The sequence below is a fragment of the Rossellomorea aquimaris TF-12 genome, from assembly GCF_001648555.1.
GTDB classification, from domain to species: domain Bacteria; phylum Bacillota; class Bacilli; order Bacillales; family Bacillaceae_B; genus Rossellomorea; species Rossellomorea aquimaris.
On record NZ_LQXM01000016.1, the window covers coordinates 1 to 55,978 of the forward strand.

Annotated in this window: 67 protein-coding genes and 1 pseudogene (1 of these 68 cut by a window edge); 15 read left to right on the top strand and 53 right to left on the bottom strand. The window is 36.9% G+C overall.

What is annotated here, in order from left to right; all coding sequences use genetic code 11:
• Window positions 1-453 precede the first annotated feature (453 nt).
• Genes IQI_RS01900 through IQI_RS01910 form a run of 3 tightly spaced genes read right to left on the bottom strand, consistent with a single transcriptional unit; the run spans window position 454 to window position 3,050 of the window.
• The gene (locus IQI_RS01900) at window positions 454-1,116 is read right to left on the bottom strand and encodes a CoA transferase subunit B (RefSeq protein WP_064090956.1); all 663 of its coding nucleotides are present in this window, start codon (window positions 1,114-1,116) and stop codon (window positions 454-456) included.
• A gap of 19 nt (window positions 1,117-1,135) precedes the next feature.
• On the bottom strand, window positions 1,136-1,828 hold the full coding sequence (locus IQI_RS01905) for a CoA transferase subunit A (RefSeq protein ID WP_064090955.1): 693 nt from the start codon (window positions 1,826-1,828) through the stop codon (window positions 1,136-1,138).
• 34 nt (window positions 1,829-1,862) lie between these two features.
• Window positions 1,863-3,050, bottom strand: a complete 1,188-nt coding sequence (locus tag IQI_RS01910; protein ID WP_064091058.1) for an acetyl-CoA C-acetyltransferase — start codon at window positions 3,048-3,050, stop codon at window positions 1,863-1,865.
• Window positions 3,051-3,240: 190 nt separating this feature from the next.
• Here IQI_RS01910 and IQI_RS01915 point away from each other — a divergent pair, with 190 nt between their 5' ends.
• From IQI_RS01915 to IQI_RS01925, 4 genes are all read left to right on the top strand, one after another.
• Window positions 3,241-4,140, top strand: a complete 900-nt coding sequence (locus IQI_RS01915; RefSeq protein WP_064090954.1) for a hydroxymethylglutaryl-CoA lyase — start codon at window positions 3,241-3,243, stop codon at window positions 4,138-4,140.
• Window positions 4,141-4,209: 69 nt separating this feature from the next.
• Window positions 4,210-4,341, top strand: a complete 132-nt coding sequence (locus IQI_RS21125) for a hypothetical protein (protein ID WP_268874466.1) — start codon at window positions 4,210-4,212, stop codon at window positions 4,339-4,341.
• Window positions 4,342-4,471: 130 nt separating this feature from the next.
• The gene (locus tag IQI_RS01920) at window positions 4,472-5,401 is read left to right on the top strand and encodes an alpha/beta hydrolase (protein WP_064091124.1); all 930 of its coding nucleotides are present in this window, start codon (window positions 4,472-4,474) and stop codon (window positions 5,399-5,401) included.
• Complete coding sequence (locus IQI_RS01925) at window positions 5,398-6,309, top strand: aminoglycoside phosphotransferase family protein (protein ID WP_064090953.1); 912 nt, start codon at window positions 5,398-5,400, stop codon at window positions 6,307-6,309. Before IQI_RS01920 ends, IQI_RS01925 begins: the two co-directional genes overlap by 4 nt.
• Before the next feature lie 102 nt (window positions 6,310-6,411).
• On the opposite strand, the gene IQI_RS01930 is transcribed toward IQI_RS01925, so the two are convergent.
• Window positions 6,412-6,744, bottom strand: coding sequence for an iron-sulfur cluster biosynthesis family protein (locus IQI_RS01930; protein ID WP_064090952.1), 333 nt, complete (start codon window positions 6,742-6,744; stop codon window positions 6,412-6,414).
• A 128-nt stretch (window positions 6,745-6,872) separates the two neighbouring features.
• Between IQI_RS01930 and IQI_RS01935 the strand changes: the two genes are divergently transcribed.
• Window positions 6,873-7,088, top strand: coding sequence for a CDGSH iron-sulfur domain-containing protein (locus IQI_RS01935; RefSeq protein WP_064090951.1), 216 nt, complete (start codon window positions 6,873-6,875; stop codon window positions 7,086-7,088).
• 45 nt (window positions 7,089-7,133) lie between these two features.
• Here the strand turns inward: IQI_RS01935 and IQI_RS01940 are convergent, their stop codons facing one another.
• The 4 genes from IQI_RS01940 to IQI_RS01955 all read right to left on the bottom strand — a co-directional run bounded on the left by IQI_RS01940 (window position 7,134) and on the right by IQI_RS01955 (window position 10,814).
• Window positions 7,134-7,466, bottom strand: coding sequence for a YolD-like family protein (locus IQI_RS01940; protein ID WP_064090950.1), 333 nt, complete (start codon window positions 7,464-7,466; stop codon window positions 7,134-7,136).
• A gap of 32 nt (window positions 7,467-7,498) precedes the next feature.
• Window positions 7,499-8,761 carry a Y-family DNA polymerase gene (locus IQI_RS01945; protein ID WP_064090949.1) on the bottom strand — a complete coding sequence of 421 codons (1,263 nt, stop codon included), beginning with the start codon at window positions 8,759-8,761 and terminating at the stop codon, window positions 7,499-7,501.
• 402 nt (window positions 8,762-9,163) lie between these two features.
• Complete coding sequence (locus IQI_RS01950; protein WP_064090948.1) at window positions 9,164-9,949, bottom strand: glucose-1-dehydrogenase; 786 nt, start codon at window positions 9,947-9,949, stop codon at window positions 9,164-9,166.
• A gap of 13 nt (window positions 9,950-9,962) precedes the next feature.
• Complete coding sequence (locus tag IQI_RS01955) at window positions 9,963-10,814, bottom strand: GRP family sugar transporter (protein WP_064091057.1); 852 nt, start codon at window positions 10,812-10,814, stop codon at window positions 9,963-9,965.
• A 227-nt stretch (window positions 10,815-11,041) separates the two neighbouring features.
• Here IQI_RS01955 and IQI_RS21295 point away from each other — a divergent pair, with 227 nt between their 5' ends.
• Window positions 11,042-11,125 (top strand): hypothetical protein, encoded by an 84-nt coding sequence (locus tag IQI_RS21295; RefSeq protein WP_408006801.1) that lies wholly within the window; start codon window positions 11,042-11,044, stop codon window positions 11,123-11,125.
• A 97-nt stretch (window positions 11,126-11,222) separates the two neighbouring features.
• On the opposite strand, the gene IQI_RS01960 is transcribed toward IQI_RS21295, so the two are convergent.
• The 5 genes from IQI_RS01960 to IQI_RS01980 form a co-directional block, all read right to left on the bottom strand.
• Window positions 11,223-11,450, bottom strand: coding sequence for a hypothetical protein (locus tag IQI_RS01960; protein WP_064090947.1), 228 nt, complete (start codon window positions 11,448-11,450; stop codon window positions 11,223-11,225).
• 56 nt (window positions 11,451-11,506) lie between these two features.
• Entirely contained in the window at window positions 11,507-12,079 is a 573-nt protein-coding gene (locus IQI_RS01965) for a histidine phosphatase family protein (protein ID WP_064090946.1), read from the bottom strand.
• 98 nt (window positions 12,080-12,177) lie between these two features.
• Complete coding sequence (locus IQI_RS01970) at window positions 12,178-12,702, bottom strand: DUF3221 domain-containing protein (protein ID WP_064090945.1); 525 nt, start codon at window positions 12,700-12,702, stop codon at window positions 12,178-12,180.
• A gap of 50 nt (window positions 12,703-12,752) precedes the next feature.
• Window positions 12,753-13,547 carry an SDR family NAD(P)-dependent oxidoreductase gene (locus IQI_RS01975; RefSeq protein WP_064090944.1) on the bottom strand — a complete coding sequence of 265 codons (795 nt, stop codon included), beginning with the start codon at window positions 13,545-13,547 and terminating at the stop codon, window positions 12,753-12,755.
• A gap of 14 nt (window positions 13,548-13,561) precedes the next feature.
• Window positions 13,562-14,515, bottom strand: a complete 954-nt coding sequence (locus IQI_RS01980) for an MBL fold metallo-hydrolase (protein WP_064091125.1) — start codon at window positions 14,513-14,515, stop codon at window positions 13,562-13,564.
• A gap of 485 nt (window positions 14,516-15,000) precedes the next feature.
• On the opposite strand from IQI_RS01980, the gene proC reads away from it, so the two are divergent.
• The 3 genes from proC to namA all read left to right on the top strand — a co-directional run bounded on the left by proC (window position 15,001) and on the right by namA (window position 18,168).
• Window positions 15,001-15,813, top strand: coding sequence for a pyrroline-5-carboxylate reductase (proC, locus tag IQI_RS01985; protein ID WP_064090943.1), 813 nt, complete (start codon window positions 15,001-15,003; stop codon window positions 15,811-15,813).
• A gap of 86 nt (window positions 15,814-15,899) precedes the next feature.
• Window positions 15,900-17,051: a glycosyltransferase gene (locus IQI_RS01990; protein WP_064090942.1), complete on the top strand. Its 1,152-nt coding sequence runs from the start codon at window positions 15,900-15,902 to the stop codon at window positions 17,049-17,051.
• A gap of 100 nt (window positions 17,052-17,151) precedes the next feature.
• On the top strand, window positions 17,152-18,168 hold the full coding sequence (gene namA / locus IQI_RS01995) for an NADPH dehydrogenase NamA (RefSeq protein WP_064090941.1): 1,017 nt from the start codon (window positions 17,152-17,154) through the stop codon (window positions 18,166-18,168).
• Window positions 18,169-18,232: 64 nt separating this feature from the next.
• Here namA and IQI_RS02000 read toward each other — a convergent pair whose 3' ends face one another.
• From IQI_RS02000 to IQI_RS02020, 5 genes are read right to left on the bottom strand one after another with little or no spacing between them, the layout of a single operon-like run.
• On the bottom strand, window positions 18,233-18,994 hold the full coding sequence (locus IQI_RS02000) for a GNAT family N-acetyltransferase (protein WP_064090940.1): 762 nt from the start codon (window positions 18,992-18,994) through the stop codon (window positions 18,233-18,235).
• A gap of 12 nt (window positions 18,995-19,006) precedes the next feature.
• Window positions 19,007-19,546 carry a histidine phosphatase family protein gene (locus tag IQI_RS02005; RefSeq protein WP_064090939.1) on the bottom strand — a complete coding sequence of 180 codons (540 nt, stop codon included), beginning with the start codon at window positions 19,544-19,546 and terminating at the stop codon, window positions 19,007-19,009.
• Window positions 19,547-19,559: 13 nt separating this feature from the next.
• Entirely contained in the window at window positions 19,560-20,486 is a 927-nt protein-coding gene (gene rnz, locus IQI_RS02010) for a ribonuclease Z (RefSeq protein ID WP_064090938.1), read from the bottom strand.
• 48 nt (window positions 20,487-20,534) lie between these two features.
• Window positions 20,535-22,781 (bottom strand): ABC transporter permease, encoded by a 2,247-nt coding sequence (locus IQI_RS02015; RefSeq protein ID WP_064090937.1) that lies wholly within the window; start codon window positions 22,779-22,781, stop codon window positions 20,535-20,537.
• A complete protein-coding gene (locus IQI_RS02020) occupies window positions 22,778-23,476 on the bottom strand; it encodes an ABC transporter ATP-binding protein (protein WP_064090936.1) in 699 nt (232 codons plus the stop codon). Before IQI_RS02020 ends, IQI_RS02015 begins: the two co-directional genes overlap by 4 nt.
• A gap of 255 nt (window positions 23,477-23,731) precedes the next feature.
• Here IQI_RS02020 and zwf point away from each other — a divergent pair, with 255 nt between their 5' ends.
• The 3 genes from zwf (at window position 23,732) to guaC (ending at window position 27,048) form a co-directional block, all read left to right on the top strand.
• A complete protein-coding gene (gene zwf, locus IQI_RS02025; protein ID WP_064090935.1) occupies window positions 23,732-25,240 on the top strand; it encodes a glucose-6-phosphate dehydrogenase in 1,509 nt (502 codons plus the stop codon).
• Window positions 25,241-25,255: 15 nt separating this feature from the next.
• Window positions 25,256-25,876, top strand: coding sequence for a cyclase family protein (locus IQI_RS02030; RefSeq protein ID WP_064090934.1), 621 nt, complete (start codon window positions 25,256-25,258; stop codon window positions 25,874-25,876).
• Window positions 25,877-26,064: 188 nt separating this feature from the next.
• Window positions 26,065-27,048: a GMP reductase gene (guaC, locus tag IQI_RS02035; RefSeq protein ID WP_064090933.1), complete on the top strand. Its 984-nt coding sequence runs from the start codon at window positions 26,065-26,067 to the stop codon at window positions 27,046-27,048.
• Between the two features lie 72 nt (window positions 27,049-27,120).
• Here the strand turns inward: guaC and IQI_RS02040 are convergent, their stop codons facing one another.
• Window positions 27,121-27,507, bottom strand: coding sequence for a TIR domain-containing protein (locus tag IQI_RS02040; RefSeq protein ID WP_064090932.1), 387 nt, complete (start codon window positions 27,505-27,507; stop codon window positions 27,121-27,123).
• 356 nt (window positions 27,508-27,863) lie between these two features.
• Here IQI_RS02040 and IQI_RS20780 point away from each other — a divergent pair, with 356 nt between their 5' ends.
• Window positions 27,864-28,022 carry a hypothetical protein gene (locus tag IQI_RS20780; RefSeq protein WP_197489689.1) on the top strand — a complete coding sequence of 53 codons (159 nt, stop codon included), beginning with the start codon at window positions 27,864-27,866 and terminating at the stop codon, window positions 28,020-28,022.
• Between the two features lie 75 nt (window positions 28,023-28,097).
• On the opposite strand, the gene IQI_RS02045 is transcribed toward IQI_RS20780, so the two are convergent.
• The 11 genes and pseudogenes from IQI_RS02045 to IQI_RS02085 form a co-directional block, all read right to left on the bottom strand.
• Entirely contained in the window at window positions 28,098-28,850 is a 753-nt protein-coding gene (locus IQI_RS02045) for an aminoglycoside phosphotransferase family protein (RefSeq protein ID WP_064090931.1), read from the bottom strand.
• A gap of 84 nt (window positions 28,851-28,934) precedes the next feature.
• Window positions 28,935-29,318 carry a VOC family protein gene (locus IQI_RS02050; protein WP_064090930.1) on the bottom strand — a complete coding sequence of 128 codons (384 nt, stop codon included), beginning with the start codon at window positions 29,316-29,318 and terminating at the stop codon, window positions 28,935-28,937.
• 125 nt (window positions 29,319-29,443) lie between these two features.
• Complete coding sequence (locus IQI_RS02055) at window positions 29,444-29,785, bottom strand: hypothetical protein (protein ID WP_064090929.1); 342 nt, start codon at window positions 29,783-29,785, stop codon at window positions 29,444-29,446.
• A 73-nt stretch (window positions 29,786-29,858) separates the two neighbouring features.
• On the bottom strand, window positions 29,859-30,263 hold the full coding sequence (locus tag IQI_RS02060) for a GNAT family N-acetyltransferase (RefSeq protein ID WP_064090928.1): 405 nt from the start codon (window positions 30,261-30,263) through the stop codon (window positions 29,859-29,861).
• A 171-nt stretch (window positions 30,264-30,434) separates the two neighbouring features.
• Window positions 30,435-30,707 carry a GNAT family N-acetyltransferase gene (locus IQI_RS20195; RefSeq protein WP_082892541.1) on the bottom strand — a complete coding sequence of 91 codons (273 nt, stop codon included), beginning with the start codon at window positions 30,705-30,707 and terminating at the stop codon, window positions 30,435-30,437.
• Entirely contained in the window at window positions 30,704-30,868 is a 165-nt protein-coding gene (locus tag IQI_RS20475; RefSeq protein WP_156509807.1) for a hypothetical protein, read from the bottom strand. The genes IQI_RS20195 and IQI_RS20475 overlap by 4 nt, the downstream gene beginning before the upstream one ends.
• Window positions 30,869-31,043: 175 nt before the next feature.
• Window positions 31,044-33,122, bottom strand: a complete 2,079-nt coding sequence (locus IQI_RS02070; protein WP_064090927.1) for a sigma-70 family RNA polymerase sigma factor — start codon at window positions 33,120-33,122, stop codon at window positions 31,044-31,046.
• Window positions 33,123-33,439: 317 nt separating this feature from the next.
• On the bottom strand, window positions 33,440-33,598 hold the full coding sequence (locus IQI_RS20480) for a hypothetical protein (RefSeq protein WP_156509806.1): 159 nt from the start codon (window positions 33,596-33,598) through the stop codon (window positions 33,440-33,442).
• A gap of 171 nt (window positions 33,599-33,769) precedes the next feature.
• Entirely contained in the window at window positions 33,770-34,420 is a 651-nt protein-coding gene (locus IQI_RS02075) for a 2OG-Fe(II) oxygenase (protein ID WP_064090926.1), read from the bottom strand.
• Between the two features lie 92 nt (window positions 34,421-34,512).
• Window positions 34,513-34,935: a YunG family protein gene (locus IQI_RS02080; protein WP_231893363.1), complete on the bottom strand. Its 423-nt coding sequence runs from the start codon at window positions 34,933-34,935 to the stop codon at window positions 34,513-34,515.
• Window positions 34,936-35,044: 109 nt separating this feature from the next.
• Window positions 35,045-35,611 (bottom strand): annotated as a pseudogene (locus IQI_RS02085) (ATP-binding protein).
• Window positions 35,612-36,077: 466 nt separating this feature from the next.
• Between IQI_RS02085 and IQI_RS02095 the strand changes: the two are divergent.
• Window positions 36,078-36,800: a 3-ketoacyl-ACP reductase gene (locus tag IQI_RS02095; RefSeq protein ID WP_064090924.1), complete on the top strand. Its 723-nt coding sequence runs from the start codon at window positions 36,078-36,080 to the stop codon at window positions 36,798-36,800.
• 133 nt (window positions 36,801-36,933) lie between these two features.
• Here the strand turns inward: IQI_RS02095 and IQI_RS02100 are convergent, their stop codons facing one another.
• The 15 genes from IQI_RS02100 to mce all read right to left on the bottom strand — a co-directional run bounded on the left by IQI_RS02100 (window position 36,934) and on the right by mce (window position 48,734).
• Window positions 36,934-37,332 (bottom strand): hypothetical protein, encoded by a 399-nt coding sequence (locus IQI_RS02100; protein WP_064090923.1) that lies wholly within the window; start codon window positions 37,330-37,332, stop codon window positions 36,934-36,936.
• A 206-nt stretch (window positions 37,333-37,538) separates the two neighbouring features.
• The gene (locus IQI_RS02105; protein WP_064090922.1) at window positions 37,539-38,066 is read right to left on the bottom strand and encodes a hypothetical protein; all 528 of its coding nucleotides are present in this window, start codon (window positions 38,064-38,066) and stop codon (window positions 37,539-37,541) included.
• Window positions 38,067-38,098: 32 nt separating this feature from the next.
• Window positions 38,099-38,518, bottom strand: a complete 420-nt coding sequence (locus tag IQI_RS02110) for a GNAT family N-acetyltransferase (protein ID WP_064090921.1) — start codon at window positions 38,516-38,518, stop codon at window positions 38,099-38,101.
• Between the two features lie 89 nt (window positions 38,519-38,607).
• On the bottom strand, window positions 38,608-38,829 hold the full coding sequence (locus IQI_RS02115; protein WP_064090920.1) for a hypothetical protein: 222 nt from the start codon (window positions 38,827-38,829) through the stop codon (window positions 38,608-38,610).
• Window positions 38,830-38,956: 127 nt separating this feature from the next.
• The gene (locus IQI_RS02120; protein WP_064090919.1) at window positions 38,957-39,268 is read right to left on the bottom strand and encodes a hypothetical protein; all 312 of its coding nucleotides are present in this window, start codon (window positions 39,266-39,268) and stop codon (window positions 38,957-38,959) included.
• Between the two features lie 76 nt (window positions 39,269-39,344).
• Window positions 39,345-39,965 (bottom strand): CPBP family intramembrane glutamic endopeptidase, encoded by a 621-nt coding sequence (locus IQI_RS02125; protein WP_064090918.1) that lies wholly within the window; start codon window positions 39,963-39,965, stop codon window positions 39,345-39,347.
• Window positions 39,966-40,524: 559 nt separating this feature from the next.
• Window positions 40,525-40,821 (bottom strand): putative quinol monooxygenase, encoded by a 297-nt coding sequence (locus tag IQI_RS02130; RefSeq protein ID WP_064090917.1) that lies wholly within the window; start codon window positions 40,819-40,821, stop codon window positions 40,525-40,527.
• Window positions 40,822-40,847: 26 nt separating this feature from the next.
• A complete protein-coding gene (locus IQI_RS02135) occupies window positions 40,848-41,483 on the bottom strand; it encodes a nitroreductase family protein (protein WP_064090916.1) in 636 nt (211 codons plus the stop codon).
• A 45-nt stretch (window positions 41,484-41,528) separates the two neighbouring features.
• Window positions 41,529-41,963, bottom strand: a complete 435-nt coding sequence (locus IQI_RS02140; RefSeq protein WP_064090915.1) for a MarR family winged helix-turn-helix transcriptional regulator — start codon at window positions 41,961-41,963, stop codon at window positions 41,529-41,531.
• 182 nt (window positions 41,964-42,145) lie between these two features.
• Window positions 42,146-43,555, bottom strand: a complete 1,410-nt coding sequence (gene gndA / locus IQI_RS02145) for an NADP-dependent phosphogluconate dehydrogenase (protein WP_064090914.1) — start codon at window positions 43,553-43,555, stop codon at window positions 42,146-42,148.
• A gap of 129 nt (window positions 43,556-43,684) precedes the next feature.
• Complete coding sequence (locus IQI_RS02150) at window positions 43,685-44,944, bottom strand: DNA polymerase IV (RefSeq protein WP_064090913.1); 1,260 nt, start codon at window positions 44,942-44,944, stop codon at window positions 43,685-43,687.
• A 21-nt stretch (window positions 44,945-44,965) separates the two neighbouring features.
• Complete coding sequence (locus IQI_RS02155) at window positions 44,966-45,436, bottom strand: chemotaxis protein CheW (RefSeq protein ID WP_082892540.1); 471 nt, start codon at window positions 45,434-45,436, stop codon at window positions 44,966-44,968.
• Between the two features lie 132 nt (window positions 45,437-45,568).
• Window positions 45,569-46,693, bottom strand: coding sequence for a tripeptidase T (locus tag IQI_RS02160; protein WP_064090911.1), 1,125 nt, complete (start codon window positions 46,691-46,693; stop codon window positions 45,569-45,571).
• 74 nt (window positions 46,694-46,767) lie between these two features.
• On the bottom strand, window positions 46,768-48,315 hold the full coding sequence (locus tag IQI_RS02165) for an acyl-CoA carboxylase subunit beta (protein WP_064090910.1): 1,548 nt from the start codon (window positions 48,313-48,315) through the stop codon (window positions 46,768-46,770).
• Window positions 48,315-48,734, bottom strand: coding sequence for a methylmalonyl-CoA epimerase (gene mce / locus IQI_RS02170; protein WP_064090909.1), 420 nt, complete (start codon window positions 48,732-48,734; stop codon window positions 48,315-48,317). Before mce ends, IQI_RS02165 begins: the two co-directional genes overlap by 1 nt.
• Before the next feature lie 187 nt (window positions 48,735-48,921).
• On the opposite strand from mce, the gene prli42 reads away from it, so the two are divergent.
• On the top strand, window positions 48,922-49,017 hold the full coding sequence (gene prli42, locus IQI_RS21130; protein ID WP_156509805.1) for a stressosome-associated protein Prli42: 96 nt from the start codon (window positions 48,922-48,924) through the stop codon (window positions 49,015-49,017).
• Window positions 49,018-49,302: 285 nt separating this feature from the next.
• Here prli42 and IQI_RS02175 read toward each other — a convergent pair whose 3' ends face one another.
• The 8 genes from IQI_RS02175 to scpA form a co-directional block, all read right to left on the bottom strand.
• Window positions 49,303-49,806: a L,D-transpeptidase gene (locus IQI_RS02175; protein WP_064090908.1), complete on the bottom strand. Its 504-nt coding sequence runs from the start codon at window positions 49,804-49,806 to the stop codon at window positions 49,303-49,305.
• 21 nt (window positions 49,807-49,827) lie between these two features.
• Window positions 49,828-50,814: an aromatic acid exporter family protein gene (locus tag IQI_RS02180; protein WP_064090907.1), complete on the bottom strand. Its 987-nt coding sequence runs from the start codon at window positions 50,812-50,814 to the stop codon at window positions 49,828-49,830.
• A 182-nt stretch (window positions 50,815-50,996) separates the two neighbouring features.
• Window positions 50,997-51,713, bottom strand: coding sequence for an amino acid ABC transporter ATP-binding protein (locus IQI_RS02185; RefSeq protein WP_064090906.1), 717 nt, complete (start codon window positions 51,711-51,713; stop codon window positions 50,997-50,999).
• The gene (locus IQI_RS02190; RefSeq protein ID WP_064090905.1) at window positions 51,706-52,365 is read right to left on the bottom strand and encodes an amino acid ABC transporter permease; all 660 of its coding nucleotides are present in this window, start codon (window positions 52,363-52,365) and stop codon (window positions 51,706-51,708) included. Before IQI_RS02190 ends, IQI_RS02185 begins: the two co-directional genes overlap by 8 nt.
• A 103-nt stretch (window positions 52,366-52,468) precedes the next feature.
• A complete protein-coding gene (locus IQI_RS02195; RefSeq protein ID WP_064090904.1) occupies window positions 52,469-53,254 on the bottom strand; it encodes a transporter substrate-binding domain-containing protein in 786 nt (261 codons plus the stop codon).
• A gap of 268 nt (window positions 53,255-53,522) precedes the next feature.
• Window positions 53,523-53,960 carry a BrxA/BrxB family bacilliredoxin gene (locus tag IQI_RS02200; protein WP_064090903.1) on the bottom strand — a complete coding sequence of 146 codons (438 nt, stop codon included), beginning with the start codon at window positions 53,958-53,960 and terminating at the stop codon, window positions 53,523-53,525.
• Between the two features lie 128 nt (window positions 53,961-54,088).
• A complete protein-coding gene (meaB, locus tag IQI_RS02205) occupies window positions 54,089-55,126 on the bottom strand; it encodes a methylmalonyl Co-A mutase-associated GTPase MeaB (protein ID WP_064090902.1) in 1,038 nt (345 codons plus the stop codon).
• Window positions 55,126-55,978: the 3' portion of a methylmalonyl-CoA mutase gene (gene scpA, locus IQI_RS02210; protein WP_082892539.1), read on the bottom strand. 1,304 nt of this gene lie beyond the right edge of the window; only the last 853 of its 2,157 coding nucleotides appear in the window; its start codon lies off the right edge, out of view; it ends in the stop codon at window positions 55,126-55,128. The genes meaB and scpA overlap by 1 nt, the downstream gene beginning before the upstream one ends.

Consider the following 55,978-nt stretch of genomic DNA (forward strand, 5'->3'; position numbering starts at 1 on the left):
GCAGGAGTCAAGTGCCTTCCGCTACATTCCACTCTGTGATTCTACATTCTTATGGCCTAATAATATGGATAACAAACACACAAAATGCTTCTCAGCATAGCTCAAACATCAGTTATTAGTTAATGTTTATCGTTATAACCTACCGAGAATATATCTTGTCCTATTTTAAATTACTATAATAAAAAACTTTCAATTGAACAGTTAGTCAATGTTTTTGACGGCTCAATTGGATAATCAGGAATCATATACTGAATTCGACACTTAGATGCGAGGGAACCAAAAGTTGGTCTTGGAACTGTCTTTCTCATCTAAAATAAATTGAATGACAAAAATAGGGACTACCAATAAAAAACTAGTCAAAAGGTAGATGTTCTTCCCTTTTGACTAGTTCAATTATGGAGGTCCTATTAACCTGCTTTCATCTTTATGACGACTTATGGTTTTTGCCTCTATTTAATACGCGTCTAATACTACATCTTCACTGACTTTTAGTGCAGCTTCTGTGGAAGATACAATATCCTCAACTGAAAATCCATTTGCTACTTCACGAAGCAGTAGTCCTTCTTCCGTTACATCCATAACAGCACGGTCTGTTATGATACGGTGAACGACACCTTTTCCAGTAAGGGGTAGTGTGCATTCTTTAAGAATCTTACTATCCCCATTTTTATTAACATGCTCCATGATGACAATGATACGTTGAGCACCATGAACTAAGTCCATTGCTCCGCCCATTCCTTTTATCATCTTTCCTGGAATCATCCAGTTTGCAAGATCACCGTTTTCAGCTACTTCCATACCACCTAAAATAGCGATGTTAATATGTCCTCCACGAATCATAGCGAATGACTCTGAGCTATCAAAGTAGGCAGAGCCTGGAATCGCAGTAACCGTCTCTTTACCTGCATTAATCAGATCTGCATCTACTTCCTCTTCAGTTGGATATGGTCCAATTCCAAGTAGGCCATTTTCCGATTGCAGGACAACCTGCTTGTTTTCCGTAATATAGTTGGCTACTAATGTAGGCATGCCAATTCCTAAATTCACATAAAAACCATCTTCTATTTCTTTTTCTGCTCTTCTTGCTATTCTTTCACGCATTTTAGCACGATCCATATCCTTTGCACTCTCCCCTCTAAGCTTGTTTCACCGTTCTTCTTTCAATACGTTTTTCTTGATCAGCTTGGATTAATCGCTGTACATAAATGCTTGGTGTTTGGACTTCATTTGGATTGATTTCTCCAATTTCAACAAGTTCTTCTACCTCAGCAATTGTTACTTTTCCAGCAGCTGCAATCATAGGGTTAAAGTTTTGAGCAGTTTTGTTGTAAACTAAGTTCCCCATTTTATCTGCCCTCTGCGCTCTTACAAGAGAAAAATCGGCTGTAAATGCCTCTTCTAATAAATATTCTTTATCATTAAAGGTACGAGTTTCTTTTCCTTCAGCAATGGGCGTGCCGACTCCTGCAGGTGTATAAAAGGCAGGAATCCCTGCTCCTCCAGCACGAATTTTTTCTGCCAGCGTTCCTTGAGGAACCAGCTCTACTTCAAGTTCACCTGATAATACTTGTCTTTCAAACTCTTTATTTTCTCCCACATAAGACCCAATCATTTTATCAATTTGCTTATTTTTCAGTAATAAACCCAATCCCCAGTCATCTACACCACAGTTATTTGAGATCACAGTAAGGTTTTTTACACCTTTATCTACAAGGGCAAGGATTAGCTTTTCAGGAATTCCGCATAAACCAAATCCCCCCACCATAAGAGTGGCTCCATCATGAATATCTGCTACTGCTTCTGCGTATGAAGTAAACACTTGCTTCATTGATTACCCTCCTCAGTTCTTACTTTTAATATGATTATTTATGTAGCTCGACAACCGTTGCTACTCCTTGTCCTCCACCGATACACAAAGTGGCTAAACCATTTTGTACTTGTCGCTTTTTCATTTCATGAATCAGCGTAACAAGAATTCGGGTGCCACTTGCTCCAATCGGGTGACCAAGTGCAATCGCTCCACCATTTACATTTAATAAATCTTTGTTAAATCCAAGCTCTTTATCTACCGCTAAGGATTGTGCAGCAAATGCCTCATTTGCTTCAATTAAATGCATATCTTCCATCGTTAACTTTGTTTTTTCCAACACTTTCTTCACTGCTTGTACAGGTCCAATTCCCATTACACTTGGATCAACACCTGCGTTAGCATTCCCTTTAATGGTGACAAGTGGTGTTATGCCAAGCTCATCCGCCTTCTTCCTTGACATAACGACAACTGCAGCTGCACCATCATTAATTCCTGATGCATTTCCAGCTGTTACACTACCATCCTTTTTAAATGCGGCTCTAAGACCAGAGAGCTTTTCGGCAGTGGACCCTTTACGAGGGAATTCATCTTGACTAAAGAACACTGGATCCCCTTTTCTTTGAGGGATTTGAACAGGTACGATTTCATCGGTGAACCTGCCTTCTTCAATCGCTGTGCTTGCTTTTTGTTGACTCCAAGCTGCAAATTCGTCTTGCTCTTCACGTGTAAGGGAATATCGGTCGCATAGGTTTTCTGCTGTTACTCCCATATGATAATCGTTAAATGCACACCATAATCCATCGGAAATCATACTATCGACTACTTTTTGATCTCCCATTTTATATCCACTTCTTGCTCCTTGTAATAAATATGGAGCCTGACTCATATTTTCCATACCACCTGCAACAATAACATCCGCATCCCCTGCAAGAATTGCCTGCGTCGCTAGGTGAACTGTTTTTAATCCTGATCCACATACTTTGTTAATAGTCATAGCGGGCACATTTTCCGGAAGCCCTGCTTTAATGGATGCTTGGCGAGCTGGATTTTGTCCTAATCCTGCTTGTAAGACGTTACCCATAATCACTTCATCCACATCCGTTGATTTTAAACCAGCCTTTTCGAGTGCATCTTTAATGACAATCGCTCCAAGTTCCGGTGCTGAAATATCTTTTAAAGAGCCATTAAAGCTTCCAATAGCAGTACGTACTGCGCTAACAATGACGACTTCATTCGACATTTTTCTTCCTCCCTTTCTCTTCTGACTGATTGATTTGCCTGTATCCTCTTGCAATAAAGAGGAGTTTGAAAAATCTGTTCCACTTTTACTCTTTCTATGTAAGCGTTTAAAATCCTCTAATTTTGTCAAAAAATTTTTTGTTGCTTTATAAGTCGGAATCTTCCTACAATAAAGAAGGGGAGGCGAAATGATGAATTTACCTAATAACATAACCATAATTGAAGTTGGTCCCAGAGATGGGTTGCAAAATGAAAAGAATTTTGTTCCTACTGATGTAAAAAAGGAGTTTATTTTTAAGCTGAAAGAATCAGGGGTAAAAGAGATGGAGCTAACATCCTTTGTATCTCCTAAATGGGTTCCACAAATGCAGGATGCCAGCGATATTGTCGATTCTTGCTTAACAATCGATTCACGAGATATTGTCTTAGCCCCTAACAAAAAAGGGATAGAGCGAGTGTATGAAACAGATTGTCAATCAGTAGCCGTATTTGTCGGCGTTAGCAATACCTTTAATCAAAAAAACATTAACAAATCAACCCAAGAGGCATTAGAAGGTTTAACCCCTCTTATCCTACAATTAAAAGAGCGTGGATATTTTGTCAGGGCCTGTATTTCTACTGCCTTTTACTGTCCTTATGAAGGAAAAGTTTCACCTGAAGATACTTTAGACCTTTGTAAGAAATTTGTTCATTTAGGAGTAGATGAGTTAAGTGTGGCAGATACGATTGGACGCGCCAATCCTTTAGAAGCTTTCACCCTCTTTTCCTTATTAAGAACAGAGCTGCCTGATGTTCTGTTAACTGCACATTTCCATGACACGAGAAAAATGGCATTAGCCAATATTTTCGCTTCTTTACAAGCAGGGATTGATCGCTTTGATACCTCGGCTGGTGGACTTGGGGGATGTCCTTTTGCGCCTGGTGCTACTGGTAATGTCGCCACAGAGGATGTGGTATTTATGGTGGAGGAGCTTGGCATTTCAACAGGAGTGAACCTGGAGAAGCTAGCTCAAGCCATTGATGTAATTAAACCTTATACGAGTCGTCCCATTGAAAGTGGATATTATCGTTTGTATGAACTAAACAAATAATATCTGGCGTATAACCCATATCTCTTTTGTACACTCTAATGCTAAATGCATTTCAAGGAGTTGAGCAGAATGAGTCAAAAACGTGAAAAAGGATTTAGCCAAAAGGGAAAGAAAAGTTCAGACACTGTTTCAAATCCAATGGCTGCTGAAGAGCTAAAAAAAGCTATTCACCCTACCAAGGGACAGAATGCTAAATCATAATTTTTTAGAGGGTGTCCTTTATTATGGGACACTCTTTTTCTTTGAAGATCTTCCTCTACACCAATCAGTAAATTCCTCTTTTTTCCTTATCGTGCTACAATTAATCTAGACTATTTCAGAGGTGATCTCCATGAAAAAAAGACTTTTCCTAACTAGTTTACTCTCTACACTTGGTTTAGGTGGATTAGGCTTTTACATCACTAATCGAGTTATGTACTTACCAAAAAAAGACGAGGAATTTATTCGTTCCAGAGAAGTGGAGGCTATTCGCTTAATCGAAGAAGATTATGCTTCCCTTCCTAAACATGAGGTCCTCATTCCCTCTCCTTACGGGTATGACATTCATGCTGTTTTTGTCACTCCATACCCTCATAATAAATACATGATTTTTTCACATGGAGTAACTGAAAATAAATACAACTCTATTAAATATATGAATCTCTTTATTAAAAAAGGCTTCAATGCGGTGATATATGATCATAGACGTCATGGGGAGTCCGGAGGAAAGACAACAAGCTATGGGTACTTTGAGAAGTATGACTTAAAGGCGGTAGTTGACGAATTAATTCACCGCGTTGGTGATGATCTTTTCTTTGGTATACATGGTGAATCCATGGGTGCTGCCACTCTCCTTTTGTACGCAGGGAGTGTAGAAGATCGCGCCGATTTCTATATTGCTGATTGCCCGTTTTCCGATTTCGGTGAGCAGCTCAGCTATCGAATGAGCCTAGAATTGAAAATGCCCGCAAAATTTCTTTTGCCACTTGTCAATCGTACGTTAAAGCTTCGTCAGGGCTATACTTTGAAGGATTTATCACCCCTCTCAGTGATCCAAAATATTCAAAAGCCCATTTTGTTTATTCACAGCTCAGATGATGACTTTATCTTACCTCAAATGACAATGGATTTATTTAATAAGAAGCAAGGGGCAAAAGAATTATTTCTAGACTTTAAAGGGTCTCATGCTCAGTCATATAATGATAACCCTGAACAATATGAAGAGGTCATTCAACGTTTTTTAAATGAATGGGTCTTTAAAGAAAAGGAGAAATCTTTATGATACCCGAAGACTTTCGAAAGAAGATGCAAACGATGTACGGCAATTCAGGACTTGACTGGGTCTCTAATGTCGAAGAATTGTTAGGTTCTTTAAAAGTCCGTCTTCATTTAACCTATGGCAAACCCTTTTCCCTTAGCTATAACTTTGTTGTGCCTGTTCTAGTTAACTCAAATCAACCTGCCGTTTTAAAAGTGGGCTATCCCAATAAGGATTTCTCAAATGAGTTTCATGCCCTTCAAGATTTCCAAGGCAGAGGAATGGTTAAGGTCTTGGACTCCAACCGAGAAGAAGGCTGGATTCTCTTAGAACATCTGCAGCCTGGCACTCACCTGCATACGTTAAAAAGTGAAGAAGAAGAGGTAAAGATGTTTGCCTATGTCGCTCAACAATTATGGCATAAGCCGTCCAGTGACCACCCTTACCCTACTGTTCAAGCGTGGTCTTATGGGATCGATCGGCTCCGAAGGCAGTACAATGGTGACACGGGTCCTTTGCCACCAGAAATGGTATCAAAGGCTGAGGACTTGTATTCAATATTATTTTCCTCCGCTTCTGATCTGTATTTACTACATGGGGACCTCCACCATCACAATATTCTTTACTCTGATTCTTTAGGGTGGACCGTTATCGATCCTAAGGGCGTACTCGGTGAACGAGAATACGATTGCATTCAATTTCTCTTAAACTATTGGAAAGAGCATCCTCAGCCATTAAAGCTTCTGGAATTTCGAGTTAAAACCATGGCTTCTCTTCTTTCTCTTTCATATGAGCGGTTGATTTCGTATGGATATTGTCACTCAATTCTATCTGCCTGTTGGTGTTTAGAGGATGGGGTTGACTGCTGGAAGGATGGGGTGGAGGTAGCTCGATTATTTGACACATTGTTGAGTGAATTCTATACCGCTTAATTCTGTTAATGGTGCATTACAAATACAGGTTGGTGTTTTAAAAGATAATTTGGCCCTGAAAAAGCATAAACATAAGACTTTACTTCTTCAGGGCCTATTATTTTATTCATTGGGGAACAGGACAAAGTTCATTCTTCCATTTATGATTTGTCCAGGGCTTTTTAATTGAAATGTGTTGCTTGCTGTTGAGAAATCAATTTTCAATTCCTCATCAAGAAATACTGTTTTGGATTTTTCAACTAGAATAGGGTAAGAATTCGTTTCTATTTCGATATCTTCACCTTCATCTGGCTTTTTCACATACCATAACGTCGGGATACCACTGACTACACAACCGCAGCCTTCTGTGTCATATTTTAACTTTAAATACCCTTCTTGATGATCAATTTTATCTATTATTTTTTGCATTGCTTCATTTGTTATTTCTATTTTCATTGTTCAGCCTCCTCCACTTTATCCTATCATATTTCACCTGTTTCCTTTAGAATATTGCATTTTTCTCTTTTTCACTTTACTATCAAAGTGGGGAATCTTTTGTATGTATTTAGAAAGGGTGGGTTTTCATGACAAAAGCTCAAATTAAAGTAAATGATAATGGTTCTTTTCGCGTTAGTGGAGATGTAGAATTAGTTGATGCAGATGGAAATGTATTTCCGACAAAGCAAGTGTTCACTCTTTGCCGCTGCGGTCTATCGACTAAAATGCCGTTTTGTGATGCTTCACATAAAGGTAAATTCGAATCGTGTGTACGCGCTGAAAAGGTTCTAGACGAAGAATAACACATGACGAAAAGAGACTTCCAAAAGGGAAGTCTCTTTTCAAATTCATTCAAAAAAGTGAATATCGGTTACGCTCGATAGTGGAATATATTGCGCTTCCTGAAAGCGATCCACTACGTGTAGCTTTTCTTCTAAGGCATCAACATGATGCACCGTTCCAATGAATAACTGATGGCGGTGTTTTACGTAATAGGTAATGGAGACTAGCTTACCAAATTCCATGGCTTCTGACACCACATCATTTAACATCTCCAGCTCCTGTTCATCGAGTTCCTTTCTCTTTTCATAAGTATCTTCTTTAGCCCAATCTCGCAATAATTTTACATGCTCTGGTAACATCATAGATGTCCACTTTATTCTTCCTCGATCACGAATCACATTCTTCACCTCCTAAATTGAAGTCAGGGCTGTTACGATTTGTGGCCGCCTACAAGACGAGCACGATGCTTTGCTGTTCCTGCTTCTGTATACGAGACTGCGCGAAGTAAAGCTGCCGATCCATATTTATTTCGAATTCGATCTACCACATATCCTAATTCTCTTTTTTCCCAACGTTTAGGATCAAACAATGAAATTTGTAACGTCTCGTCGTCCACAACATTCGAGAGGGCGATAGAAATTTTCCGTACTGTCCTACCGTTGTAATTCTCTTCAAATAATTCGAGACATACACGATACAAATCCATGGTAATGTTCGTAGGTTCCTCCATTGTTCTTGAACGATGAAACCCTCCTCCAAACTCTTCTTGACTGTATCCTATTCCAAAGCTAACGGTTCTTCCTGCTTTCTTATGGGTACGAGCCCGCCTGGCCACTTCTTCACACATTTCCAATATAACGTGCTTAATTTCTTTTCTTTCTTTATAGTCCCGCAGAAGAATTTGACCCTTTCCAAAGCTAATTTGCCCATCCATGATAGGGGCACCTATTTCGGATAAATCTACTCCCCACGCATGATGGTATAGCTGATTTCCCATCACTCCAAACTTATCTTCAAGCTTCTCTAAATCATATTTCGCCAATTGTCCAACGGAGAAAATCCCCATTCGATTAAGGGTCTTTTCAATGCGTCGACCAATCCCCCACATTTCACTTAGGGGTGAGAGCGGCCAAAGTTTTTCAGGTATATCCTCGTAAGTCCACTCACAAACTCCTTTTTTCTTTGCTTCAAGATCTAAGCACAATTTTGATAAAAGCATATTAGGACCAATTCCTATAGCACAAGGAAGCTGAAACTCCCTCTCCATATCATCTTTTATTTTATGAGCAATTGTTGTAGCGTCCCCCCATAGATTGGTGGCCCCATCAATCTTAATGAAGCTTTCATCTACACTGTAAGTATGAATGGCATCCTTTGGAACATAGCGATGAAATAACCGAGTAATCTCAGTTGAAATCCGGACGTACGTAGCCATTTTTGGTTCTACTAATTGAATTCGAGAATCATTAGGGATTTCAAACATCCTGGACCCTGTCTTAATGCCAAAATCTTTTTTCATCTTAGGGGAGGCCGCCAATACAATGCTTCCTTTACGGTCTTTATCCCCCACAACTGCTAAATGACATTCAAGAGGGTCTAGTCCCAGCATGACAGCCGAACAGCTAGCATAAAAGCTCTTCATATCGATGCATAAAATCTTATGGTGTGGCAGCACACTGTAATCGACAGTCATTCAATCCTCCTCCATCACCGTATAAATAGAACAAATGTTCTTATATAGTATATCTATGATTGTATACGAATATACGTTCGCTTTCAACTTAAATTATTGGTAACGGAGTGAATAATAAGAAAAGGAAAAGACAAGCCAAAATGGACAAAGATTGAGAAGAGAATTCACGATTTGGCCCAATTCTGATGAAAAGTGGCCCAATCGCTCCATAAATCAGACCATTTAGAAGGACGCACAAGAAAAATTTAGCGATATTTCCTCGTTGTTCACAATTTTGCACATTATCTAGGTAAATTCGCACATTAGTAGAGTGTTTTCGCACATTCACCCCCGCTTTTCGCACATTTCATCCAAGAAATAAAAAAACAGGAAGGAGAAGTGACCGCTTCTCCTTCCTGTTTTTCATCCTTTTCCAGCTTGAAAGCCTGGATACTTGGTCATTCCCCCGTCCACAACTAAGGTTGTACCGGTTACATAGCTTGCCTGCTCTGAAGCTAAGAATGCAGCGCAGGATGCCACTTGCTCAGGTTCTCCGATATACCCGATTGGAATCAGCTTTTCCACTCCCTTTTTCTTTTCAGGATCAGAAAATTTTTCAGCATTAATAGGTGTATCGATGGCCCCTGGTGCAATATTATTTACTCGAATTCCATCGGGAGCGAACTCTAAAGCAAGACTTTCCATTAATAATTTAACCCCACCCTTACTGGCTGCATAATGGACAAAGTGTGGCCAGGGAATAATTTCATGAACAGAAGAAATATTAATGATGGATCCTTTGATATTATGATCTAACATGTACTTGGCAGCTTCTCGACAACCGAGAAAGGTACCGGTTAAATTAGTATTTATGACCGTTTGCCAGTCTTCAATAGACAAATTTTCAGAAGGAACTTCATTTTCGACCCCTGCATTATTCACATAAATATCAAGGCTTCCATACGTGTCATGAGCAAATTGGACAAATGCTTTCACGTCTTCTTCTTTCGAAACATCCCCTTGAATAATGGAAGCGTGCCCTCCTGCTTGTTCAATCTCTTTTACAATCGCCTCTGGATTTTCTTCTTTTTTAAAATAGTTAATTACCACTTTACATCCTTCATTAGCCAATCGAGTTGCGATGGCCTTTCCAATCCCAGTAGCGGCACCAGTAATGATAACAACCTTACCTGTCAGATCAGTATACATCCTATATTCCTCCTTAACTTTTTGTAAAACCTAGAAGAACACCACCAATAATAATGAGAACACACCCCAGGATCACGAGGAAAATTTGTTTTTTCGATTTCTTTTCTCCTAAGAAAAACAATCCTCCGAGGGTGGAAATGACAATACCTGTTTGAGATAAGGAGAAGCTGGTTGCTACCCCAATTCTCGGGAGAGCAAGTAATAATCCTAAATTACCCGACGCCCACATCAGGCCCGTTAATATATTTCGAACCGTATATTTTGTAAAAGGCTTATGCCTGAAGGTGATCACAACCGCTCCGATAAACATTCCGATTGCTTGTGGTAAAATGGCTTCCCATCCGTCGATGTTAAACCACCTTAAAATAACGACATAAGCTATGTATCCACAACTTGAAATAAATAAAGTGAATAGACCTTTTTTTAGTTGAGACTGATCATCACCAGCAGATTTTTGCGAAAATGAGGTTAGTACTACACCAATAATAAGAGCAAAAACGGCCCCACTTCCGATTAGAATGGTTAAGGTTGTAGTCCATTCCTTAAACACTAAAACCCCAAAGAGTGTTGTACCGATCAGTTGCATTCCTGTAGAGATAGGAACTGTTTTAGCAACACCAATAAATTTTACGCTTGCTAACTGATTCACTTGGCCGACAGCCCAGAAGACTCCGGAAATAAAGCCGATACCCCAAACAAAAAGCGTTAACTCCGGGGATTTAATGAAGAAAACGCCAATGGCAAACAGTAGGGAACCAATTGTAATTCCAACTGTTTGACTGTAAGCATTTCCTCCTAGTTTTACACTGACGAACACAAGACTTCCCCAAGCTACTGCGGGGATTAGGGCTAACAAAATCCCTATCATATTTCCACATCCTTTTTGCAATCGATAAAAATAGTTTTTCACTTAATAGAATTTTTAGCCTTATAGGCTAGAAAAACAGAAACATTTTCCGTTCAGTGATGCATACCCTTATTTTGTTCGGTATAATCACCATGAAGTGTCAAAATGGAAAAGCGATGATTGAAAAGATGTTCCTTCAATGAACATCCTCTTAATTACTGGGATTATGAACATTAGTTGAGGAAATCGAAACTCGTTCTAAAGAAGAACCGAATTCATCAATTCACCAGATCGTTGAAGATATCGTATATGAATTCCCTGTAGATTAAATCTATGTAGATTGAGGAGGAGTTTCTGTTTTTGAAGAAAAGGTGCTTGGGAAATAAAAAAAGAAGCTTCCCTTTTTACAGAAAAGCCCCTTTAAACCTAACGAATATACGTTTTATTATTTTTCAACTTTGAAATCAACATAATGAAAGACAAAGATATGGTGGTGAAGAGAAAGAACATGGTTCCCAGAAAACCTATTATCGCAACAGAAGTGCCTCTATCCATTTCATCTGGTGCAGCAAAAGAATGACCGATAAGCCAAGTAGTACAGGAAAAAACGAATAATACTAAGGAAACTAAAAGGATTTTACCTTTTGAAAACATCGTTTACCCTCCATCATTTACAGGTTAATAAGAGAAGCATTAGGTTAAAACACATACTATGATGGTTCCCAAAGCCTTTTCACATCCACTAAAACCTGCTCATTAAACTCCATCCTATAAATATCTGGTTTAGATATGCTATGTAAAAAATTCAAATCATACTTCCTATCATAATACCCCATCATTAAAGTCATAACAGCTCCATGAGTCCCCAATACAACTTTTTGTCCTTGGTAGTTTATCAATAATTCTTTTAATACTTTTATTGCTCGTTTCTGACAGGTGGAATTAGATTCAGCTCCGGATAAAGAAAAGTCGGGATCGGTAAATGATTCCTTTAATAAAGGGTATAAATCCTTATCAGATATCCTCTGTTCTTCAACATGAAAAATTCTTTCTTTAAGGTTTTCAAATACAATAACTTCTTGTCCAATTTGTTCTGCTAGATTTTGTACGGTTAGGATTGAGCGATTGTATGGGCTGGAGATGACAACATCAATATCTTCGTCTCGTAATACATTTGCAATAACTAGAGCATCATGCTTTCCTTTAACAGTCAATCCTCTCGTTTTTTCTTCTCCTCCTTTTGGAGAGTCACCGTGCCTTACCATATATACAAAAGTATTCATACTACCTCCTAAAACCATTTATAATGGAACGTCATTATACAAATACGCACCTTAAAAAGAGTCATTCACATAACGGTAACCAACTCTTTCGTAATCCTTTATTTTGTTGACGTATGAATCGGAACAATAACTCTCTCGTCATTAAGATTCACTAATACATGCACATCTCTGTTAATGGTTAATTCCTTAAAACGTAAAGAATACATTCCAGTGGGGTTTTTCTCCATGGATTGAATGGCTACTTGTGAGAAACGGGGGTCTTTTACGACTAATTTAACCGCATTCCCTTCCTTTTCACTTTGAGCATCTGTTAAGAAAACCATTTCATTTGCAAAAGCTTTGCCAGGAAAGGATTCTTCCATTTCCCCGTCAAAATTCACTTGAATTTTCTGTCCAACCTCTATATCAACACTATGTATTTTTTTGTCTTTATCCGTACTAAACACTGTTCCATCGTTAAAGGAAAACCAAACATCATTTATGAGTACTTCATTGCTTTCAATTTGGGTAACAAAGCCTATGAATCGTTCATTTGGCTCAGAATCTTGTACAGGCGTTGAAAGGTCACAGCCAGTGACTAATGGTAAAAGACACAGTAAAAGAATAGTGAGACATTTTTTCATAGACTCCCCCCCTTATAATATTAGACGATTGGAAGTATTCGTTAGTTTCATTATTTTTTGAAAAAAAGTTTATTTCCTACTTTTTCAATGAGTGAAGGAAATAATTGATAAACAACACTTCCCGCATTCATCCAACGAGGTAAATTGATCTCTCTTGTATTTGTGAAAAGCGCATTTATGACTTTTTCTGCTACTTTATCAGGTTGAAGCATAAATTTTTCCACATTTTTTGCATATGTACCTGACTCATCGGCAATGGAAAAGAAATCCGTAGCAATAGGACCAGGGTTTACGGCTGTAACCGCTACGCCATACCTGGCGGCTTCCATCCGAAGACTATTCGTATAGCCTAGAACAGCATGCTTAGAAGCAGAATAAACGCTTGATTTAGGCGAGGCAAATTTACCCGCTTGAGAGGCAATATTCAGGATATGCCCAAAGCCTTGTTTACGCATATAAGGAAGTATTTCGCCCGTACATGCCATAAGACCAAGTACATTCACTTCAATCATTCCTTTTACATCACTAAATGACGTTTCATGAGCTTCCTGGAATATGCCGTAGCCCGCATTATTAATGATGGCATGTACTTCACCGAAGTCTTCCAAAATGGTAGAGAATACACGAGGGATTTCAGCATAATCTGTTACATCCAAAGGATACACTTCTACTTTAACCTTGAATGTAGTCATCAATTTTTCCTTTAATCCCTCTAATAACTGAACACGGCGAGCAATCAAAGCAAGGTTTCCTCCATTTTCAGCAACTTTGATTGCCATCTGCTCCCCAATTCCACCAGATGCTCCTGTAATGATTATGTTTTTTCCTTTAACTCGTTTATTCATTTCCACACCTCCGGTTAGACAAAGTAATAATATACCCCATCAGTCTTTTCCTTTTTTATTAAATCAAGGGATTCTAAATAATCTAATTGACCTATCGTCTCAGACAAGGTAAGACCCAGTTCTTTTTTATAAACAGAAGGAAACAGCTTTTGGCAAATCTCTAATACAGTAAATCGATTTCCTTTTATCATATGTAAAACAGATTGGGCCCTTTCATCTTGTTTCCTTAACCTCTTAGGAATAAGGGCATGAACATCCGAAATATCCTCTCCATGACCTGTATAAGCACGTGAGATAGGGATGTCCTGGAGCTTGCTTAAAGAAGCATTGTATTGAAGTAAAGGCTTTGTCCGTTCTTCTTCTCCATCAAATGGTGGTTCAATAAGAGGATTGGGTGAAATATGAGCAAGGATATGATCTCCGGCAATCAATACACCATCACGTTCTCGATAAAAAGACAAATGACTTTGTGCATGACCCAGGGTTTCGATAATGTTCCACTCCTCTAGCCCAGGAATAGCATCTCCTTCTCCTATTGATACATCTAGCTTTCTATCACCCATGAATTTTAAAGGAGTTTTAAATTTAGGAATGGCAGAAAGAAACTCTTGAGGTAATCCTGACTCAATAGCTAACTTCAAAAAAAAGCGATCGTATACATCGTGAAAATAATTATCTCGATGTAGCCAAAAGCGATTATATTTATGCCCATATACTTTTACAGAAGAAGGAAAACGATCAAGTAAGCCAGCATGATCTGGGTGATGATGGGTGAGGACAATTTGTTCAATGTCTTCGGGTTTATATCCTAAAGAAGCTAATTCCTCCGTTAATTGAATCCATGCAGTATTTGTCAATGGACCCACGTCTACCAACGTTAGCGCTTCACCTTTCACTAAATAAATATTTACATCTCCAACAGCAAATGGAGTAGATAGCGTAATCTTTGCGATATTATTTTCTAACATATTTTCACCACATTCTACTATAATAAGGTCTTCAACCAAGACATTCGTTTCTCAAAATGAATGATGCTTCATTTTACAGTGTACATTTTTTCCTATCACTTGTCATTTTTAATATCTTTTGAAAATACTGAAAAAAACCTTGACAGACAAGCCACTTTTTTATGATAATCACCTATAATATTATTTTTTCAACTGAACATTACATTCACTATATATAGAAAGCGATGAAGAAGACTAGTAATAGATAGATGATGTTAGAGAATAGTGCTCCATTAGGCTGAAAGGCACTGTCATCCTCTCTATTTATGAACCTACCTTTTGAGCGTCTTAAATCAGAACGTTTCCAGCGTTATCTGGAGTTGAGTGTGTTCATTGGCATTTGAATGTTCGTGAACGAAACAAGGTGGTACCGCGGAAGCAGACCCTTTCGTCCTTTATGGATGAGAGGGTCTGCTTTTTTATATAGGATAAGGAGGAGTGACTTCATGAAGACATTGTTTATGGGTGCAGGTTCAATGGCGCATGCATTAATGAAAGGGTCACTAGCAGCAGAAGTATTGAGGCAAGAGAAGGTGTATGTGACAAACCGTTCGAATCGCCAGGGTTTAGAGGAATTCGTGCATGAATTCGGAGTTAATAAGGTGGAGCATGAAGCTTCATATGATGTCGTGATCCTGGCAATGAAACCAAAAGACTTTCACGGTGCAGTGGCAACCATTCGTCCTTATTTGACCACTCACACGTTGGTCATTTCTGTTTTAGCAGGGATCACCATACAACATTTAAGTGATAAGCTTGCATTTAATGGAGCCATCGTTAGAGCTATGCCTAATACGAGTGCATCCATGGGGAAATCAGCTACCGCTGTATCGTTCAATCGTCACCTGACGCACTCTCAGAAGGAGTGGACAATGAAATTATTTCAATCCGTTGGGATAGCAGTGGAGGTGGAGGAAAAGCAATTAGACTTAATTACTGCTCTATCTGGAAGTGGTCCTGCCTATATCTATTTTGTGGCAGAATTACTTGAAAAGGCTGCAGTGGAGTTAGGACTGCAACAGGAACTGGCTAAGGATTTAATCTCTCAAACGATTGCAGGGGCAAGTGAGATGCTAGAAAAATCCGGCTTAAATGCACAGGAATTAAGGAGAAATGTTACAAGTCCAGGTGGTACGACAGAAGCAGGTATTGCAGCATTGGAAGAATATCACGTTAGGGAAGCCTTTTTGCAATGTATTTATTCGGCGAAAACGCGTTCTGAGAATCTTGGAAAAGAAATTAACACACAATCCCTTTAAATATGAACTCACCTAAATAACCTACCTTTTCTCGCTATTTGCTTGTTTCATTGGTACAATCGAAACAAAAAAAGAAGGTCGTACCTATGATTCACCTATTCATTTTACTTTGTATGGTACTTGGTGTCTGGTTGTTTATATCCATTGACGTGTGGAGAGAGATTTCTACACTCTCCTCCATTCATGATTACGCAATCGTACAGAAAGGTCCGTTACTAACGATTATTGTCCCAGCTAGAAATGAAGAGAAAACCATTTCAGCCAGTATCAGATCTCAACTTCAACAGGATTATCACAATCTTGAATGGATATTAGTAAATGACCGTTCAACTGACGGGACACCAGATAAACTAGAAGAATTGGCGAGCATGGATAAACGAATAAACACGCTCCATATAGACTCATTGGAGAAAGGATGGCTAGGAAAAAATCAGGCTCTATACAAAGGATATCAGCACGCCCATGGAGAACTTATCCTTTTCACTGATGCTGATGTCATCTTTAAAGATTCGACGATCGTTTCTAAAGCCGTATCCTTTCTTCTGTCACGGGAATTGGATCATCTTACTCTAGCACCCCATATTAAATCACGGACATTTTGGTTAAAAAGCTTTGTTGCCTTTTTCTTATTCGGCTTCTCCTTCTATAAACGCCCCTGGAAAGCAAACGACCATACATCAAAAACGGGAATGGGCATTGGTGCTTTTAACCTTATCTCACGGACGGCTTATGAAGAAATCGGTACCCACAAAGGGATTAAGCACATGCCTGATGATGACTTGCAGCTTGGAGTGCAAATAAAGAAACACCACAAAAAACAATTCTTTCTAACAGCTCTGGATTCATTGGAAGTTGAGTGGTATCAATCATTGAAAGATGCTTTTAACGGTTTAGAAAAAAATACATTTGCAGGACTCCATTACTCCATCTTACTCGTCTTGTTTTCCATTATTGGGGTTTTCTGCTCCACTGTCCTCCCTTTTATCACGATTTTCTCATGGGATTGGAGAATTCAGATGGTGAGTGCTGCTATTATTCTTATGATTTTATTGGCGTATCAAAAGGTCATTAAACACATGACAAATGAGTCTCCTTTTCTCTTTCTTTCATTACCACTCACAGCTCTCCTATTTATCTATTCAATTGGCCGAGCCACGATTTTAACCTTCAAACGTGGTGGAATCGAATGGCGGGGAACGGTTTATCCATTGAAAGAGTTAAAGCAAAAAAACAAATAGAAGCACATTTCTTTCCTGGAAAAATAGGTGTTGTTATAATCATTGTGAATTACTATTTAGAAACCCGAAATAAATAACCCTTGATGAAAGGTGATGAAAGATGAATACAAAGCTTTTTCAACCATATACCCTTAAAAATGTTGAACTGAAAAATCGAATTGTTATGGCACCTATGTGCATGTACTCTTCCCATAACAATGATGGGAAAGTTGAAAATTGGCATCGCACTCATTATACGAGCCGTGCTGTTGGTGGAGTCGGGCTGATTATTCAGGAAGCAACTGCCGTTACACCCCAAGGAAGAATCTCTCCTCAGGACTTAGGAATTTGGGATGATGAGCATGTGGAAGGATTAAAAGAATTAGTAGGATTAATGAAAGAACAAGGTGCGAAGACAGGTATTCAGCTGGCTCATGCAGGAAGGAAAGCTGTTCTAGAAGGTGATATTATTGCTCCATCTGCCATTCCATTTAATAAAGACATGAAAACACCTGTTGAAATGACAAAGAATGATATTAATGAAACCATTAAGGCATTCATTAAAGGTGCAGAAAGAGCCAGGGAAGCAGGATTTGATGTGATTGAAATTCACGGAGCCCATGGATATCTCATTAACGAATTCCTCTCTCCCCTTTCTAATAAACGCACGGACGAATATGGTGGGTCTCCTGAGAACCGCTACCGTTTCCTTCGTGAAATCATTAACGGTATTCAACAAGTATGGGAAGGACCATTACTTGTACGTGTCTCTGCCAAAGATTATCATGAAGAAGGTCTTGATGTTGAAGATTATGTAGTATTCGGAAAATGGATGAAGGAACAAGGAATTGATTTAATTGATGTTAGCTCCGGTGCAGTTGTGCCGGCACAAATCCCTGTATTCCCTGGCTACCAGGTAAAGCTTGCCGAGACCATCAAGAGAGATGCCGATATTGACACAGGAGCAGTCGGGCTGATTACTACAGGGATTCAAGCAGAAGAAATCCTTCAAAACGAGCGTGCTGATCTCGTTTTACTTGCACGTGAATTACTTCGAGACCCATATTGGCCTAGAACTGCTGCGAAGGAGTTAGGAGTAGAACTGGAAGCTCCCAAGCAATATCAAAGAGGTTGGTAAGGACTAAGAAGCACTGGACAAAAAAATGAGGGGGGAATGCCTTGGCATTCCCCCCCTCATTCACTTATTCATACACTTTCTGAACTTCATACTTGAAACCACCATAACGGTAGTTTTGTCTTTGATACATAAGTCTAGGTGTGTCTTCTCCATCAGCTAACAGAATCACTGTTTTATTAGGAAATTTTTTCATCACACGTTCTTGCAATTTACTCCCTATGCCCTTCTTTTGAAAAGATTCTTGAACCATCAGCCCATCTATTTCCGCTGTGTCCGATTTAATAATAACATCGACTGACCCTGCTGGGGTTCCACGATAATAGGCTAGAAGTTGAATAAAATTCTCATCTTGAAAGTGTCGTTTATGTAAATCAATCTTTTGTTGAGCAAATTCCTCTCCAAATTCTAAATCCTGTTGGTACTGGAATTCAAGGTAAGCATCAAGATCTTGATCAGACACTACCTTAATTTCTATATCAGGATTATCTTCTAAAGGTGGAAATTGATCAGGTGCAATACTATATAATTCATTAAACCCCACTTCAAATTTTTCACGTGCAAAAAAGTCCATTAATTCCTGAGAGGGTTTAACATCCTGTGGAAAATAGAATTTTACATGTTTTTGCCCTTTTGATTTATGGAATTCTCTTAAAAAATGAGCGGCTTCTTTAAATTCAGAAAGGGATGGCTGTTTATTAAATTCAAGAAAATTACTATCATACCTTGTTAACATTTCTGGAAAATGAATGTGTTGATAGAGATTATTTTCTGCTACTACATGTCCTTCTTTTCCTTCTTTATATATAAGGTCAAATGTTATCTGCATACGCACTCCCCTTTATTTCCAAATTCGTTGAACCGAAGCTTGGCTTTGCTCCACTGTTACCAAATAAACGTCAGGATTTGAAAGAGCAAATAATTCTTCATACCCATACTTGTCATCAAACAACCTCAACAATAATGTCGTTAAATTCCCATGACTAACACATACAATGTTGTCTTCTTCTTTTGTTAAGACATCATCAACAAAGGACTGAGCTCGCTCCATCGCCTTTTGATTGGATTCTCCACCAGGTAATGATAAGGAGAAATCTTCAAAGCTCTTCTTTAACTTTTCCAACCAGTCAGGAAAATCCTGATCACTGAGGACCCTTTCTCCTAACCGATCATCTTCTCGAATAGTCAGGCCCGCTCGCTTGGCAAAGGGTGCTATAGTTTCAATTGCCCTTACAAACGGGCTAGAGTAAACGGCTTGAATCGAACGGTTTTCTAAGAAAGAAGCCAGGTGTATTGCCTGCTCCATTCCAATATCCGTTAAAGGTGACTGAAAAGGCTGACCTTCTGCTTTTGCATGTCGTACGATGTAAATGTTTTTCATGTACTTCCCTCCACTACTTCTTAACAGAAATGCTATATTCCATAAAATCCTTTGCAATGAATGTCTCAGGAAACACTTGGCGGGCTTCATCTCGCAATTCATTCCAGGACTCTTTTGCAAACCTTGAAGAAATATGTGTTAAAAAAAGGACTTTAGCATTTGCGGCTAATGCCGTTTCCCCTGCTTGCTTCGTAGTTGAATGGTAATATTCATGAGCCATTTGTTCCTGCTCTTTATTAAACGTTGCTTCATGGATCATGACATCGGCGCCTTCTCCCAGCTTGATTGCATTTTGACAGGTACGAGTATCACCTAGAATCGTCACAACTCTACCCGGAATAGAGGGGCCGATAAAATCCTTCCCATTGATTTCTCTGCCGTCTTCAAGAAGAACTGTTTGTCCTAATTTCAACTTTTTATAAACCGGTCCTGGTGGTAGCCCGATTGCCTGCAATTCATTTACCTCAAGGACACCTGGCTTATCCTTTTCTACAACTCTGTACCCGAATGTCGGAATCGCATGTTCAAGTTCTTTTGCCTCTACTTTAAATTCTTCATCTTCAAAAATAATACCCTCTTCGATTTCAACAATGCTTAGGGAATATTGAAGATGAGTTCGGCTTAGAGAAAGTGAAACCTCGATATATTCCTTTATTCCTTTTGGTCCATAGACGGTTAAAGGAGAATTTCCTCCTTGAAAGGAACGACTACCTAATAGTCCGGGAAGACCATAAATGTGATCACCATGTAAATGGGTAATAAAGATTTTTTCTATTCTTCTCGGTTTCAAGCTAGTATGTAAAATTTGATGCTGCGTAGCTTCTCCACAATCGAAAAGCCATACAGCACCTCGTTCTTCTAATAATTTCAACGCAATACTGGTGACATTGCGGAGTTTAGCAGGGACACCTGCACCCGTTCCCAGAAATAACAATTCCATTTTCACCCACTCCTAATACGACAATGTTGCCTCTATCATAGCATACACTTAAGCATCTTGACGCTTTAATACTTCCTGCAGTGAAACCTTTTTCAGTTTTCTCTTTGATAAGGAAACTGACACTAAATAAGAAGAAAGAATAATCCCAAATCCTATAAAGAAAAGAGGTATATTAATGGTTACGGGCAGTACATAATTTGTCTCTGACGCTAATGATTTTAACAATGTGTCGATACTAATGATGGCTAAAGGCACACCAACACAATATGCGATGATCACAACAGGGGTATAAATATTGATCATCCATTTAGAAATCGTTTTATCATCATATCCAATGACTTTTAATAATGAAATGGAATTCGTATTCTCCTCCACAATCAGATTGGTAATTAGAGTGATGATCACCAGTCCTATGACGAAAGAAAGACCCGACATAATGAAAATCGAATATCTCACTGGACCCATTAAAGACTCAAGAGACTCCATCATCTCTTTCTTATTTTCTATCATAAAGATATTATCCATTTTTACCGGCTTATCTGAAGTCCACTCCCCGAGATAACTATTTTCAGGATAGTCGTTCCATTCATTCAAGGTGTGGCGGTCCATGTAGGCTAATGAACCCGTATATAATTCTGCAACGCCGACAATTTCAAAGGTTCGCGACTCATCATTCGTAGAAAGCTTAAGGGTAATCGGATCCCCTTCATTCAAGTTGAATATATAAGACAGAACCTTGTTGATGATAATTCCATCTTGTAGGTTTGGAATCAAGTTCTCTCCTTTTTCATTCTGTAAGGATATTGTGGAGTTAGAAGATTCGATTCCATACAGTTGAACTTTTTCTTCTTCACCCTCATGTACCGCATTTGTTTCAGAAAAAGTAAATACGTTTTCAGTCGCTTCAGATGTTTTCAAACCTTGATAGTAAACGCCATAATCATATTGAAGCCCTTCCTTATATGTCTCTTCCATTAATGTATCCATAGAATTCATACTTACAAATCCATACATTAATAGAATGGTGGAAAACACAATACCGATTGCTAAATAAAACACTCTTCCAAGATTATTTACTACCATTTTCAAACGAAAACGAGCTCGGAATGACTTAGGTTGAAAACGAAACGTTCTCGTCTTATTTTCTAAGGCTCCAATTTGCTGAGGTTTTAAAAGGTGAATGGGAATTTTGGACACTTGTTTGGTGATCACAATATAACCTGTAACAAGAAGGAAAATGGTTGGAACCAGGATTGCTAAAAGGACCGAAATAAAGTCTGTTCCGAACTGTTTAATAATCGGAACATTAAAAAATTCTGTGTACAACTTCGTAATGGGCACAGATAATAGCCCACCTGCGATGACACCTAAAATGGAACCGAACAACCCGACAAACAAAGGATAAAATAAATACGCCTTCGTAATTTCTCTTGGAAAATATCCCAGTGAAAGCTGAGTTCCAATTTGCTTCTTTTCAGAATCTAAACGTCGTTTTAATAGAATAACGACCATCATAAGTGAAATAACCCCTATGAACAAAGGAAGAACAGTTGAAAAGGACTTGGTTCCTTTAATCTCTGTATTAATATAAGAAATTCTAGGATTATCACTACTATTCAACCATTTTAAAACAGGAGCCTCTTTGGAAATGGACTCTTTTAAGTCTGAAACGCTTCCTCTTTTATTCCACTTGCCAATGTAATAGGATGCGGAATCTTCTAACCCTTCAAATACATCTTCAGTCAAAATACCATAGCCGAAATCTGTGGCATTATTGACGATCTCACGTTCATTTTTAAGGGGATAAATATAATCTGGTAAGTATATAAAACCTGATATCTCTTTATCCTCTCCGTTCAACAGTATGGTATCTCCAATTTCCATACTGTTCTTACGTGCAAAAATATCTGAAATGGCCACCTCATTTTTCTCTTTTGGAAGTTGCCCTTTTTCAACATAGGCTTTATCTACCGTAGTCGTTTCATTAAAAAGACGAAGAGTTTTTTTACCATCATCCAACTCAACGTCACTCGTTAGACGCCTCTCCATTTCGACTTGATGCTTCTCCTCGATGAGCGTTATTTTCTCATTTGTAAGCTTCTCACTTGTATAAAATTGAAAATCCTCCTGAACATAATCTTCTGCAAAGGTGAGATTGCTCTTCTCAATGGAGGTAATAGAGGAGCGGAGCATTATAAAAAGCATAACCCCTAAAAAAATAAGAAAAATTGCGCCACCAAATTGCAGCTTACTATTTTTCATTTCTTTAAACACGCTTTTAGAAAGCTTTTTCATACCCATTTCACCTGCTCAGCAGAGAGCGGTGTTTTATTTTCTTCAAGGGCGACCACTTCTCCACTTTTCATCTTCACGACCCAATTTGCCATTTCACCAATTCCAGGATTGTGCGTAATGAGAAGAATGGTGGTTTTAAATTTCACATTAATTTCTTGAAGTAATTGTAGTATATTTTTACCGGTTTCTTCATCCAATGCACCCGTAGGTTCATCACAAAGAAGCAATTTTGGATTTTTCACTAGAGCCCGAGCAATGGCCACCCTTTGTTGTTCTCCACCACTCAGCTGATGAGGGTACTTACCCTGTTTATCTATCATACCTACCCGTTCTAACACTTCGTTGATATCTAACGGAGAATCACTAATTTCTGAGCCTACTTCTACATTTTCTTTTACAGTTAATGTAGGGATTAAGTTATAAGATTGAAAAATAAAGCCAACATAATGACGACGATAGTTTGTTAATTCCTTAACAGAAAAGTGATGAAGGGATTGAGAAAAAATAGTCATTTCTCCCGAATCAATTGTATCTATGCCCCCTATGACATTAACCAAGGTCGATTTTCCAGAACCGGAAGGACCTAATATGACGGATATGGACCCTTGGGGCAATTCTAGTGAAACTGATTTTAATGCTTTAACGATGATTTCACCACTTTGATACTGTTTACTTACGTTTTTTAAGGCAATCATCCATTTTCCCCCTTAAGTTAGTAAAAAAGGTTAAAGATACCTTCATCATATCGAGAAATAAAACCATATACAATCATTTTATGAAATATTTACATATGGATATTTCATAAAATTTATTTCAGGTCGCATTCTCTTTCTGATTGCAAATAATTTGCTAAATGGCTTATAAATCTTTAAAATTAGATAATTGTAAAGGATATTAAATAAGAAGAAACACAGGTATTACAAGCTAGGCAACAAAGATAAAGTGAGGTCATGACATTGAATAATTCAAATACACCATCGTCTCTTATTACCATTTTTGGTGCAACAGGTGATTTAGCCAAAAGAAAGCTGTATCCATCTCTTTATCATTTATTCCGCAAAGGGAAAATCTCAAAGCGATTTGCCGTAGTCGGTGTCGCTCGCCGGAACTGGTCAAATGAAGAATTTCAAGAGCATGTTAAAACGTCCGTACATAACGCCATTGGAGAAAATGAAAACATTGATGAATTTGTTTCTCACTTCTATTACCAACCAAACGATGTATCCAATAGTGATTCGTACAAGGAATTAAAACAACGCTGTGACGAATTAGATGAGAGTTACAACCTTGAAGGAAATCGAATATTTTATTTGGCTATGGCGCCAGAGTTTTTTGGAACCATTACTGAGCAATTAAAAAATCAAGGGGTTACTGAAACGGAAGGGTTTCAACGCCTTGTAATTGAAAAACCGTTTGGACACGATCTTCCTTCTGCAGAGAAATTAAATAGTCAGATACGTGAATCATTCTCAGAAGATCAGATATACCGTATAGACCACTATCTCGGAAAAGAAATGGTCCAAAATATTGAAGTCATTCGTTTTGCCAACGCCTTATTTGAACCGTTATGGAACAATCGATACATTTCAAATATCCAAGTAACGTCATCTGAAGATTTAGGTGTAGAAGATCGTGGACGCTATTATGAAAAGAGTGGAGCCCTAAGGGATATGGTTCAAAATCATATGCTCCAAATGGTCGCTCTATTAGCTATGGAACCACCAATTAAACTAACAACGGATGAGATTCGAAGTGAAAAGGTACGCGTTCTTCGTTCTTTAAGACCATTCGAACGAGATGAAGTGAAGGATTACTTTGTCAGAGGCCAATATGGTCCTGGTACATCCAATAACCAAGAGGTAAGTGGTTATCGCGAGGCTGAAAATGTAGATGATCGCTCCAATACGGAGACGTTCGTTGCTGGTAAGCTTATGATTGATAATTTCCGTTGGGCAGGTGTTCCTTTCTACATTCGTACCGGTAAAAGAATGGGTGCAAAATCAACAAAAATTGTGATTCAATTTAAGGACATTCCAATGAATCTTTATTACAATATGGACAAACCTCTAGCACCTAACCTGTTAGTGATTCATATTCAGCCAGAAGAAGGTATAACCCTTCATCTCAATGCTAAAAAGTCAGGTCAAAATATTGAAACAACACCTGTTAAGTTAAACTTTGCTAATAATAGTGTCGATGGAATGAATACTCCAGAGGCATACGAGAAGCTCCTATTTGACTGTATGCGTGGGGATGCTACAAACTTTACTCACTGGGATGAAGTGAAATTATCTTGGGCTTTCGTTGATAAGATTTCTGAGGTTTGGGAGCACACACGTGATGAACAATTCCCTAACTATGAATCAGGCTCGATGGGACCAAAAGCCGCTGATAATTTACTTGCAAAAGATGGATTCTATTGGTGGCCAATTACAAATCTAGACGTAGACCAATGCTAAAAGAGGTGTGAAAATATGAAAATTTATGACGTAACAGCAACAATCTTTAACGGCATGCCCGTATACAAAAACAAACCAGAAAAACAACCAACTATTGAAACAAGCACAAATGGACATGTAACGGAGTCTCGTATTACCATGGATGTTCACACGGGAACCCATGTAGATGCTCCCCTTCACATGATCAACGATGGCGATACTATCGAGACGATTCAAATTGAGAAACTTGTACGTCCTGTAAAGGTATTTGATTTAACAGATGTGGATGAAAAAATAAGTTTTCAAGATATTAAAGATTTAGATATTGAAAAAAATGATTTTATTTTATTTAAAACGAAAAATTCATGGGATACTGAATTCAACTTCAATTTTATTTATGTAGCAGAAGATGCAGCATCCTATTTAGCTGAAAAAGGCATCTCTGGTGTTGGAATTGACGCTCTTGGAATCGAAAGAGCCCAAGAAGGTCATCCAACACACCGTAGTTTGATGGGTAGTGATGTGATTATTATGGAAGGACTTCAATTAAAAGAAATTGAAGCCGGACAATATTTCATGGTAGCTGCTCCCTTAAAAATTGAAAACACCGATGCTTCACCAGCACGCGTGTTACTATTTGATGAATTGATTGGATAAAGCATGATAGAAAGCCGCTCTCAAAATAGAGAGCGGCTTTTTTTGTCATAGTCCCCTGTTGGATTTTATACAATTTCCTAATATGAACATAAACCTTTTGACAACCGCAGTAAAATGATGTAAATTAGCTAATGTACGAACGATAAACAAAAACTTAATTTAAATATTCGCTTTTAGGGGTGTTATATATGGAAAATGTATTTGATTACGAAGATATTCAATTAATTCCTGCAAAATGTGTGGTAAACAGTCGTTCAGAGTGTGATACAAGTGTAACTTTAGGGGAACGAACGTTTAAATTACCTGTTGTCCCAGCAAATATGCAGACGATTATAGATGAAAAGATTGCTATTTACTTAGCTGAGAATGGATATTTCTATGTAATGCATCGTTTTGAACCACAAAAAAGATTGGCTTTCACAAAAGATATGCATTCACGTGGACTATTCGCATCGATTAGTGTCGGAGTGAAAGAAGAAGAATACTCATTCATTCAGCAATTAGCTGAGGAACAAATTATACCTGAATACATTACAATTGATATTGCCCACGGTCATTCCAATGCCGTAATCGAAATGATCAAATTCATAAAAAAACACCTACCTACAAGCTTCGTTATTGCAGGAAATGTCGGAACTCCAGAAGCCGTAAGAGAATTAGAACATGCTGGTGCAGATGCAACGAAAGTTGGAATTGGCCCAGGTAAGGTATGCATCACAAAAATTAAAACCGGATTCGGTACCGGCGGCTGGCAACTAGCTGCTTTAAGATGGTGTGCAAAAGCAGCCAGCAAACCAATAATTGCTGACGGAGGCATTCGTACCCATGGTGATGTAGCGAAATCTGTAAGGTTCGGAGCAACAATGGTCATGATTGGTTCCCTATTTGCAGGGCACGAAGAATCACCAGGGGAAACAACTGAAAGAGACGGAAAGCTCTACAAAGAATACTTTGGTTCTGCTTCTGAATTCCAAAAAGGTGAAAAGAAGAATGTAGAAGGAAAGAAAATGTTTGTAGAACATAAAGGTTCTCTAAAGGATACCCTAATTGAAATGGAACAAGATCTTCAATCCTCTATTTCTTATGCAGGTGGTACAAACCTTGACGCTATTCGTCACGTGGATTATGTGGTAGTTAAGAATTCTATTTTTAATGGAGATAAAGTATATTAATTAATCTAAAGCATAAAAAAAACACCAACAGCTGTTGATCAGGGTTGGTGTTTTTATTTGACTATTTTCCCCTTACTCTGTTGATGAAACAAGTTTTATGAGTTCATCAATTGTTCCACAACACTTTTCAACTTCTGGCAAATGATAAAAGGTGCTGGTGGTTTCGATGTTATTTACTTCTTCTTCCGGTGAATAAAGGTAAATTCTTTTGCCATGCCCAATGGCAATACCTAATTCAATATGACTTCCTTTTCCCGCAGGAAATAAAACGATTATGACATCAGCTTCTATCACTGCTTCTTTTTCTTTTTGCCCTATTTCTTTTAAGGCGTCAAATGTTGTGGCCCTTTCATTCATCGTCCAATCGTATGTATGGATATGGCCTCTATTTTTCAACTGTTCACTTACATACCGAACTAATTCGATATTTTTAAAGCTTGATGCAACATAGAATTTCATTTTGTCCTCCATTCTGCATTGAAAATTGTCCAATAAGCGACTACATAATAGATTAAGTTTTCCTTTTAATTACTATAAGGAATAGTCCAACAGTAATAAAGATGAAAGATATTAAAAGTGCGTTGCCTTCGCCACTAACATTACCATATAAATACAATAAATATCATATTAGTTATTATTGAATACTCTATTTTTTTCATTAGTGAGGGATCGAATACATTTTTTAGTAATATCACCTTTTCACAGCAGCTTTGGATTAGAAAATAAATAAAGTTAGTAAACTAGGAGAAAAGTTTTACTAATTATGGTAGATTAACATAGAAGGCTATTTTCCAAATAAAGGAGGGTTGGTTCAGATGGAACTAATTATGATAATGTTTGTTTTTTTAGTTACGATGGGTATAAGTTCGGTTTTAAATATACTCTTTCTTATGACTGAAAAGAAACATTGGATCATGTCTCTTCTAATCAGTTCTGGTTTGTCACTCATTATTGTTGCAATGTTAGCAGGATGAAGATTATTACACTGCCAATTCCTACATTCTAATTAAACCCCTTATTTTCCTACTCCAAAGTCTAGCCACAATATATCAAATAGGTAAATAATGATCTACAATCTCCATGAGACGTTCAGTATTTTCTGATGGTACCCTCTCAGACAATCTTGCTGCAGCGATAATGGGAGCCCATTGAAAAATATCATCTTTGGACAAACCGCTTTTTTTACAATAAAGACGAAGATACATCTCGGCCAATTCTAAGGAAAACTGAGAATACAAAAGATACGTGCGATATACATCAGCCCGGACATCACCTTCACTTGAATCAACCCAATCTATAATTGTGACACCCTCATCTGATAAGATTAAATTGAATAAATGAAAATCTCCATGACAGAGCCTTTTCTCGACTGTCATCGAACTCATTTTATCTAATAAAGTAGACTTACGTTTACTATCCAGATTAGGGACAGATTCTATTTGTCTACATAATTTTTCTGACATAGGCTCAATCGAATGATCAGCTTCAATCCTATGTATTTTCAGTTGTATATCAATGGATATATTCATATAGTGTTCTGCTTGATCCATATTTTCAGATACGAGATTTCCAATTGTTCTTCCCTTAATATATTCCATTATTATAGCTTGCTTCCCCTCAATTTTCGTGACATCTACTATTTCTGGCACTGAGAGTCCACACGAATAAGCATACTTTTGTTTGTACGCTTCATTTTTTGCTTCCGAATCCGGTAAATAGTCCTTAAATACTTTAATAATCCTATTTTCATGAAGATAAACCTTTGCAGTACTACCATTTGCTATTGGATGGTCTAGATACATCAATTCTTCCTCCTGGAATTCGGTGACTTCCAATCAAAAAGCCGATTTCTATTGAAACCGGCCAAATGATTTCTGAAACAGTTGTTATTTACTTTTCTCCATGACTGCAAAATAGTTCTCTTCTCTATCTGCGAAGTTAAACACTCTCCCTGAAGGCATATTGACAATTTCTCCAACAGTGACATTTTTATCAAGTAAATGTTTATATAATTGGTCAAGATTTTCAGAGAAGAACATTAAGGACGGGGTGCCAAGATTTAATTCGGGTTGCATTTTGGCTATTAATTCTTTGTTGTGAAGAATAATACTCGTTTCAACATCCTGAGATGGAGCAATTTCGATCCATCTCATACCATGACCGTTCTCCTCTTCAGAAATAACTTTGAACCCTACTATTTCTGTCCAAAATTTCACTGCTTCATCCTGGTTATTCACATATACCATAATTTGTCCAAGTTTATTAATCAATGCTATTCACTCCTCTTATTCTATTTTTGGATCGATAGACTTAATGGAATCTTTCTTCATTAATTATTCTACAAATGGAGGTGTTTTCCTTCTTAATATTCTAGAACAAGAGAGCCCACATTCTATTAGCGTGAGAACATGATTGCTTCTGTTTCCAGCAACCATTTATCAATTGCTTTTACAGGGAAATAAAATTCCGTTCCAATTTTTATATATGGGATTGAACTTGTTGTAATATTCTCGTCTATACGGGGAAGGATCATCTGTAATTCCTCATCAGTAACCCCTAGGTAGCTTCCTAATTCAGACTGAGTTAATAATTGTTTTTCTTGGGTTATTTCTTCATCTACCCCTTTATCCATAACCACTTGTACATTTCGATTTAATTCTTTTGATACGAACCAACTGCCAATGACAATCGCTATTGCCAGTGAGAAAATTGAAACTGCCATTAATTGATACTTCACTTTAATCTCCTTTCATCTGCAAGGTCTACTTACTGAAGATGTTTGCACCCCTTAAAATGAATAGAACGACGAGCTATCCACGTCTCATAAAACACAGCTCACCTAAATCATTAGTAAACCCCCACTTTTCATAAAATGGTTTCATTTCAGGTCGACAATATAACTCAAAATGCTGTACATTCACTAATTTTGAGTGGTTTATCATTAGATACATTAATTTCTTACCTAAATCGGCATCACGGTATGAAGGCTTTACCATAACATCAAAAATGAATGCTTTATATACGAAATCAGTCAGTACACGTGCAAATGCTATTAGCTCTTTGTCTTTAACAAAAGCTACAATAACATCGGAATGGTCTATCATACATTGGACCTCTTCAAATTTCCGTCCCTTCGTCCACCATTCCAATTGAAACATTTCAGTTAGTTGTTTTATTTGATCTATATTAAGTGCTTCAATTATTTTAAATTCCATTTGTTACAACCTCCGCAAAATATTCAACGATCATGCCCAAGTCATTACCATTACTTTGCAGCTATTTGATCTTTAGTTTCGAATGGATGAAGGTTATATTCAATATGTATAGATTTAATACGACTACAACCTCAAATATATTCCTCATAACCCTTCACTTAATTGTTAATGCTATAGTTGGATTTTCAATACAACCTCATCCCACATTATTTCACCCGTTTTTTTAAAACCCAGGCTTTCATATAACTTTATTGCATTAACGTTTTCCGGTTCTGCACTGGTGTAAAATTCAATTCCACCGTATGTATTGATGATATGTTCTAAGAGTTGTTTTGTAGCTTGCTTTCCATAACCTCTCCCCTGAAAGTGTTGATCTATCATTAATCGACTCATTTCCATTCGATTTGTTTCTGAATCTACACCATACATTAAAAATCCAATCATTGACCCTTGATCATAGAAAGTGGGTATAGCCCATCAGTAAATTTCGACTGCAATAATGAGTAACAGTTATCTGCTACAAACCCCTTTTGATGATCAGATACTGATAATTGTACGCACTCATTCCAATTATCAACATCTATTTCCCTTAGCTCCAAATTCATTTATTACCCTCCAAGATTAAAGATCAACTATTAACATCTTTCTTCGTACTATCAAATTACTTGAAATCAGAACAATACGACCACAACTCATAGAAACTCAATCGTATTAATTAGAATCTCGCTTAAAAAAAGAAGTTCGTCGTTCATCAAGAAACTAAATTGTCATCTATACCTATTAATCTAATAAAATATTTACCGTATCATCCACATACTTTGTTGTATTATAGCCTCGGATTTCAAGCTTCTTAGGAATGACATCTTCTCCAGTAGTATCATTATATAATTCTATTTCTTGTTTTGTTTCAAAATAGCGCGGATGCTCAATTTGATCAAAAGGATATTGAATTTCTCCGATTTTATATTTTTTTCCGTTTTTGTCCATCAACACTCCATCTCCGCCACTTATCCCAATTGAGACAATTTCCTGATTGTCATTGTTTATTACTTGAAAATGGACAGATTCATACACACGATCTTTGGACACATCATGGGTTAGGACTATTTTCCCCGGACTCCCTGTAAGTACCTTGTCAATGGAAATGGTATTTCCAACATATTCAAACGTTTGTGGGTAATCCTTAGAAGGATTAACCTCGATCGTTTTATGGTCCTCAATTGTTAAATGAATAGATCCAAATCGCACTTTAACTTCTTCTGGCTCTTCTAAATATAAAGTTTCAAAGCTGGCCTGGAGGGACCTCCAATCTTCTTGGAAAGAATCCATATACCTATTTCCTCCAAATAAATCAGCTTCTACTTTTTTATTATTTGTTTCAAGACTATCAAAGTTAATCATTTCAATTCTCTTCTTTGCTTCCATACTTTGAAAGCTATATTGAAGGAGCGTAACGGTTGGGGCAATGGTCAGTTTTTCAAATCTGATGGGAATTCCATCTATTTTAGTTTCCATATCCAATTCATGTTCAATTGAAGGGTGTTTGGTTACAGGAATATCAAAACTCCACTCCCCTTCAGCAAATTCAACCTCCCCATAAGGTCCCCCATTTTGTAAATCCTGAGGCAATTTTTGAAGACGTGAAAGGTTTAATTGGATTGTGTCCCTATCTTCTGCAATTGGTAAGAGACTGATTGTTCCCTTATAAATATTTTTGGCTTCATTATGTACCTTTTTTTGGTCCACTGGAGGGGAGTATCTAGGTTGCGCTATTCTACTCATCACGTAAATCTCATTTTCTATTTCTAAACCTTCATATTGACTCATCATGTATCGATTATCTTCATTTGTATCTTCTATTTCATAATATATCAGCGTCTGAACATCATCGGCGATGGCACTTTTAATCCTTACCTTCACCCCATTGCTTACCTCTTCCAAATTAAGTCGTTCTCCTAATTCATTTTGAAGAAAGAAACGCAATTGCTCATCTTCTTGATTACGCCAGTCCACCCATGAATAGTAAACATTTGAAAAGCTATTGGTCACAAATCCTGTACAGATCATTAACGTTAAGATGCTAGCAAATGCAAGACCGATGGATTTTCTCTTCTTGTTTTTCTTTGCCCGCTTCATTTCTGTTTCAACTACTCTGTCCTTTACTTTTTCCAGGAATTGAGGTGGTAGACTAATGTCATCGTGCACTTCTCTTAGGCGTAAGGTTACCTCCTGAAAAGTGGCCAAATCATCTTGACAACCGTGACAATGATAAATATGCATCTCAAATTCAACCTTCTGTGTTCTATCGATTGTTCTCCTTAAATAATCGATATAAAAAGGATGATATTCCTTACAGCCTACCAAAATTTCATCATATTTCATTTTTTCTTTAAGCAGCTGAATACCAGAAAACAATTGAGTTTTTACAGTATCCATTGAAATTTGAAGAACCTTTGCTGCTTCCTCCAACGAAAATTCTGATAGGTACGCTAATACAATCGCTTCTTTTTGTTGAGCTTCTAATTGGTCTAAAGCATAAAATATGTTCTGATGCTCTTCATCTTTCTTTAAAGCTAGTAAACTCGGCTTTTTATCACTAGAATACTCTCGACAAATCGTAATAAAAATGGAGGTAACCCAAGAATCAAAAGAGGTTTCTTTTTTTACATGTTTCCTTTCATCATATATTTTTACTATGGAACGATAAAAAACATCCTCTATTTCCTTATTCGTCCTCAAATACATCATTCCGAGAATATATAAGGATTTTTGATGTTGTTGAAACCAACTTATAATTGATTCAGTGTCCTTTTCTCTCATTTTACTGACCAAAAAAGGATCTGTTTCTGCTGTAATCATATCTGCCTTCCTTCCTTTTTAAAAAAGATATACTAATAATTTAATATTCCAAAAATTTATAGTGTACGGATTTTGTAGAATCGATTAAAGAATAGATATGAGAGTTTTAAAAAAAGGCTAGAACCATACAACTCTATCCGAACCAATATTACCATATTAATCCATTTAATTTAATACTTTAATTATAAAGAGAAATATTTATTTTCATGTTGTTCCAATTGTTCCATTGGGTTTAAAAATAGAATGAATCCCGTGTAAGACCATCCATCCTCCAAATATTTACTAACATTTGCGGTTTCATATGTTCTTATCGATGATTATGATCTATTTCGTTTCAGTAAAGCGATCATTTCATTATTTTGCCTTACAAGTTCATCAGAATTTTTTTTAATGTAAAAAATCCATCTAATCACTAGAATTGCTAGAATAAAAGGTAAGAAAGAAATGATAATTCCAAATAGACCGAACATTTCCATTTCGTCATCCTCCTGTTCGTTTAGTTATTTTCAACCTTATTATCTATACATACGGGTTTAGTTGAATATAAGTTTCAAAAATTCCACCATTCACTAAGTACTCCACTTAATTCCAACAAAAAAGGAAGCCTACCTTCTGAAAGATATGCTTCTTAGCTTTACTACCCTATATTATTTAAATTTTTTTCTTCTCATCCATTGTGTTGCTGCCCATTTATCTCCTATTATAACTGGTGCACCACCATGTAACGTTAACTCATTTAGGGTTTGATCATCATAAAAATATTCGAAATAAACTGCCATTCCCTTTTGTGGAGACACTGATAAATTCAGTTTCGGAAAGAACGTTTCCCCACCTTCTTCAACATCATTTAAGTACAAGACGAGTGTACTAATTCTGGGGTTACTCACTGGCTTAACGGATGCAGAGAAAAAATCAAAATGAGCTTTATACTCTTGTCCAACTTTATAATTCAGGATTTGAATACCTTCTCCATGTTCAACAGGTATATTCATAATTTGAGATATTCTTCTTTCAATCCTATCAACAACATCATGTTCGCCTTCATTAAAAAACATACTACTACTTGATCTAAGGTCATCAACTTCACGCGTATTTCCAATTTTTGAACGGAGCATACGTTCTTTAGACAATCTTATAAGTTCATCACATTCTTCATGGCTTAACACGTTTCCTAAAATGACGATGAGTGGCTCTTCAAATCTAGCAATGATGTTCACTTCTCGATCGTCCGTTTTAATTTTATTACCCGTGTGATGAAAAATAGTTTGTTCTTTAATCGATAATTCATTTGTATCCATTTTTAACTTCCCTCTACCTTTTATTTTTAATCTTGTGAATAATAAGAATTTTAAAGCTAGTGGACTGTGATTCTATTTCTAAATGTCTATTATCAGTTGTTTTTATACTGATTTTTATATTTTACTCCTTGATGTGATTTATTTCTATCATTATTTTCGTTCATTTTGTATTTCTTTTGTACACTTTCTTTTAAATAAACATATTGTTTTTGATTAGTATCTGAAAAAGCTTCTTCTCTGGTTGAAAGGATATCCATATACTTTATGTTTTCGTTAAATTGCGATGCTGTAAAATCATATCGACTACCATTAATAATATTATAAAAATGCCATCCGGCAGACAGCTTTGTTTTCCGTATTTCCCCACCCAAAATATCATTAATCACTAAGGTAGTTACTCCGCATTGTCCTTTTGCGGGGTTATTATGACTCCATTTTGAGCTTGATTCTGTAGACCAGGATTTTGATAAAATTAAAAGCAATTTTTCTATTTGTGTTTGTTCATTCTTTTCCATAAACATGCTCCATTTTCAAAGTGATTTTCTAAAAAAATTGATTGGATTCAAGCAGTGAGGAGCTCCCCTTCTGCCCATGAAAGCTGGGGTACATTATTTTTACATTAAGTTACTTCTGAACACAATGAGCTATATTAATGATTTCCTGCATAACAGACTCAACATCATCTTCCTTTTTAATAACAAATAAATGGTCCGCTTCCCCTGCCACAGGGTCTATCACGTTCTCTTTATAAGACTCATCCTGTTGTCGAATAAGAACTTCATCAAAAGTAGATGCAGTCCTAAATACAGCTGTACTTCGGTTACTGTTGGCTATTCGGGCTTTAAGAATATGATCTGGAACATCAAAATGAACGAGGATACTGATAAATCCTTTGCTGTAAAATTGGTCTAAAAGCTTCAAACGACCTCTACGATTTCTATTAGAATTGCAAATAATGAGATGATGGTCTGTCTCTTTTACTGCATAATCAACAATGGTTTGAGTGACAGCCTATTTGATTGTATTAGGTCCATGCTTTGGAAGTAGCTTTTTGTAAAAGGTATTGATAAATTCAGCATGGTTATCCTGGTCAATGACAATAGAGTTACACAGCTGTTTTTCTAATTTTTTTGCAAATGTTGTTTTTCCGCTATGGGTTTTACCGACTGTTATAATCACGAACCTATTCATCCAGACACCTCATTTGTCTAGTTTATTTTGCTATTTTCACAAAGATTGTTGTTTTAAAACAATGATCCCCTAACTCTCTGTTAACGAGTCTGCGCAAGATGGCGAGGGGAACTGCTCCGCTTGCAGCTAGCTTTTGGGGGCTCGGCACGTCCATATTACCGCAGGAGTCTATGCCGTTCCCCTCAGAGTTTGATACTATATGTACTTCCATTTTCATTTACATGAATGGGATACGTTGATGATATCTCCCAAACTATTAAACTACTTTTTTCATTGTCTTCATCTAAATACCAATTATTTCAAATTTCTACCATTAACTCAATCATTAATTTTTGTTAGCTCTTTTTCGTATACTTTGTTTCAATTCATTTCAGCCGAGTGAGTAAGTTTCAACGCTAACATTTGCTTCTCTCTCTCTATAACCTTACACTTACGATAGAATTAGGAATGGAAAGGGTGAAGAATGATGGCACAATCGATTAATGGAAAAACCGCTTATATAACTGGTGCTTCTCGGGGTATCGGAAAAGCAGTAGCATTAGAGCTTGCCAAGGAAGGCGTTCATGTTGGCTTAATAGCCCGTTCAAAGAGTGCCCTGGAAGAAGTTGCACTTGAAGCAAGGGCAATGGGAGTCAATGCGAGTGTGGCTGTCACTGACATCTCAGATATGGAACAAGTGAATGAGGCTATTTCAAAACTAGAATTTGAACTTGGACCAGCAGATATTTTGATTAATAATGCAGGAATCGGAAAGTACGGATTATTTTTAGAAATGGAACCGGAAGAATGGAAGAAAACCTTTGAAGTGAATGTTTTCGGAACATATCATGTTACACATGCCGTGTTGCCTCAGTTAATCAAGAAAAACCGAGGTGATATTATCAATATATCCTCCAGCAGCGGGTTAAAAGGTACAGCAAAAAGTACAGCATACAGTGGATCTAAATTTGCCATTCAAGGCATGACAGAAGCATTGATGCAGGAAGTTCGTAAAAACAACATCCGGGTAATGACACTTAACCCTAGTCTTGTTGCAACGAACCTAACCTTTGGGGACAATCTCGATGAGGTAGACAAAGAAAAATACATGCAGCCTGAAGATTTGGCTGAGTACATGGTTTCTCAACTAAAATTACACCCGCGTATCTTTATTAAACAATCTCTTCAGTGGGCAACGAATCCATTTTAGAAAAAGAAACTCCTATTGTGGATTTAAATAGTAAGTTGATTGGAACAGAAGTCCACACCCACGTTTAACTTGATTTAAAAGTAAAGTCAGAAAGGCTCTGAGTTAACTCTGAGCCTTTCACATTCTTCAATCGTTATTTTTCCTTTAATAATAGGTCTAAAATTATCTTGGTTTGTTTATTATTAATTTTGTAATATTCACCCAGGTTACTCGCGATCAATGTTGTATTATTGGAGAAATTTTCGTGAAAATATAATTCTTCTCTGGTTTTGTCTAGGTAGATTAATTGAATCTTATATTCTGGTTCACTTGCAAACTCGTATCGCGTAAACACAATATGGTTTGAACGATTTAGTATTCCACTAACAGTCCCGATCTCTTCTTTATCTACTGTTTGCATTTCTTTTTCAAATGGTTCATCATATTTTTGTATTACAATACTTTCAATTTCTGAAAATCCGTTATTGAACATTGAATAAATGAAGGTACAAATAAGGAATGCCATTGCCAAAATGATTATTTTTCTTTTCATATTACCTCCGTTTACGTTTTCACAAATGATTCATCCGCTTTTATTCTTTTACTTAATACCAGTTCGCTTAATCATTCATTTCAAAAAAGGGGAGCCTCCATCCTATTTCTGATAACCCCTGTGAATAAATCAATCGATTATCATACAAAATCATACAAACTATCTTTCTATTTGAATCGGAGGAACCTTACGTTCTATGACATTTATTATTTGTTTAAAGACACTTTCATCAATGAATTCGCCATTATTACTAACTGCTGAAGGCTGATAGGCTCATGGTAATCGGAAGTCATCATACCTAAATTATGAGTAATATTGTCTTTATCCGTCCACTCGATAATCTTTGAATGATCCTCATCTTTTTTGATTTTCGCTTTTATCTCATCGTTTAAATCAATCATTTGATTAGTATCAATATTTGTTTCTAAGTTTTCAGTATGCATTGTTGTAAAATGAATATTTATCCTATCTTTATGCTTTGCATCAACATGAGAAAAATCAACAGCCGTTAAGAGAACCTTTCCATTTCTCATTTGATCTTTAGAAAAATTCTTATATTCTACCTTAAATGGAAATTTGGTAGGAACTTTCATTTTTTCTTGGTTTTCTTTTGGTAGTTCATTTACCTCTTGAGTGAATGTTTTCGGATATTCCTCTACTGGAAGCTCAAACGTTTTTTGATTGGAACATGCAATCAAGATTAAGCCAAGTACAATGATGAATATCCGCTTCATTATTAATCACTCCCTCTTTTATTACTAATTTACTATTCAAGGTATTCATCATGGAGACCACTACTTAAATATCTTGCCATACCGGTTTTCACTTTTCTAAATCCCAGTTTCCTGTAAAATCCTTCGTTACCAGAAGTGGAGATCAAGTGAACACAGGAAACATTGCTGAGTTCTCCTAGTAAATGATTTAATATATATTTGGCAATACCTGCTTTTTGAAATTCTTTATGCACGACTATATCATAAATGGCTGCATTAAATACTCCGTCTGAAATCGCTCTTCCAATTCCCACGATACGATTATTAGATTTAACAATCACTTTGACATTACTTGCATCAAAAACCTGCTTAATCACATCATTCGTGTGCTTCATCCATCCTACTGAGTGATATACTTCCTTCACTCCCTCTATATCTTCAATGAAAAGATCATCTTGTATTTCAATATTCATTTTATCCCACCTTAAAGTGTTCTCCATAAGAGAAAAGATCGTTATTCATTCAGCTATCCTCAACAATATCAGGAACTTAACTACTTTTCTTATATAAAGAAGACACCGGTTAAAGAGAATAAGAAGCACACTAGAAAAAATATAAAGTTTCTTTTATGTTTTTCCTTTTTACTATGTATATACAGTAAACATATTCCTAAAACCGTACCTAACCAGGCACATAACTTTGTAGCATCATGGCTATATGTGAAATTAAGGATTATTGCTGCAATAAACCCAATGGCCATAACTCCCAAACTTAACTTCTGCATAATATGTATCTCCTTTATTAATTGACGTACAATTTCATTTGAATTTTTACAATTATTCCTCTATATAGAATGAAAAGCTGAAGATTAGTAAACCAATCTTCAACTCACGCTTTTTAAATGAAAGATATCATAAATAAGCAATCATCATGACAATAAAACTGATTACCGTAAAAAGAACCGACCCATAAAAGAAGACTCCGACATTTGCTTTTAATTCATTGTCTTTTTGAATTTTCCATCCAGCCTCACTTGCTTCCAAAGTGGCTCCTTTTGATAAAGCTCCTCCACTACTGTTAAAAAAGAAAAGCACAACAGATAATCCAAGACCAATAAAAAAGCTCCATTCCCCATATGAAAAAGAAAAGACCATACTCCCTATCCAAACGATGAAAGCAATTGCCATAGAAGAGATTAGTGATCCTACAATAAGTTTGTTCATTTAACATCACCTCTTATTATTTCTACGTAAATAAAGTTAAAAAGTTTCATATGTACAGAAAATTCAATCAAATAGATTAGAAATATAAAAACAGCTTTGATGTATATAGATTCCATATAGAATGAGTTATTATTGATGGAATCAATGATCTCGTTTTATATGTGGTTACTCCTAGAAGAATCCCTGAAAGAAAAGTAATGATCCAATACATAGGATGAAACAATGAGAAAATTGCAGAAGATAACATTATTGCCATAGAGGGTTTTAGGAATTTTAAAAATAGGAATAACAGAACTCCTCTAAAAAATATTTCTTCCCAAATTGGAGTGAATAGCGTGCTGTCTATTACTCCTACAATATCTTCACCTATTAATAGACTATACTTGTAACTATTCACCAGATTTTCATCTAATAGTATCTCGTAGTGTAAACAAACCGTTTGTAAGGTATATGACAGGATTAGTGTCATAATAATATAAAAGTAAGAGGATGGTTTCTTTAAAACCTTGAAATCTATTAACGGAGTGATAATCTCTCGAGTTGATTTAAAGAAAAATGTTAGTATCAAGAATGATGAAAGCCATACAAATGTTTCAATCTGTGAAAAGTCAGAGTGAATAACCGAAAGCTGGTTGATCACAAATCCAGTAGACATGGCGAATATAAAATAAAGTATTAAACCGATATTATACTTCACAACAGTTCCCCCTATAGATAAATAAAAACGGGTATAACACACATCTTTTTTCAAGAAAAGCTTCCCATTAGTTTAATATTTTTTGTATTACTGTTGTTTAAAGAAAAGTGTTAAATGAAAAATAAAAATGATACTACAGCTCCTATCACTACCTTCATAAAAGAAAGTTTTACAATGAGTAAGCCCTCGTCCCTTTCAGTTACTTTATATACTGTCTACCAGGCATCTATGCCTGAATAAAACAAGGAAAATAGCCAGGTCATGAAAAAGGAAGAAAGATAATGAAAACAATTTCTTTACTCAAAAATCATCCCCTCCTATTGTGATACCCCTTTAATTTTATTAATCTACCATCAATAATTTTAACATAATTTACCTTTTTAGCGTATTTTCTTACATAAACTTTAAATGAAATCACACTTCTGTAAATCGTATTAAATTTCACCGATCCAGACCCTTATACTTTTATTAACAAAAAAATCGAGTGTGAACCTTTACGGTTTCACACTCGATTTCATTTGATATTTCTCCAATAAAAAATAATGAGCCTTTAAACTATTTATTTTTCCAACTTGTTTCCTTCATAAGTCTTCACATCTAATGGTGCTGCTAAATACTCAGGTGCTTTCCTTACAAATGAGGAAAAGTGCTCGCTTGTATTATGACTCTCAACAGCAGCTTCATCCTTCCATACTTCGACCATGGTGTAAACATTGTCTTTTTCTGTATCTTTCATAAGATCATAAGAAATATTTCCTTCTTCTGCTCTCGAAGCAGCTATTAATGAGTGAACCTCATTTAGAAATGCTTCTTCTTTAACTGGATTAATATGAAAACCTGCATGAATAATGATCATTGCGACTATTCCTCATTTCTAAAATTTTATTTCCACTCAGCAATCGTTTCAATTGGTAAACGAACTGATTTATAACCTGCTTCCGCTGCTTTCCCGATTGATATGAGCATTACTGGGTAGTAGCGTTTCTTGTCCATTCCATACGCTTCAGCAATTTGATCCTTTTCATACCCACCAATTGGATTTGTATCGTATCCGTGTGCTCGAGCTGCTAGCATTAATTGCATAGAAACTAATCCACCATCAATCAGGTTCATTTCTCTTAGCTGCTCAACTGGCATGCTTTCTAATATCCCTTTAATTCCAGGAAGCTGTCTATCTCTTACTTCAGCAGGCATATATCCTTCTTCCACAGCTTTATTATAAATTTCATCTGCATAATCAAGACTGTTCATGTCCGCGAAAACAGCAATCACAGCTGAAGAGGTTTGCACTTGAGTTTGATTGAACTTAGCAAGAGGTGCAAGCGTTTCTTTTCCTTCTGGGCTATCGATGACAACAAAGCGCCAAGGTTGTAGGTTAACAGAAGATGGTGCAAGAGTTGCCTCCTTAAGTATTTCAGTCATTTCTTCTTTACTGATCTTTACATTTGGGTCATAGTTACGGATCGAACGGCGACCTGTAATAATTTCGTGAAAGTCATTGATTTTTGTTTGATTCATATTGCATTCTCCTTTTTTGTGTTGTCTATAGTTGTAGTTCAATACCTAATTTTCAATATCCTGTACATTATCCTGAATGCGGTTTAGCATCTCCGATAATACTGAACGTTCTTCTTTCGTAAAGCTTTTAAAAACCTTAGAAATAAAAATTTCTTTCTCTTCACGGTAAGCTTCTATCTTCTTACGACCTTCATTTGTTAATCGAACAAATGTGAATCGGTTGTCATCAGGATTTTTACGGCGGGATACCATGCCTTTTCCTTCGAGCTGTTTAAGATGTCTTGTCACAGCCGCACTGTCAATATTGACTTGTCTTTGAAGGGCAGTCTGACTGATTTCTTCTACTTCAAACAATTTATGCAAAAGATCTAAGCGTGACTGACTAATCCCCGTACAGCGCTCAAACTTTGGGCTCATTTGCTTATATATATTGTTCAATTGAACGATTATCTTTTCTTCTTCACGACACGAATGAGACAAAGCATCACCTTTCTCTTATTTAATTGATGGGTCAATAGTTGACTCGTCAATTAATATATTACAGGTTGAATTCAATGTCAAACAAATAACCTTAATTGCTTGATGCATCAATAAACATCCACCTTTTATTCTATATAAAAACCCCCCTACTCACATATGGAGCAGGGGGAATTACATTATTTTTATTTCATCCATTCAGTATGGAAAATACCTTCCTTGTCTACACGCTCATAAGTATGTGCACCGAAGTAGTCTCGTTGAGCTTGAATGAGATTGGCAGGTAGTGTTTCTGTCCGGTAGCTATCGTAATAGGATAAAGCGGCTGAGAATCCCGGTACTGGAACACCGTTCTGAACAGCTACACTAATCACTTCACGAAGAGCATATTGATAGCTTTCTACAATTTCTTTGAAGTACGTATCTAAGAGTAAGTTATTTAGCATTGGCTCCCGATCGTATGCTTCTTTTATTTTTTGCAGGAACTGAGCACGGATAATACAGCCGCCTCTGAAGATCATGGCAATATCTCCATATTGGAGATCCCATTTATACTCATCAGATGCTGAGCGCATTTGAGCAAACCCTTGTGCATATGAACAGATTTTACTCATGTATAATGCTTTTCTTATTGATTCAACAATAGCTTTTTTATCTCCTGCAAAAGGTTCTGTGTCTGGACCTTTAAGCATATTACTAGCCTTAACACGTTCATCCTTAATAGCAGAAATAAAGCGGGCAAAGACTGATTCAGTAATAATCGGTAAAGACACGCCTAAATCTAAAGCACTTTGACTTGTCCATTTCCCAGTTCCTTTTTGGCCGGCTTTGTCAAGGATAACATCTACCATAGGCTTACCTGTTTCGTCATCTTTTTTAGTAAAGATGTCAGCAGTGATTTCAATTAAATAACTATCAAGCTCGCCTTTATTCCACTCTGCAAAAACCTCATGCAATTCTTCTGCACTGAATCCGAGAACATTCTTCATTAGAAAATAGGATTCTGCAATGAGTTGCATATCTCCGTATTCTATACCGTTGTGCACCATTTTTACATAGTGACCAGCACCATCAGGACCGATATAAGTTGTACACGGTTCTCCATCTACTTTGGCTGCAATATCTTTTAAGATTGGAGAGACAAGTTCATAGGCTTCTTTTTGTCCTCCAGGCATAATGGATGGACCTGTTAAGGCTCCTTCTTCTCCACCTGATACTCCTGTCCCTATGAAGTGAATACCTAACTCACTTAATTCATGATTTCGACGGCGAGTATCTTCAAAGAATGTATTTCCGCCATCAATAAGGATATCTCCTTTTTCTAAAAATGGCTTTAATTGATCAATGGTAGCGTCTGTAGCGTTTCCTGCTTTCACCATTAATAAAATCTTACGAGGTTTTTCTATAGATTGAACAAATTCTTCAATTGTATATGTAGGAACTACCTTTTTCCCTTTAGATTCATTTATCATTTCATCCGTTTTTTCTCTTGATCGATTAAATACACTAACAGAATACCCTCTGCTTTCAATATTCCATGCCAGGTTTTTTCCCATTACGGCTAATCCAATTACACCAATTTCTTGCTTAGACATTTAACCAACGTCCTTTCGTTTGTTAATTCTGTACTTTAAAATCTATTTTAATCTAACAAGAATACGAATGCGTTGCAAACAAAACAGTTTCTTTAGGTACTTGATTAACTTGTCCCTTTTCACTTTTTATCATTCTCTTAAAAAATCCTTATTAAAGCTTGTGTCATTTTTAGGATCATAAGTTGCATTTTTTCTATTCTTTTTACCTTGGAAACCTTTTGAAATTGAATCCTTCCCAAACTTATCTTGCAATTGGTTTAAAACATTATATAGTGGCTCATTTTTGGCTTTCACTTCATATGAAAACAAATCTAATTGTTCCGTAGCTTCACTTTTTTCTACTATCTCTTGGGCAGTCACTCCCAGGAGTCTTACAGGGTCTCCGTCCCAGTGCTTTAAAAATAATTCTTTAGCGATTTGAAATAGTTCTTCTTTTTTATACAGAGGGTTTTCCATTTTTTTGCTACGGGTAATAGTCTTTCTGAACTTATTTTTAATGATAATTTGAACAGTGGTTCCTAACACTTGTTTTTGTTGGAGTCTAGTGGAGACTTTTGCGCATAGTGTTTTAATGATGGAAAGTAACTCGTTTTGATTCGTTGTATCCTTTGGGAGAGTGGTAGAATTCCCTACACTTTTATAGTCATAGATAGATTCTGGGTCTACGTTACGTCGATCGACCCCATTGGCTCTCTCCTTTAAGCGTAAACCGTTTATTCCTATTTTGGATTTTATTTGAATGTCGTTCCCATGAGCAAGATCATAACAAGTAGAAATTCCTATACTATTCAATTTTTCGGCGGTTTTTTCTCCAATTCCGTGCATTTCTATGACGGGGAGTGGCCAAAGCTTTTCAGGAATATCTCGCTTTCTTAGTACTGTGATACCCATAGGTTTTTTCATATCAGAGGCTGTTTTAGCTAAAAATTTATTGGGGGCAACTCCAATGCTACATGGTAGATCAAGCTGTCCTTTGATTTGGGCTTGTATGGCTGAGGCAATTTCTAAGGGTGTACCTTTTTCAAATGAATCCGTAATATCTACATAGCCTTCATCAATAGAGACGGGCTCAACAAGATCGGAGTATTGTCGTAAGATAGTGAAAATTCCTTTGGAAGCAGCACGGTAACGGTCAAAATTCGGTGACATGATAACCAGTTTAGGACAAAGTTTTTTTGCTTCCCAAAGAGGCATTGTTGTTTTCACTCCATAGCTCCTTGCTTCATAGCTACAAGTTACAATAATGCCTCTTCTTTCCTGTGGATTTCCTGCAATAGCTAAAGGTTTACCTCTTAGAGACGGATCATAAGCCATTTCTACTGAGGCATAAAAGCTATTCATATCAACATGAAGAATTACTCGTCCATTTTTGGGATAATGTGAGTTCATACTACCCGCGACTTTCTATGTCTAGTTTTGGTGTGCCTTCTGTTCGTTAACATATTTCTTTATTTCTTTCATACCTTCTAAGCTTTCTACTAAAACATCTGGGTCGATGGTCGTAATCAATCTGTTTTCTAAATTAATCACACCAGAGAAATATTTTGTTTTAGAATAAGCAAGCAAACCAACATCTTTCACTGCATGGTCTGGTACTTCCAGAATTTCTTTCGCTTCTTCTACAACTAACCCGACCTGCAGAGTATCTGTGTGGATGACAAGGAGGAACTGTCCTGTTTCCACATTCGAAGGTTTATTGTACAGTATGGTAGCTAAATCAAGAACAGGAATTAACTCTCCTCTAACCTTCACAATACCTAACACGAAATTTGGTAAATGTGGAATTGGGCTTACTTCGTCCAGCTTTTCTATGGAAACTACGTGTTCAATTGGTAAAGCATACTCCTCTTTTCCTGCATGAAAAATAACTACTTTTGCCATTTTTATGACTTCCCCTCTCGAACTTCAATTATGTATATAACTAATGTACCATATTAGAGAATGCTTAGGTAAATAGAAAACGTGTCAACTTAAAAGAAATGCCCATCAACATTTGTTGATGGACACGTTACATTATTCTCCTGCTACATCTTGAATGATCGCTACAACCATTTCAGATAATTTATTTAATTCTTCAACAGGCATTCTTTCACTCTTAGTATGAATTTCTTCATATCCAACAGCTAAATTTACAGTTGGTACTCCAAATCCGGCGATAACATTAGCGTCACTTCCACCCCCGCTAGTACGGAGCTCACTCGGACGACCAATTTTCTTCGCAGCACGTTTTGCTACTTCTACAACTTCATCGCCGTCTTTAAATTTGAAGCCTGGATACATAATTTGTACATCAATTTCAGCCTTACCACCCATTTCTTCAGCAACAGTCATGAAGGCTGCTTTCATTTTTTCCACTTGAGCTTCCATTTTTTCAGGTACAAGGGAACGGGCTTCTGCCAAAATGTCTACCTGCTCGCAAACGATATTTGTTGCTTTACCGCCTTCAAAACGACCAATATTGGCTGTTGTCTCTTCATCAATTCGACCAAGTGGCATTTTAGAAATGGCTTTAGCCGCAATAGTAATAGCAGAAACACCTTTTTCTGGAGCAACTCCTGCATGAGCTGTTTTTCCATAAATGGTTGCTTTAATTTTTGCTTGAGTTGGAGCAGCAACAATAATATTTCCGACTTCTCCATCACTATCTAATGCAAAGCCGTATTTAGCTTTTACAAGAGAGGAATCTAATGCTTTCGCTCCTACTAATCCTGACTCTTCCCCAACAGTAATAATAAATTGAATGTCTCCATGTGAAATCTGGTTTTCTTTAATTACTTGGACAGCTTCAAGCATCGTGGCAAGACCAGCTTTATCATCTGCACCTAAGATTGTTGTACCATCAGAATAAATAAAGCCGTCCTCTTTCAATGTCGGTTTTACACCTTTAGCTGGAACAACTGTATCCATGTGAGAAGTAAAGTAAATGGTATCTACGCCTTCTTTATTTCCTTTCAAAGTACAAATGAGGTTTCCAGCACCATGGCCCGTTTCACCCATCGTGTCATCTTCAAAAACCTCTACTCCAAGATCAGTGAATTTTCGCTTTAACACTTTTGCAATTTCTGTTTCTTCTCTTGTTTCAGAGTCGATTTGTACCAATTCTAAAAATTCATTAAGTAAGCGCTCTTTATTAATCATAGTAGTGACCTCCAAAAGTATGTATTCACTCTTATAGTATAGCGTGAATAGGTTAGTCGGACAAACCAGACCACTTACAACGGAATATTTCCGTGCTTCTTACTTGGTCTATCTTCCTTCTTGTTTCTCATCATCTCTAACCCTTGAATAAGCTTGATTCTCGTTTCGCGAGGATCGATCACATCATCAACCATTCCTCTTGAAGCAGCCACGTATGGATTAGCAAACTTCTCTCTATATTCTTCAATCTTTTGTTCTCGAAGCTCTTCAGGATGATCACTGTTAGCGATTTCCCTTGCAAAAATAATATTGGCTGCTCCTTGAGGACCCATTACCGCAATTTCAGCGTTTGGCCATGCAAATACCAAGTCTGCACCAATCGATTTACTATTAAGAGCAACATAGGCACCGCCATATGCTTTTCTTAGAATCACCGTCATTTTAGGGACAGTTGCTTCCGAATATGCATAAAGGATTTTTGCCCCGTGACGAATAATTCCACCGTGCTCTTGCTTAATACCTGGGAAGAACCCTGTTACGTCTTCAAATGTGATAAGGGGAATATTAAAGGAATCACAAAAACGGATGAATCGAGCGGCTTTATCTGAGGAATCAATATCTAATCCTCCAGCCATGAACTTTGGTTGATTACAAACCAGTCCAACGACTTCTCCCTTGATTCGTGCCAATCCCACCACAATGTTTTTAGCAAATTCCTTTTGAACCTCGAGGAAGCTTCCCTCATCCACAATTTCATTGATAACAATACGTACATCATATGGACGAATCGCATCAAAAGGAATAAGATCTGTTAAATTCTCACGATAATCGTCTTCCTCATTTACTTCTAATCGAGGAGGTTTTTCCTCGTTATTTTGTGGCAAGTAGCTTAATAATCTTCGCACTTCCATCAGAACTTCTTCTTCTGTTTTCCCTCTAAAATGAGCATTTCCACTGATTGAGTTATGTACTTTCGCTCCACCTAAGTCTTCTGAACTGATTTTTTCTCCCGTAACGGTTTCAATTACTTTTGGTCCAGTAATAAACATCTGACTTGTATCATCTACCATAAAAACAAAATCTGTAATGGCAGGGGAATAGACTGCTCCACCGGCACATGGCCCCATAATAACAGAAATTTGCGGGATAACCCCTGAGTAGATAGAATTTCGATAGAAGATATGACCATACCCATCTAATGAAACGACACCTTCTTGAATCCTTGCACCACCCGAATCATTTAAACCAATAAATGGAGCCCCGTTTTTCACAGCTAAGTCCATTACGTGGGAGATCTTCTTTGCATGCATTTCTCCAAGAGCCCCACCAAACACAGTAAAGTCTTGTGAAAATAAGTAAATGGGGTTGCCATTTACTTTCCCGTAACCAGTAACGACCCCGTCTCCTGGTCCATTTACCCCTTCAAGTCCAAAGTCCGAGCAACGGTGTTCGATAAAGGGATTGAGTTCAACAAAGCTGCCTTGATCTACTAATAAATCAATTCTTTCCCTTGCAGTTAGTTTTCCTTTTTCATGTTGTTTATTGATTTTTTCATCTCCACCACCGAGTTCTACTTCTCTTCTTCGATCGTAAAGCTCATTTATTTTTTCATAAATATCCATTATGACTTATCCCCCTTGATGTTCGTTTTATCACAAAGCTCATAGAGTACACCATGTGCAGATTTAGGATGTAAAAAGGCAACTTCTGCTCCTCCTGCTCCAGGTTTAGGTGTCTCATTAATCATTTGAACGCCTTTTGTTTGCAATTCATGAATTCGCTCTTCAATTCCTTCTACACCAAATGCTATATGATGAATGCCTTCCCCTTTTTTCTCAATAAAAGTCGCAATTGGACTTTGAGTATGTAAGGGTTCTAGTAATTCTAACTTAATATTTCCTCCATCCAAAAAAGCAACCTTGACACCTTGAGTCTCAACATGTTCAACTTTTACTAGCTTCAACCCAAGTGTATCATTATAAAATGGAAGAACATTTTCTATTGATGATACGGCTATTCCTATATGGTCTACTTTCTTCATTAAAATCATCCCCCTGTTGTCGAAATGTTCTACACCTTATACCATTCTATAAATGTTGTCGAAATCCCTCCTAATGTGGGGAATTATTAAAGCGTTTTCTTAGGTGGAATGGTTGTATTCTCTTATTAATCAAGATAAAATAGGAGAAAATAAGCTGAGTGCTATGAATTAGAAATGGAGAGGTACTATGGGTAATAAAAATATTCGTAAAATTATCGTGTTTATTATGTTATTTGCAATGCTGGCATCAACACTTCTAGCTGGCCTGACTTTTCTATTATAAAAATAAAAAGAATCTCCTTTGTCGATTGTCAAGACAAAGGAGATTCTTTTTATTTTAAAGTTCGCTCTTGTGTTTCGGAAAAAAGTAGTAGTTAATTTCCGCTGCAGGATGCTCGCTTTCTGATGGGCGGGCGGTGAGCTGCATCGAAAATCAACTTTGTGTGAGTTTGTTAATCTAATCTAAAAGAACGAGAATAACTTCTTTTAATGAATCAGTAATCAATTTCTGCGTATTTATCAATTTAATACTCATGCTGCAAATCAAAAAACCTTTGTAATAACATAATCATTTTAATGCTCCGTATTCTTTTCCTATCTCACCAAAGCTTTTAGTTGTTTTTACTACTAATACCTTTGTTCCAATTGGAGCCTTATCGAAGAGGTATTCTACATTTTTATTTTGCATTCTAATACAGCCATTGGAAATGTATTTTCCTATACTGGATGGTTGATTTGTACCGTGGATACCATATATCCTTCCGTCTGTCCCCTTGGCATCAAAGCCAATCCACCTCGTTCCTAGTGGGTTTCTTGGGTCACCACCAGGAATATTCTTTTTACGATAATATGGATTCTTGGCTTTTACCGTCACTGTAAATATACCTTCAGGAGTTAATTCCGTCGTTTTCCCTGTTGCAATTGGAAACGTTTGTTGAATCATTCCTTGATCAATATAGGACAATTGATTATTCCCTTTATTTACAATAATAAATGGATCTCCAGGGAGAGGATTTCTTCCTAAAGGCCAAATGGGAGATGCAACTAATAGAATTGCAAGAAGTAAACGCATACCATCACCCTTTATTTAATCTTAGGTGTAGTTTACTTCTCTTTCTTCATTCTCATTCTTCTTTATCCCCTTGAAGGAACTTTTCAATAGTAAATATTGTTCCATTTCTTGAACAAATTGATAGAGGGCAGCACGTGTTTCAAACTCTTCACGGGTTTTCGGTAATTCCATTTGTTCAAATTCAACCTTCATATCATACAACTTTTTCAGATAGAACAGAGCTGTATTACCCGGATGAATATGTTCACTTAGCTCTTCAAGGAATTCAGCTATTCTGTTTCCCTGTTCAATAGTTAAGGAAATAGAAGCTGCAATAGGAAGAATTCGCTGAAGAATTTCAAACTGCTTTTCTCTCATTTTAAAGTAAAGATAATATAAGTTTTCATGACGTAAAAAATGATTTTCAACATCTTTAAAAGCCAATGTCTTTGCTTTTTTCAGTAATTCTTCTGTTTCCGTTATTTCTTTCCCGTCCCAATGACTGTCATTTGTTTTCAAATAATTTGTCATCTCACAAAATATTTTATAAAAATTCTTCTCTATCTCTTCTTGATACTCGATCAGTTTGTTTTCAACACTCGGCATATATAAATTCATAATCAAAGCAATTCCTATACCAATTACAATAATTCCTAATTCATTTTGAAAAACACCTGCCGTTACATTGCCTGCAGAGTAAATATGTAAAATAATAACTGAGCTTGTGACAATCCCTTCTTTAATATTTAATGCTACGGTAATTGGAATAAACACAAGTAGAAGTAAACCAATGATCGCAGGCTGATAGGCTAGAAATTCAAAGAAACCTGCAGAGAGTACCATAGCAATTACACAAGCTATGAATCGGCTCCAAGAAGCATTAATCGATTTCTTTTTTGTATTTTGAATACAAAGGATGGTTAAGATTCCTGCTGATACAAAGTTATCCAGCTGTAACCATTGTGCAAGGCTAATCGCGACGGCTGTGCCGACCCCTGTCTTTAACGTTCGATACCCGATTCGAAACATTTCATCTTTCTCCTAACTCTTCTCTTTTCATACCCTTTTTAGAATACCACATTTCCTACTATACAAAAAAAAGAAGGGTTAACGATAAATTACGTTAATCCCCCTTTTTCATTAAGCTATGATTACTTTTTGATTCAATCAACGTAGTGAAAAAATCTACAATACTTAATCAATGTCTCTTATTAAAGTATCTTCTCAAGAAATTCTTTTGCTCGTTCACTTTGGGGATGAGAGAAAAATTGTGCTGGTTTTCCTTCTTCTACAATTTTACCTTCATCCATAAATAGCACTCGATCCGCTACTTCTCTTGCGAAGCCCATTTCATGGGTCACAATCATCATGGTCATACCTGAATGAGCTAAAGATTTCATGACTTCTAGGACTTCTTTTACCATTTCCGGATCCAATGCAGATGTTGGCTCATCAAATAGCATCACTTTTGGTTCCATTGCAAGAGCCCTGGCAATAGCTACACGCTGTTTTTGTCCACCTGACAAACGATTAGGATATTCGTTACATTTTTCCTTTAGTCCTACTTTCGTTAGAAGTTCGATTCCTAACGATTCAGCTTTGCCCCGCTCCATTCCTTTTACTTTTATGGGAGCATAAATGACATTTTCCAATGTTGTCATATGAGGAAATAGATGAAAATGTTGAAAAACCATTCCTACATCTTGTCTAACCTTCTGAATGTTTTTTCCTTTTACAGCAACACCTTCAAACGTAATATTCCCGGAGCTTGGTTGTTCTAAATAATTCAAACACCTTAATAGAGTTGATTTTCCAGACCCAGAAGGACCAATGACAGCTAAAACCTCTCCTTTTATAACGGAGAGATCAATCCCCTTTAAGACTTGTAGTTGACCAAACGATTTTGTAATATTTTCTCCTCTAATCATTTCCTCTCAATCTCCCTTCCAGTACCTTTCCTAATATCGTTAAGATCATCACAAGAACATAATAAATGAGTCCAGCAAAAAGTAGTGGTTCAAAGAATGAATATAAATCACTTCCTACCATATAAGATCTTCTCATTACATCGGCTGCTCCGATTACTGTCACAATGGCTGATTCTTTTGTTAATGTTATAAACTCATTCATTAGTGCAGGTAAGATGTTTTTTATTCCTTGAGGTAAAATGATATCTTTCATCATCTTTCCATAGGGTACACCTAATGCCATGGCAGCTTCCCTTTGCCCTTTATCCACTGCATTAATTCCAGCACGAATAATCTCAGAAATATAAGCGGCTGAATTAAGGGAAAAGGCTAATATAGCTGCTGAATAGGGTTCAATTTGAGTACCAAAAAGTTGTGGAGAACCATAAAAAATAATCATTAATTGAAGAACTAAAGGTGTCCCTCTAAAAATAGACGTATATATGTCTGCTATAAATGTTAAAGGTTTAATAGAGCTAATTTTACAGAGTGCTAGTAATATTCCAAATATAAATCCAAAAATACCTGATAAACCTACAATTTTTAGTGTGACCTTCAATCCTTCCAATATAAAAGGGATGGAAGGAATTAATTGTTCAAAATCAAGTGGCATTGTATCTCCTCCAAATAAATCATAAAAGCTATAAGACTGCCCATTTAGCTTTTTAAATCAAAAGGCTAACCGAAAAGTAGGTTAGCCTCTCTTTCAATCTCGTTTATGATTGTTCTCCGTCAAACCATTTTTCTGCCAGTTTGTCTAATTCACCATTCTCTTCTAACTTTTTCAAGGCGTCATTAAATTCTTTTGTAAGCTCACTATTCTTTGGAAAAGCAACGGCAGATCCCGTTTCCTCTTCTTTGACTTTCATGGTGTTTCCTTGTAGCTCTTTATTTTTTGTTAAATAACCATCTGCTACGGTGTTCTCAATGATGATAGCATCGAATCTACCATTTTGGAGATCTTGGATTAATTCAGGAATACGATCTCGTGTTTCCACTTTTAGATCAATCGATGTTGTAAGTTCTTCTGCTGCATCCTGTTGAATAGATCCTAATTGAACCCCAACTGTTTTTCCGTTTAAATCCTTTTCACTTTTTATACCGCTCTCTTTCGTTGAAATGATCATATCTTTCGCCGTGTAATATGTGTCACTAAAGTCCACATTTTTTTCACGTTCAGGAGTAGGTGTCATTGCAGAGAGGACAAAATCTACCTGACCTGTTTTTAGTGCGGAGATTAGTCCACTGAATTCCATATCCTTCACTTCAATGCTATAACCAAGTTCATCTGCCAACATATTCGCTAAATCAATATCGTATCCAATAATTTCATCACTGTTTGCAGTATCGACATATTCAAAAGGCTTGTAATCTGCTGAAGTACCCATGATTAATTTAGTAGACTCTCCTGATGCCGTTTCGGCCTTTTCTTCATTCGAACCACAAGCAATTAAACTAATTGAAACAAGAGATAGTAGTAACATAAATAATAGCTTTTTCATAGTTTGTTCCTCCTCAAATTGTATAAATATAATTATTTTTGTATATTAATTACTATATTCGTATTCTAGCACGAATTAATTTTTATTCAATACTTTTTATAATTATTCATTAATGTTTATATTTTCTGAAAATTTTATGAGTTATTATAATTATTTATTCATATTTATGTATATTCTATATCTCGTTATAAAAAAGAATTCTCTTTTCTTAAAAGAGCCTAAAAAAAAAGCCTGCCATGATTTCTGGCAGGCTTTTTCTAAAATCTACTTATACTTCTTCACAATACTGATCGAAATAGGATTGAATTTTATTTACAACAGACATTGGATCATGACCTTCAATTTCATGTCGTTCAACCATTGTCAAAAGCTTTCCATCTTTTAAAAGGGCAAAGGATGGAGAGGATGGTGGATAACCAGTAAAGTAACTACGAGCTTTCGCTGTCGCTTCTTTATCTTGTCCAGCAAATACAGTTACTAATTGGTCTGGTCTCTTATCATAATGGATAGCATGGGCAGCAGCCGGACGAGCAATTCCTCCTGCACATCCACAAACGGAATTAATCATCACAAGAGTTGTTCCTGGTTTAGTGAAAGCTTGGTCTACTTCTTCTTCCGTTGTTAATTGAGTGTATCCCGCTGTCTCGATTTCCTGACGAGCTTGGCGTACGATATCGTTCATAAATAAATTGAAATCTATATCCATGATTGTACTCTCCTTTTTACTACTATAAAATTTCTGATTCAATCTTTCTCGCATCATAAGTTTGATGTGTATCACCATCATAACAATTTTTAACTGTATCTTTCAATTAAAATAATCTAAAGTAATCGTTAATCCATGCTTCCTTTATATAACTTTAGCAATTCTTCTATCGCTTGAGTAGTCGTAGTATCTTCTGACTTCACTTTCTCTTCAAAAAGAGGCAGGGTTGATTTGATGTTTTGATGGTAAAAGAAGTCTGATAGGACTCTTTCTTTTAACATCGTATGAAACCATTCCTGTTTTTGAAGGTTTCTTCTTTCTTCAAACACACCATTTTTTTTTGTCATTGTTTCAAACTCTTTAATGACTTCCCACATTTCTTGTAAACCTTCATTTTTCAAAGCCGAACAGGTGTATGCTTTTGAACCCCAACCCTTCGTGGCCGGGATAAGAAAATGTAAAATTTGATTCAATTCTCTCTTTGTTTTTTCAGCAAGATGCTTATTTTCCCCATCTGCTTTATTCACCAGTAACGCATCAGCGAGCTCCATGATTCCTTTTTTCATGCCTTGGAGCTCATCTCCTGCTCCTGTAATTACAAGAAGGAGGAAGAAGTCCACCATTTGTCTGACCATCACTTCGCTCTGACCGACTCCAACTGTCTCAATGATGATTAAGTCGTATCCTGCTGCTTCACATAAGAGTAAGGTTTCATTCGTTTTACGATGAACTCCCCCTAATGTTCCGGCAGTAGGAGAAGGTCTCACAAAGGCTTTAGGATTCTTTGATAATTGCTCCATTCTTGTTTTATCACCCAATATACTTCCACCAGATATGGATGAGCTAGGATCAATGGCCAGGACAGCTACATGATGTCCCTCCTTGCATAACATCTCTCCAAATTCCTCAATGAACGTGCTTTTTCCAGCTCCTGGGACACCTGTTATTCCCAGACGTAAGCTGTTCCCTGTATAAGGCAATAACTCTTGTAATAACTGTTGTCCAGCTTTATAGTGCTCCTCGGCATTGCTTTCAATCAACGTAATCGCTTTTGCTAAAAAACTACGTTCTCCTTTAAGAATCCCTTCTTTTAATTCGGAAATCGAAATGGGATCCTTTCTCTTCTTCACAAATCGCCGCTTTCCTCCCGAATCATATCCAGTCATTATTCAGTCACTTCCTCGTAACCAAGCACTTCATAAATCTCTTGAATCACTTTTTGAGCTGCTACTGGAATAATCGTGCCTGGACCAAATACAGCCGAAGCTCCATTCGTTAATAGGAAATCATAGTCTTTAGCAGGGATAACTCCACCAATTACGACTAGTATATCTTCTCTTCCCAGTTTCTTTAATTCAGCTACTAATTGTGGAAGCAGGGTTTTATGACCGGCTGCTAATGAGCTAACACCAATCACATGGACATCATTTTCCACTGCTTGAAGAGCCGTTTCTTCCGGTGTTTGGAATAAGGGACCGATATCCACATCAAATCCTAGATCGGCAAATGCTGTGCTGATAACCTTCGCTCCGCGATCATGACCATCCTGGCCCATTTTGGCAATGAGAATCCGAGGTCTTCTCCCTTCATTCTCTAAAAACTCCTCAGTCATTTCCTTCACGATCGTGATTTCTTGTTCATTGGAGAAATTCGAGCTATACACTCCGCTTATACTTCTAATCGTTGCTTTGTGGCGACCAGATACCTTTTCAATCGCATCTGAAATTTCACCAAGTGTCGCACGAGCTCTTGCTGCGTCCACAGCTTTTTCAAGGAGATTTCTTTCACCGGTCTCAGCTGCAAGAGTAAGTGCATGCAGTGCTTCTACTACGACCTCTTCATTTCTTTCTTCCTTCAGCTTTTGAATTCGCTCCAATTGTTTTTGTCTTACGACAGTATTGTCAATATCTAATGTATCAATAGGGTCTTCCTTTTCCAGACGATATTTATTTACACCAATGATTGATTCTTCTCCTGAGTCAATCATCGCTTGTCTTCTCGCAGCCGCTTCTTCAATT

What these genes read in the sequence shown, in the direction of transcription:
- IQI_RS01900 (WP_064090956.1), bottom strand. Translation starts at nt 1,116, where the DNA reads ATGGATCGTGCTAAAATGCGTGAAAGAATAGCAAGAAGAGCAGAAAAA.
- IQI_RS01905 (WP_064090955.1), bottom strand. Translation starts at nt 1,828, where the DNA reads ATGAAGCAAGTGTTTACTTCATACGCAGAAGCAGTAGCAGATATTCAT.
- IQI_RS01910 (WP_064091058.1), bottom strand. Translation starts at nt 3,050, where the DNA reads ATGTCGAATGAAGTCGTCATTGTTAGCGCAGTACGTACTGCTATTGGA.
- IQI_RS01915 (WP_064090954.1), top strand. Translation starts at nt 3,241, where the DNA reads ATGAATTTACCTAATAACATAACCATAATTGAAGTTGGTCCCAGAGAT.
- IQI_RS21125 (WP_268874466.1), top strand. Translation starts at nt 4,210, where the DNA reads ATGAGTCAAAAACGTGAAAAAGGATTTAGCCAAAAGGGAAAGAAAAGT.
- IQI_RS01920 (WP_064091124.1), top strand. Translation starts at nt 4,472, where the DNA reads ATGAAAAAAAGACTTTTCCTAACTAGTTTACTCTCTACACTTGGTTTA.
- IQI_RS01925 (WP_064090953.1), top strand. Translation starts at nt 5,398, where the DNA reads ATGATACCCGAAGACTTTCGAAAGAAGATGCAAACGATGTACGGCAAT.
- IQI_RS01930 (WP_064090952.1), bottom strand. Translation starts at nt 6,744, where the DNA reads ATGAAAATAGAAATAACAAATGAAGCAATGCAAAAAATAATAGATAAA.
- IQI_RS01935 (WP_064090951.1), top strand. Translation starts at nt 6,873, where the DNA reads ATGACAAAAGCTCAAATTAAAGTAAATGATAATGGTTCTTTTCGCGTT.
- IQI_RS01945 (WP_064090949.1), bottom strand. Translation starts at nt 8,761, where the DNA reads ATGACTGTCGATTACAGTGTGCTGCCACACCATAAGATTTTATGCATC.
- IQI_RS01950 (WP_064090948.1), bottom strand. Translation starts at nt 9,949, where the DNA reads ATGTATACTGATCTGACAGGTAAGGTTGTTATCATTACTGGTGCCGCT.
- IQI_RS01960 (WP_064090947.1), bottom strand. Translation starts at nt 11,450, where the DNA reads ATGTTTTCAAAAGGTAAAATCCTTTTAGTTTCCTTAGTATTATTCGTT.
- IQI_RS01965 (WP_064090946.1), bottom strand. Translation starts at nt 12,079, where the DNA reads ATGAATACTTTTGTATATATGGTAAGGCACGGTGACTCTCCAAAAGGA.
- IQI_RS01970 (WP_064090945.1), bottom strand. Translation starts at nt 12,702, where the DNA reads ATGAAAAAATGTCTCACTATTCTTTTACTGTGTCTTTTACCATTAGTC.
- IQI_RS01975 (WP_064090944.1), bottom strand. Translation starts at nt 13,547, where the DNA reads ATGAATAAACGAGTTAAAGGAAAAAACATAATCATTACAGGAGCATCT.
- IQI_RS01980 (WP_064091125.1), bottom strand. Translation starts at nt 14,515, where the DNA reads ATGTTAGAAAATAATATCGCAAAGATTACGCTATCTACTCCATTTGCT.
- proC (WP_064090943.1), top strand. Translation starts at nt 15,001, where the DNA reads ATGAAGACATTGTTTATGGGTGCAGGTTCAATGGCGCATGCATTAATG.
- IQI_RS01990 (WP_064090942.1), top strand. Translation starts at nt 15,900, where the DNA reads ATGATTCACCTATTCATTTTACTTTGTATGGTACTTGGTGTCTGGTTG.
- namA (WP_064090941.1), top strand. Translation starts at nt 17,152, where the DNA reads ATGAATACAAAGCTTTTTCAACCATATACCCTTAAAAATGTTGAACTG.
- IQI_RS02000 (WP_064090940.1), bottom strand. Translation starts at nt 18,994, where the DNA reads ATGCAGATAACATTTGACCTTATATATAAAGAAGGAAAAGAAGGACAT.
- IQI_RS02005 (WP_064090939.1), bottom strand. Translation starts at nt 19,546, where the DNA reads ATGAAAAACATTTACATCGTACGACATGCAAAAGCAGAAGGTCAGCCT.
- rnz (WP_064090938.1), bottom strand. Translation starts at nt 20,486, where the DNA reads ATGGAATTGTTATTTCTGGGAACGGGTGCAGGTGTCCCTGCTAAACTC.
- IQI_RS02015 (WP_064090937.1), bottom strand. Translation starts at nt 22,781, where the DNA reads ATGAAAAAGCTTTCTAAAAGCGTGTTTAAAGAAATGAAAAATAGTAAG.
- IQI_RS02020 (WP_064090936.1), bottom strand. Translation starts at nt 23,476, where the DNA reads ATGATTGCCTTAAAAAACGTAAGTAAACAGTATCAAAGTGGTGAAATC.
- zwf (WP_064090935.1), top strand. Translation starts at nt 23,732, where the DNA reads ATGACATTGAATAATTCAAATACACCATCGTCTCTTATTACCATTTTT.
- IQI_RS02030 (WP_064090934.1), top strand. Translation starts at nt 25,256, where the DNA reads ATGAAAATTTATGACGTAACAGCAACAATCTTTAACGGCATGCCCGTA.
- guaC (WP_064090933.1), top strand. Translation starts at nt 26,065, where the DNA reads ATGGAAAATGTATTTGATTACGAAGATATTCAATTAATTCCTGCAAAA.
- IQI_RS02040 (WP_064090932.1), bottom strand. Translation starts at nt 27,507, where the DNA reads ATGAAATTCTATGTTGCATCAAGCTTTAAAAATATCGAATTAGTTCGG.
- IQI_RS20780 (WP_197489689.1), top strand. Translation starts at nt 27,864, where the DNA reads ATGGAACTAATTATGATAATGTTTGTTTTTTTAGTTACGATGGGTATA.
- IQI_RS02045 (WP_064090931.1), bottom strand. Translation starts at nt 28,850, where the DNA reads ATGTATCTAGACCATCCAATAGCAAATGGTAGTACTGCAAAGGTTTAT.
- IQI_RS02060 (WP_064090928.1), bottom strand. Translation starts at nt 30,263, where the DNA reads ATGGAATTTAAAATAATTGAAGCACTTAATATAGATCAAATAAAACAA.
- IQI_RS20195 (WP_082892541.1), bottom strand. Translation starts at nt 30,707, where the DNA reads ATGATTGGATTTTTAATGTATGGTGTAGATTCAGAAACAAATCGAATG.
- IQI_RS20475 (WP_156509807.1), bottom strand. Translation starts at nt 30,868, where the DNA reads ATGAATTTGGAGCTAAGGGAAATAGATGTTGATAATTGGAATGAGTGC.
- IQI_RS02070 (WP_064090927.1), bottom strand. Translation starts at nt 33,122, where the DNA reads ATGATTACAGCAGAAACAGATCCTTTTTTGGTCAGTAAAATGAGAGAA.
- IQI_RS20480 (WP_156509806.1), bottom strand. Translation starts at nt 33,598, where the DNA reads ATGGAAATGTTCGGTCTATTTGGAATTATCATTTCTTTCTTACCTTTT.
- IQI_RS02075 (WP_064090926.1), bottom strand. Translation starts at nt 34,420, where the DNA reads ATGGATACAAATGAATTATCGATTAAAGAACAAACTATTTTTCATCAC.
- IQI_RS02080 (WP_231893363.1), bottom strand. Translation starts at nt 34,935, where the DNA reads ATGGAAAAGAATGAACAAACACAAATAGAAAAATTGCTTTTAATTTTA.
- IQI_RS02095 (WP_064090924.1), top strand. Translation starts at nt 36,078, where the DNA reads ATGGCACAATCGATTAATGGAAAAACCGCTTATATAACTGGTGCTTCT.
- IQI_RS02100 (WP_064090923.1), bottom strand. Translation starts at nt 37,332, where the DNA reads ATGAAAAGAAAAATAATCATTTTGGCAATGGCATTCCTTATTTGTACC.
- IQI_RS02105 (WP_064090922.1), bottom strand. Translation starts at nt 38,066, where the DNA reads ATGAAGCGGATATTCATCATTGTACTTGGCTTAATCTTGATTGCATGT.
- IQI_RS02110 (WP_064090921.1), bottom strand. Translation starts at nt 38,518, where the DNA reads ATGAATATTGAAATACAAGATGATCTTTTCATTGAAGATATAGAGGGA.
- IQI_RS02115 (WP_064090920.1), bottom strand. Translation starts at nt 38,829, where the DNA reads ATGCAGAAGTTAAGTTTGGGAGTTATGGCCATTGGGTTTATTGCAGCA.
- IQI_RS02120 (WP_064090919.1), bottom strand. Translation starts at nt 39,268, where the DNA reads ATGAACAAACTTATTGTAGGATCACTAATCTCTTCTATGGCAATTGCT.
- IQI_RS02130 (WP_064090917.1), bottom strand. Translation starts at nt 40,821, where the DNA reads ATGATCATTATTCATGCAGGTTTTCATATTAATCCAGTTAAAGAAGAA.
- IQI_RS02135 (WP_064090916.1), bottom strand. Translation starts at nt 41,483, where the DNA reads ATGAATCAAACAAAAATCAATGACTTTCACGAAATTATTACAGGTCGC.
- gndA (WP_064090914.1), bottom strand. Translation starts at nt 43,555, where the DNA reads ATGTCTAAGCAAGAAATTGGTGTAATTGGATTAGCCGTAATGGGAAAA.
- IQI_RS02150 (WP_064090913.1), bottom strand. Translation starts at nt 44,944, where the DNA reads ATGAACTCACATTATCCCAAAAATGGACGAGTAATTCTTCATGTTGAT.
- IQI_RS02155 (WP_082892540.1), bottom strand. Translation starts at nt 45,436, where the DNA reads ATGGCAAAAGTAGTTATTTTTCATGCAGGAAAAGAGGAGTATGCTTTA.
- IQI_RS02160 (WP_064090911.1), bottom strand. Translation starts at nt 46,693, where the DNA reads ATGATTAATAAAGAGCGCTTACTTAATGAATTTTTAGAATTGGTACAA.
- IQI_RS02165 (WP_064090910.1), bottom strand. Translation starts at nt 48,315, where the DNA reads ATGGATATTTATGAAAAAATAAATGAGCTTTACGATCGAAGAAGAGAA.
- mce (WP_064090909.1), bottom strand. Translation starts at nt 48,734, where the DNA reads ATGAAGAAAGTAGACCATATAGGAATAGCCGTATCATCAATAGAAAAT.
- prli42 (WP_156509805.1), top strand. Translation starts at nt 48,922, where the DNA reads ATGGGTAATAAAAATATTCGTAAAATTATCGTGTTTATTATGTTATTT.
- IQI_RS02175 (WP_064090908.1), bottom strand. Translation starts at nt 49,806, where the DNA reads ATGCGTTTACTTCTTGCAATTCTATTAGTTGCATCTCCCATTTGGCCT.
- IQI_RS02180 (WP_064090907.1), bottom strand. Translation starts at nt 50,814, where the DNA reads ATGTTTCGAATCGGGTATCGAACGTTAAAGACAGGGGTCGGCACAGCC.
- IQI_RS02185 (WP_064090906.1), bottom strand. Translation starts at nt 51,713, where the DNA reads ATGATTAGAGGAGAAAATATTACAAAATCGTTTGGTCAACTACAAGTC.
- IQI_RS02190 (WP_064090905.1), bottom strand. Translation starts at nt 52,365, where the DNA reads ATGCCACTTGATTTTGAACAATTAATTCCTTCCATCCCTTTTATATTG.
- IQI_RS02195 (WP_064090904.1), bottom strand. Translation starts at nt 53,254, where the DNA reads ATGAAAAAGCTATTATTTATGTTACTACTATCTCTTGTTTCAATTAGT.
- IQI_RS02200 (WP_064090903.1), bottom strand. Translation starts at nt 53,960, where the DNA reads ATGGATATAGATTTCAATTTATTTATGAACGATATCGTACGCCAAGCT.
- meaB (WP_064090902.1), bottom strand. Translation starts at nt 55,126, where the DNA reads ATGACTGGATATGATTCGGGAGGAAAGCGGCGATTTGTGAAGAAGAGA.